This window comes from Pelagibius sp. Alg239-R121 (assembly GCF_947331435.1).
Lineage (GTDB): Bacteria > Pseudomonadota > Alphaproteobacteria > Kiloniellales > Kiloniellaceae > Denitrobaculum.
Window position 1 is genome coordinate 513541 of sequence record NZ_CAMZOF010000006.1, and the last position, 53689, is coordinate 567229.

62 protein-coding genes, 2 tRNA genes and 1 pseudogene (1 of these 65 cut by a window edge) are annotated in these 53689 nt (G+C 55.5%); 25 read left to right on the forward strand and 40 right to left on the reverse strand.

Features of this window, described 5'->3' with window-relative positions; all coding sequences use genetic code 11:
• From tatB to QMZ18_RS21495, 10 genes are all read right to left on the reverse strand, one after another.
• Positions 1–483, reverse strand: the 5' portion of a protein-coding gene (tatB, locus tag QMZ18_RS21450; RefSeq protein ID WP_282608389.1) for a Sec-independent protein translocase protein TatB. Its footprint begins 42 nt before the window's first position; only the first 483 of its 525 coding nucleotides appear in the window; it begins with the start codon at positions 481–483; the stop codon falls past the left edge of the window.
• 59 nt (positions 484–542) lie between these two features.
• A complete protein-coding gene (locus QMZ18_RS21455; protein WP_282608390.1) occupies positions 543–785 on the reverse strand; it encodes a twin-arginine translocase TatA/TatE family subunit in 243 nt (80 codons plus the stop codon).
• A 95-nt stretch (positions 786–880) separates the two neighbouring features.
• On the reverse strand, positions 881–1999 hold the full coding sequence (locus tag QMZ18_RS21460; protein WP_282608391.1) for an ABC transporter ATP-binding protein: 1119 nt from the start codon (positions 1997–1999) through the stop codon (positions 881–883).
• A gap of 150 nt (positions 2000–2149) precedes the next feature.
• Positions 2150–2941: an SMC-Scp complex subunit ScpB gene (gene scpB / locus QMZ18_RS21465; protein WP_282608392.1), complete on the reverse strand. Its 792-nt coding sequence runs from the start codon at positions 2939–2941 to the stop codon at positions 2150–2152.
• A complete protein-coding gene (locus QMZ18_RS21470) occupies positions 2938–3756 on the reverse strand; it encodes a ScpA family protein (RefSeq protein WP_282608393.1) in 819 nt (272 codons plus the stop codon). The genes scpB and QMZ18_RS21470 overlap by 4 nt, the downstream gene beginning before the upstream one ends.
• A 51-nt stretch (positions 3757–3807) precedes the next feature.
• Entirely contained in the window at positions 3808–4488 is a 681-nt protein-coding gene (locus tag QMZ18_RS21475) for a site-2 protease family protein (RefSeq protein ID WP_282608394.1), read from the reverse strand.
• 45 nt (positions 4489–4533) lie between these two features.
• Positions 4534–5562 carry a beta-N-acetylhexosaminidase gene (gene nagZ, locus QMZ18_RS21480; protein WP_282608395.1) on the reverse strand — a complete coding sequence of 343 codons (1029 nt, stop codon included), beginning with the start codon at positions 5560–5562 and terminating at the stop codon, positions 4534–4536.
• A gap of 5 nt (positions 5563–5567) precedes the next feature.
• Complete coding sequence (locus tag QMZ18_RS21485; RefSeq protein WP_282608396.1) at positions 5568–6764, reverse strand: SPOR domain-containing protein; 1197 nt, start codon at positions 6762–6764, stop codon at positions 5568–5570.
• Positions 6764–8506, reverse strand: a complete 1743-nt coding sequence (argS, locus tag QMZ18_RS21490) for an arginine--tRNA ligase (protein ID WP_282608397.1) — start codon at positions 8504–8506, stop codon at positions 6764–6766. The genes QMZ18_RS21485 and argS overlap by 1 nt, the downstream gene beginning before the upstream one ends.
• A gap of 13 nt (positions 8507–8519) precedes the next feature.
• A complete protein-coding gene (locus tag QMZ18_RS21495; protein ID WP_282608398.1) occupies positions 8520–9704 on the reverse strand; it encodes a deoxyguanosinetriphosphate triphosphohydrolase in 1185 nt (394 codons plus the stop codon).
• Positions 9705–9917: 213 nt separating this feature from the next.
• On the opposite strand from QMZ18_RS21495, the gene erpA reads away from it, so the two are divergent.
• From erpA to QMZ18_RS21510, 3 genes are all read left to right on the forward strand, one after another.
• Positions 9918–10274 carry an iron-sulfur cluster insertion protein ErpA gene (gene erpA, locus QMZ18_RS21500; protein ID WP_282608399.1) on the forward strand — a complete coding sequence of 119 codons (357 nt, stop codon included), beginning with the start codon at positions 9918–9920 and terminating at the stop codon, positions 10272–10274.
• A 213-nt stretch (positions 10275–10487) separates the two neighbouring features.
• Positions 10488–11261, forward strand: a complete 774-nt coding sequence (xth, locus tag QMZ18_RS21505; RefSeq protein ID WP_282608400.1) for an exodeoxyribonuclease III — start codon at positions 10488–10490, stop codon at positions 11259–11261.
• Between the two features lie 54 nt (positions 11262–11315).
• Positions 11316–12089 (forward strand): rhomboid family intramembrane serine protease, encoded by a 774-nt coding sequence (locus QMZ18_RS21510; protein ID WP_282608401.1) that lies wholly within the window; start codon positions 11316–11318, stop codon positions 12087–12089.
• A gap of 23 nt (positions 12090–12112) precedes the next feature.
• Here the strand turns inward: QMZ18_RS21510 and QMZ18_RS21515 are convergent, their stop codons facing one another.
• Positions 12113–13615 carry a M81 family metallopeptidase gene (locus tag QMZ18_RS21515; protein ID WP_282608402.1) on the reverse strand — a complete coding sequence of 501 codons (1503 nt, stop codon included), beginning with the start codon at positions 13613–13615 and terminating at the stop codon, positions 12113–12115.
• A 196-nt stretch (positions 13616–13811) separates the two neighbouring features.
• On the opposite strand from QMZ18_RS21515, the gene QMZ18_RS21520 reads away from it, so the two are divergent.
• A complete protein-coding gene (locus QMZ18_RS21520; protein ID WP_282608403.1) occupies positions 13812–14600 on the forward strand; it encodes a protein phosphatase CheZ in 789 nt (262 codons plus the stop codon).
• 82 nt (positions 14601–14682) lie between these two features.
• Here the strand turns inward: QMZ18_RS21520 and ilvD are convergent, their stop codons facing one another.
• The 9 genes from ilvD to QMZ18_RS21565 form a co-directional block, all read right to left on the reverse strand.
• Positions 14683–16422, reverse strand: a complete 1740-nt coding sequence (ilvD, locus tag QMZ18_RS21525) for a dihydroxy-acid dehydratase (RefSeq protein ID WP_282608404.1) — start codon at positions 16420–16422, stop codon at positions 14683–14685.
• A 211-nt stretch (positions 16423–16633) separates the two neighbouring features.
• Positions 16634–17425 (reverse strand): arginine deiminase family protein, encoded by a 792-nt coding sequence (locus QMZ18_RS21530; protein WP_282608405.1) that lies wholly within the window; start codon positions 17423–17425, stop codon positions 16634–16636.
• Positions 17426–17462: 37 nt separating this feature from the next.
• Entirely contained in the window at positions 17463–20111 is a 2649-nt protein-coding gene (locus tag QMZ18_RS21535; protein WP_282608406.1) for a valine--tRNA ligase, read from the reverse strand.
• 124 nt (positions 20112–20235) lie between these two features.
• Entirely contained in the window at positions 20236–20925 is a 690-nt protein-coding gene (locus QMZ18_RS21540) for a DUF2497 domain-containing protein (protein ID WP_282608407.1), read from the reverse strand.
• A 105-nt stretch (positions 20926–21030) separates the two neighbouring features.
• Positions 21031–22437 carry a TolC family outer membrane protein gene (locus tag QMZ18_RS21545; RefSeq protein ID WP_282608408.1) on the reverse strand — a complete coding sequence of 469 codons (1407 nt, stop codon included), beginning with the start codon at positions 22435–22437 and terminating at the stop codon, positions 21031–21033.
• Between the two features lie 72 nt (positions 22438–22509).
• Positions 22510–23166 (reverse strand): protein-L-isoaspartate O-methyltransferase, encoded by a 657-nt coding sequence (locus QMZ18_RS21550; RefSeq protein WP_282608409.1) that lies wholly within the window; start codon positions 23164–23166, stop codon positions 22510–22512.
• Between the two features lie 398 nt (positions 23167–23564).
• Positions 23565–24812 carry a c-type cytochrome gene (locus QMZ18_RS21555; RefSeq protein ID WP_282608410.1) on the reverse strand — a complete coding sequence of 416 codons (1248 nt, stop codon included), beginning with the start codon at positions 24810–24812 and terminating at the stop codon, positions 23565–23567.
• A 6-nt stretch (positions 24813–24818) separates the two neighbouring features.
• Positions 24819–26495 (reverse strand): PQQ-dependent dehydrogenase, methanol/ethanol family, encoded by a 1677-nt coding sequence (locus QMZ18_RS21560; RefSeq protein WP_282608411.1) that lies wholly within the window; start codon positions 26493–26495, stop codon positions 24819–24821.
• 198 nt (positions 26496–26693) lie between these two features.
• Positions 26694–27263, reverse strand: a complete 570-nt coding sequence (locus tag QMZ18_RS21565) for a peroxidase-related enzyme (RefSeq protein WP_282608412.1) — start codon at positions 27261–27263, stop codon at positions 26694–26696.
• A 223-nt stretch (positions 27264–27486) separates the two neighbouring features.
• On the opposite strand from QMZ18_RS21565, the gene QMZ18_RS21570 reads away from it, so the two are divergent.
• The 4 genes from QMZ18_RS21570 (at position 27487) to QMZ18_RS21585 (ending at position 28948) form a co-directional block, all read left to right on the forward strand.
• A tRNA-Cys gene (locus tag QMZ18_RS21570) sits at positions 27487–27560 on the forward strand.
• A 244-nt stretch (positions 27561–27804) separates the two neighbouring features.
• On the forward strand, positions 27805–27987 hold the full coding sequence (locus tag QMZ18_RS21575) for a hypothetical protein (protein ID WP_282608413.1): 183 nt from the start codon (positions 27805–27807) through the stop codon (positions 27985–27987).
• A 175-nt stretch (positions 27988–28162) separates the two neighbouring features.
• Positions 28163–28238, forward strand: a tRNA-Asn gene (locus QMZ18_RS21580).
• A gap of 332 nt (positions 28239–28570) precedes the next feature.
• Entirely contained in the window at positions 28571–28948 is a 378-nt protein-coding gene (locus QMZ18_RS21585; RefSeq protein WP_282608414.1) for a hypothetical protein, read from the forward strand.
• A gap of 84 nt (positions 28949–29032) precedes the next feature.
• Here the strand turns inward: QMZ18_RS21585 and QMZ18_RS21590 are convergent, their stop codons facing one another.
• The 4 genes from QMZ18_RS21590 to QMZ18_RS21605 all read right to left on the reverse strand — a co-directional run bounded on the left by QMZ18_RS21590 (position 29033) and on the right by QMZ18_RS21605 (position 30819).
• Entirely contained in the window at positions 29033–29515 is a 483-nt protein-coding gene (locus QMZ18_RS21590; protein WP_282608415.1) for a hypothetical protein, read from the reverse strand.
• A 29-nt stretch (positions 29516–29544) separates the two neighbouring features.
• Positions 29545–29883: a hypothetical protein gene (locus QMZ18_RS21595; protein ID WP_282608416.1), complete on the reverse strand. Its 339-nt coding sequence runs from the start codon at positions 29881–29883 to the stop codon at positions 29545–29547.
• A gap of 187 nt (positions 29884–30070) precedes the next feature.
• Positions 30071–30307 carry a hypothetical protein gene (locus tag QMZ18_RS21600; protein ID WP_282608417.1) on the reverse strand — a complete coding sequence of 79 codons (237 nt, stop codon included), beginning with the start codon at positions 30305–30307 and terminating at the stop codon, positions 30071–30073.
• Positions 30307–30819 carry a hypothetical protein gene (locus QMZ18_RS21605; protein ID WP_282608418.1) on the reverse strand — a complete coding sequence of 171 codons (513 nt, stop codon included), beginning with the start codon at positions 30817–30819 and terminating at the stop codon, positions 30307–30309. The genes QMZ18_RS21600 and QMZ18_RS21605 overlap by 1 nt, the downstream gene beginning before the upstream one ends.
• A 230-nt stretch (positions 30820–31049) precedes the next feature.
• On the opposite strand from QMZ18_RS21605, the gene QMZ18_RS21610 reads away from it, so the two are divergent.
• The 3 genes from QMZ18_RS21610 to QMZ18_RS21620 all read left to right on the forward strand — a co-directional run bounded on the left by QMZ18_RS21610 (position 31050) and on the right by QMZ18_RS21620 (position 33490).
• On the forward strand, positions 31050–31724 hold the full coding sequence (locus tag QMZ18_RS21610; protein ID WP_282608419.1) for an HAD family hydrolase: 675 nt from the start codon (positions 31050–31052) through the stop codon (positions 31722–31724).
• 405 nt (positions 31725–32129) lie between these two features.
• The gene (locus tag QMZ18_RS21615) at positions 32130–32642 is read left to right on the forward strand and encodes a hypothetical protein (RefSeq protein ID WP_282608420.1); all 513 of its coding nucleotides are present in this window, start codon (positions 32130–32132) and stop codon (positions 32640–32642) included.
• A gap of 14 nt (positions 32643–32656) precedes the next feature.
• Positions 32657–33490 carry a hypothetical protein gene (locus QMZ18_RS21620; RefSeq protein WP_282608421.1) on the forward strand — a complete coding sequence of 278 codons (834 nt, stop codon included), beginning with the start codon at positions 32657–32659 and terminating at the stop codon, positions 33488–33490.
• 216 nt (positions 33491–33706) lie between these two features.
• Here QMZ18_RS21620 and QMZ18_RS21625 read toward each other — a convergent pair whose 3' ends face one another.
• From QMZ18_RS21625 to QMZ18_RS21635, 3 genes are read right to left on the reverse strand one after another with little or no spacing between them, the layout of a single operon-like run.
• Positions 33707–34354, reverse strand: a complete 648-nt coding sequence (locus QMZ18_RS21625; protein ID WP_282608422.1) for a hypothetical protein — start codon at positions 34352–34354, stop codon at positions 33707–33709.
• 48 nt (positions 34355–34402) lie between these two features.
• Positions 34403–34849, reverse strand: a complete 447-nt coding sequence (locus QMZ18_RS21630) for a hypothetical protein (RefSeq protein WP_282608423.1) — start codon at positions 34847–34849, stop codon at positions 34403–34405.
• Positions 34850–34851: 2 nt separating this feature from the next.
• Positions 34852–36153 (reverse strand): hypothetical protein, encoded by a 1302-nt coding sequence (locus QMZ18_RS21635; RefSeq protein ID WP_282608424.1) that lies wholly within the window; start codon positions 36151–36153, stop codon positions 34852–34854.
• Positions 36154–36497: 344 nt separating this feature from the next.
• On the opposite strand from QMZ18_RS21635, the gene QMZ18_RS21640 reads away from it, so the two are divergent.
• Entirely contained in the window at positions 36498–37313 is an 816-nt protein-coding gene (locus QMZ18_RS21640) for a hypothetical protein (protein ID WP_282608425.1), read from the forward strand.
• A 284-nt stretch (positions 37314–37597) separates the two neighbouring features.
• Here the strand turns inward: QMZ18_RS21640 and QMZ18_RS21645 are convergent, their stop codons facing one another.
• The 6 genes from QMZ18_RS21645 to QMZ18_RS21670 form a co-directional block, all read right to left on the reverse strand.
• Positions 37598–37780: a hypothetical protein gene (locus QMZ18_RS21645; protein ID WP_282608426.1), complete on the reverse strand. Its 183-nt coding sequence runs from the start codon at positions 37778–37780 to the stop codon at positions 37598–37600.
• Between the two features lie 32 nt (positions 37781–37812).
• The gene (locus tag QMZ18_RS21650) at positions 37813–38052 is read right to left on the reverse strand and encodes a hypothetical protein (RefSeq protein ID WP_282608427.1); all 240 of its coding nucleotides are present in this window, start codon (positions 38050–38052) and stop codon (positions 37813–37815) included.
• 2 nt (positions 38053–38054) lie between these two features.
• On the reverse strand, positions 38055–38411 hold the full coding sequence (locus QMZ18_RS21655) for a helix-turn-helix domain-containing protein (RefSeq protein WP_282608428.1): 357 nt from the start codon (positions 38409–38411) through the stop codon (positions 38055–38057).
• A gap of 98 nt (positions 38412–38509) precedes the next feature.
• Positions 38510–38926, reverse strand: a complete 417-nt coding sequence (locus QMZ18_RS21660; protein ID WP_282608429.1) for a DUF6756 family protein — start codon at positions 38924–38926, stop codon at positions 38510–38512.
• A 149-nt stretch (positions 38927–39075) separates the two neighbouring features.
• On the reverse strand, positions 39076–39285 hold the full coding sequence (locus QMZ18_RS21665; protein WP_282608430.1) for a hypothetical protein: 210 nt from the start codon (positions 39283–39285) through the stop codon (positions 39076–39078).
• Positions 39286–39510 carry a helix-turn-helix domain-containing protein gene (locus tag QMZ18_RS21670; RefSeq protein ID WP_282608431.1) on the reverse strand — a complete coding sequence of 75 codons (225 nt, stop codon included), beginning with the start codon at positions 39508–39510 and terminating at the stop codon, positions 39286–39288.
• Positions 39511–39623: 113 nt separating this feature from the next.
• Here QMZ18_RS21670 and QMZ18_RS21675 point away from each other — a divergent pair, with 113 nt between their 5' ends.
• From QMZ18_RS21675 to QMZ18_RS21705, 7 genes are all read left to right on the forward strand, one after another.
• Positions 39624–40289, forward strand: coding sequence for a hypothetical protein (locus QMZ18_RS21675; RefSeq protein WP_282608432.1), 666 nt, complete (start codon positions 39624–39626; stop codon positions 40287–40289).
• A gap of 77 nt (positions 40290–40366) precedes the next feature.
• On the forward strand, positions 40367–40933 hold the full coding sequence (locus tag QMZ18_RS21680; RefSeq protein WP_282608433.1) for a hypothetical protein: 567 nt from the start codon (positions 40367–40369) through the stop codon (positions 40931–40933).
• A gap of 69 nt (positions 40934–41002) precedes the next feature.
• The gene (locus QMZ18_RS21685; protein ID WP_282608434.1) at positions 41003–41221 is read left to right on the forward strand and encodes a hypothetical protein; all 219 of its coding nucleotides are present in this window, start codon (positions 41003–41005) and stop codon (positions 41219–41221) included.
• Between the two features lie 58 nt (positions 41222–41279).
• Positions 41280–41636 carry a hypothetical protein gene (locus QMZ18_RS21690; RefSeq protein ID WP_282608435.1) on the forward strand — a complete coding sequence of 119 codons (357 nt, stop codon included), beginning with the start codon at positions 41280–41282 and terminating at the stop codon, positions 41634–41636.
• Positions 41633–42148, forward strand: coding sequence for a hypothetical protein (locus QMZ18_RS21695; protein WP_282608436.1), 516 nt, complete (start codon positions 41633–41635; stop codon positions 42146–42148). Before QMZ18_RS21690 ends, QMZ18_RS21695 begins: the two co-directional genes overlap by 4 nt.
• Positions 42141–42431 (forward strand): hypothetical protein, encoded by a 291-nt coding sequence (locus QMZ18_RS21700; RefSeq protein ID WP_282608437.1) that lies wholly within the window; start codon positions 42141–42143, stop codon positions 42429–42431. The genes QMZ18_RS21695 and QMZ18_RS21700 overlap by 8 nt, the downstream gene beginning before the upstream one ends.
• The gene (locus QMZ18_RS21705; protein WP_282608438.1) at positions 42424–42672 is read left to right on the forward strand and encodes a hypothetical protein; all 249 of its coding nucleotides are present in this window, start codon (positions 42424–42426) and stop codon (positions 42670–42672) included. The genes QMZ18_RS21700 and QMZ18_RS21705 overlap by 8 nt, the downstream gene beginning before the upstream one ends.
• Positions 42673–42864: 192 nt before the next feature.
• Here the strand turns inward: QMZ18_RS21705 and QMZ18_RS21710 are convergent, their stop codons facing one another.
• Entirely contained in the window at positions 42865–43539 is a 675-nt protein-coding gene (locus QMZ18_RS21710; RefSeq protein WP_282608439.1) for a hypothetical protein, read from the reverse strand.
• A gap of 524 nt (positions 43540–44063) precedes the next feature.
• Here QMZ18_RS21710 and QMZ18_RS21715 point away from each other — a divergent pair.
• Both QMZ18_RS21715 and QMZ18_RS21720 read left to right on the forward strand, forming a co-directional pair.
• Positions 44064–44297 (forward strand): hypothetical protein, encoded by a 234-nt coding sequence (locus tag QMZ18_RS21715; protein ID WP_282608440.1) that lies wholly within the window; start codon positions 44064–44066, stop codon positions 44295–44297.
• 132 nt (positions 44298–44429) lie between these two features.
• Positions 44430–44633, forward strand: coding sequence for a hypothetical protein (locus QMZ18_RS21720; RefSeq protein WP_282608441.1), 204 nt, complete (start codon positions 44430–44432; stop codon positions 44631–44633).
• Between the two features lie 122 nt (positions 44634–44755).
• Here QMZ18_RS21720 and QMZ18_RS21725 read toward each other — a convergent pair whose 3' ends face one another.
• Complete coding sequence (locus tag QMZ18_RS21725; protein WP_282608442.1) at positions 44756–45025, reverse strand: hypothetical protein; 270 nt, start codon at positions 45023–45025, stop codon at positions 44756–44758.
• A gap of 261 nt (positions 45026–45286) precedes the next feature.
• Between QMZ18_RS21725 and QMZ18_RS21730 the strand changes: the two genes are divergently transcribed.
• Entirely contained in the window at positions 45287–45973 is a 687-nt protein-coding gene (locus QMZ18_RS21730; protein WP_282608443.1) for an SOS response-associated peptidase, read from the forward strand.
• Here QMZ18_RS21730 and QMZ18_RS21735 read toward each other — a convergent pair.
• Positions 45970–46101 (reverse strand): terminase small subunit, encoded by a 132-nt coding sequence (locus QMZ18_RS21735; RefSeq protein ID WP_282608445.1) that lies wholly within the window; start codon positions 46099–46101, stop codon positions 45970–45972. The genes QMZ18_RS21730 and QMZ18_RS21735 overlap by 4 nt on opposite strands.
• A 193-nt stretch (positions 46102–46294) precedes the next feature.
• Between QMZ18_RS21735 and QMZ18_RS21740 the strand changes: the two genes are divergently transcribed.
• Both QMZ18_RS21740 and QMZ18_RS21745 read left to right on the forward strand, forming a co-directional pair.
• Positions 46295–46894 (forward strand): pentapeptide repeat-containing protein, encoded by a 600-nt coding sequence (locus tag QMZ18_RS21740; RefSeq protein WP_282608446.1) that lies wholly within the window; start codon positions 46295–46297, stop codon positions 46892–46894.
• Positions 46895–47651: 757 nt separating this feature from the next.
• A complete protein-coding gene (locus QMZ18_RS21745) occupies positions 47652–48233 on the forward strand; it encodes a DUF4760 domain-containing protein (protein WP_282608447.1) in 582 nt (193 codons plus the stop codon).
• 10 nt (positions 48234–48243) lie between these two features.
• On the opposite strand, the gene QMZ18_RS21750 is transcribed toward QMZ18_RS21745, so the two are convergent.
• Positions 48244–48384, reverse strand: a complete 141-nt coding sequence (locus QMZ18_RS21750) for a hypothetical protein (RefSeq protein ID WP_282608448.1) — start codon at positions 48382–48384, stop codon at positions 48244–48246.
• A 22-nt stretch (positions 48385–48406) separates the two neighbouring features.
• On the opposite strand from QMZ18_RS21750, the gene QMZ18_RS21755 reads away from it, so the two are divergent.
• Complete coding sequence (locus tag QMZ18_RS21755; RefSeq protein ID WP_282608449.1) at positions 48407–48709, forward strand: hypothetical protein; 303 nt, start codon at positions 48407–48409, stop codon at positions 48707–48709.
• Here the strand turns inward: QMZ18_RS21755 and QMZ18_RS21760 are convergent.
• The 3 genes and pseudogenes from QMZ18_RS21760 to QMZ18_RS21770 all read right to left on the reverse strand — a co-directional run.
• Positions 48706–51756: a hypothetical protein gene (locus QMZ18_RS21760; protein WP_282608450.1), complete on the reverse strand. Its 3051-nt coding sequence runs from the start codon at positions 51754–51756 to the stop codon at positions 48706–48708. The two genes, QMZ18_RS21755 and QMZ18_RS21760, sit on opposite strands and share 4 nt — an antisense overlap.
• The gene (locus QMZ18_RS21765; protein WP_282608451.1) at positions 51746–53032 is read right to left on the reverse strand and encodes a hypothetical protein; all 1287 of its coding nucleotides are present in this window, start codon (positions 53030–53032) and stop codon (positions 51746–51748) included. Before QMZ18_RS21765 ends, QMZ18_RS21760 begins: the two co-directional genes overlap by 11 nt.
• 10 nt (positions 53033–53042) lie before the next feature.
• A pseudogene (locus QMZ18_RS21770) lies at positions 53043–53689 on the reverse strand (hypothetical protein); the annotation flags it as partial.

Here is a 53689-nt window from a genome sequence, read left to right on the forward strand (position 1 = left end):
TTTGGCAGCGGATACGGGCTCTACCACAGCTTCAGTAGCAGTATCGGCCACGGATTCCTCTGGTGGCGTCACTGAATGAGCCGGCGCGACTTGAGCAGGTTGTTTGACAATCGTTGCCTTTGGCCCATCGTTCTGAGACGCGCCGTCTTGAGCCGTGCCGCCGGCATCGCTGCCGGCATCCGACTTGGCGGTCTTTTCGACGTCCTTGATCTCATCCGTCATGCTTCCCGTGGGATCGACCGTATCGGCAATGATCTTATTGGGGCTGAAATCGCGCGTTGCGTTAAGCGCTGTACGCGCATCGTCCAGATCCGCTTCGCGAACGATATCGTCCAGACCCGACTGGAACTCGCGCGCAAGGCCACGCGCCTTGCCAAACCAATGCGCGACCGTGCGCATGGTCCTTGGAAGTTCCTTGGGGCCGATAACGAGGAGGGCGATCACGGCCACAACCCCCATTTCGGCCCAGCCGATATCAAACATAGCTCTCTGCCGCGGATAGCTGTCGGATCGTTATGTGGTCTATGACGGGCTTCGCCGTATCAACCGTTCGCCGCCTTGTCTTTTTCGGCGGTATTGCTGGCGACATCAGTTGCGCCATCTTCAATCGCCTTCTCAGCGGCGGTTTCGGTGTCTTTCTGACCTTCTTCCTTCAAGCCTTTTTTGAAGGCCTTGATGCCGGAGCCCGCGTCACCCATCAGCTTGCTCAGCTTTCCGCCGCCGCCAAAGAGGACGAGAACAACGACCAGCACGATAAGCCAATGCCAGATACTAAACGCACCCATTCGGAGCTCTCCTCAGAGTTCAATCACTATTGTTGTTTCCTGGGCGGACTATCGCAAAATCGTTCGCCTGCCGCAACGCTTCTTGCGCCTGCCCACTAATTGGTGATGTTTCTCGGAAAAACAAACGCTTGGCTGCGATCAAGGTAAACGTCGAGTGCTTCACCCTCCGCGGGAAGATATCTTCCGGGTATACGCGCATGCCAATGAAGCGGATGCCCCTGATACTGAACTTCGTGCGGTGTCACGCCGGATTGGGCCGTTGAGTCCTGGTGATCGCCCAATTGCAGATGCACCAGACTGCTGCGTCCAAGCATGCGGGCGGCCAGCACTGTGGCCGTATTGTCGGCGGGCTCTTCGCTGCTTCCCGGGGTCTTCAGGCGAAGCGCCTCGGGGCGGACCAGCACGCTCACCTCCGTACCGTCCGCCATATCGCTGGTTGGGATCGAGCCGAAAGGCGTTGAAACCTGCCCAGAAACGCAGATTCCTTCCAGTTCGTTTGTTTCACCGAAAAAAGTCGCCACAAAGGCATTTCGAGGCGCGAAGTAGAGATCGCTGGGTCTGCCCTGCTGTTCGACCCTTCCCGCCCGCATCAGGGCGATCCGATCCGCCATGAACATGGCTTCTTCGGGATCATGGGTCACCATCAGGGTCGCAGTCCCGCTTTCTTTCAGGACATGCAGGGTTTCGTCGCGCACCTGATGCCGCAGCCGCGAGTCCAGACCTGAAAAAGGCTCGTCCAGCAGCATAATCTTGGGTTGCGGTGCCAAGGCCCTGGCCAGCGCGACCCGTTGCTGCTGGCCGCCGGAGAGCATGTGTGGAAAGGCGTCGCGGTAGCTTTCCATGCCAACCTGGGTCAGCGCCGTGGTCACCCGCTCCGCACGTAAAGAAGCGGAGGCACGAGAAAGACCAAAGGCCACATTGTCGGCGATGGAGAGGTGAGGAAACAGAGCAAAGTCCTGGAAAACCAGGCCGATACCCCGCTCCTCAGGCGCCAGATTCCGGTTGGGTTCGCCAACGGTCTTACCAGACATGGCGATACGGCCCTGCTGCAACGGCTCCAGTCCGGCGGCAATGCGCAAAGCCGTGGTTTTCCCGCACCCCGAGGGGCCCAGAAGGCATACGAGTTCACCCGACTTCACCGAAAGTTCGAGATCATCGACCGCCTGCACCTGGCCAAAGGAATGACTGACATGCTCGAACTTGAGCGCGTCCATAGACCCACTTTCATCGAATTCTGGTTTTAGGCCGACACAGCGCCGCTGTCCGCCTGTACCTGCGGCTCCAGAGCAACCGCCTGCGCCGAGCAGAGGTAATGCCACTGCGATTAAAAATCAATCTCTGAGATGAAAAGGCTGTTGAGGCGGTTACGTCACCGGTTCTACGTCCTGCGCCTCATCTTCCGATTCCAACTCCGACTCAGATACGCCCAGATCGCCACCTTCTTGATCAGGCTCATTCGTATCCGCTGCTTCGGAGGTTTCCACGGCCGACAAGGGTTCGCCGAAATCTTCCGGCAAAAGCTCTTCTTCCTCGTCCGCCTCCTCGTCCTCTTCTTCAGGCGCGATGTCTTCGCCGTCATCGCCCGAAGCAAGCAGAACACCGCGGCCTCCGAGTGCCGTGATGGCCGGGCGGCTATCCAGTAAACCGGCGGCCTTCAGTTCCTCGATGCCCGGCAGGGAATCGACTGTGTCCAGGCCGAAATGATCCAGGAATGAATCTGTGGTGCCCCAGGTAACCGGTCGTCCGGGCGTTTTGCGCCGGCCTTTTAACTTGATCCAACCGGCTTCCAGAAGCGTGTCCAGAGTCCCTTTAGAGAGAGCGACACCACGGATTTCTTCGATTTCGCCCCGCGTGACTGGTTGGTGATAGGCAACGATCGCAAGGGTCTCCACCGCTGCGCGGGTCAACTTTTTAACCGCAGTGGTTTCGATCTTCATATAGGGTGCCAGGTCGGCCGCTGTCCGAAAGGCCCAGCAGTCCGCGATCTGAACCAGATTTACACCGCGGTTTGCATAAAGAGCCTGAAGTTCGATGATCAAGCCATTGATATCTGCGCCTTCTGGGAGGTGGCGCTTCAGATGATCCGGCTTGATCGGCTTTGGTGACCCAAAGAAGATTGCCTCCAGCAGGCGAAGTTGATCGAAGCGTTCGTTCATGACCGGTCCCGGGTATCTTCATCGACGCCACGGAAATAGATCGTTCCGAACATTCCGTCTTGTCTTATCTGCAGTTTACCCTCGCGACAGAGTTCAAGCGAGGCAACAAAGGTGGTTGCCACGGCGGACCGGCGGACCAGCGGGTCCAGCAGATCGCTGGGCAGGAAGGAACTGAGTGTTTTCCAGTTAGGCGACGCCCCTAACAGCGATGTCAGACGTTGCAGTGCGTCATCGACCGTATAGAGTTCGGTCGCTTGTATATGCAAGCTGGAGACTTCGTTGCGGACGCGGTTTTTGGCGTAGGCGCGCAGCAACTCCAGCAGAGACACATCGAAGGTCGTCGTGGTCTCGACCCGCAGCTGCTCCGGTTCGCCGCGGACGAAAATCCCCTGCCCAAGGCGCGGCCGTTCGACCAGCAGTTTCCCGGCTTTCTGCATAGACTCAAGGCGTTGCAGCTGGAACTTCAAGGCCGCCGCCATCTCGGCGCCGCTCGGTTCCTCGTCGCCCGCCGGCTCCGGCAGCATCAGACGGGACTTCAGATAAGCCAGCCAGGCGGCCATCACCAGATAGTCCGCTGCCAATTCCAGGCGCACCTTGCGCGCTTCGCGAACGAACTCGAGATATTGATCGGCGAGCGCAAGGATGGAGATACCGGTCAGATCGACCTTTTGGTCGCGGGCCAGCTGCAAGAGCACATCGATCGGACCTTCATAGCCCTCGAGATCGAGAATCAGCCCATCAGTGCGCTTGGACTGGAGGCCGGAATCCTCCTCGAAGGCGTCGTCGCCGATAGTTTGTTCCTGCTCCGTGGACACCCCTGCCCCGCTAAATGTCGTATGTACGTACGGTTCGAGTCACAATATGCACTAAAAACTGGTCAGCGATACAAAGAATGATATCAGCGCTTCTACAGGTGGCCCGATAATCCATCTGATGATATGGAGATCAAGGCCGTAATCCGCCAAAAAACTCGGAATAAGGATGGCGGCGATAAGGATCAAAAAGCCATATCGTTCCAGCCGCGCAAAACGGACCGCAAGAGGATACGGAAGCAAGCCCACCGCCACGCGCCCGCCATCCAGTGGCGGCAGGGGAATCATGTTAAAAACCGCTAACAACACATTGATAACAATAGAGTTGATGAGGTTTTGCCCTGCCCAGGAGGCTACGTCGGCTGGTAGAAAGACGACAAAATGCAACAGCAGCGCCGAAATCGTCGCAAGCAACAGGTTTGCGCCGGGGCCGGCGACGGCAACCAATACCATGTCCCGCCTGGGGTGGCGCAGCCGATCGAAACGCACCGGCACGGGCTTTGCCCATCCGAAGAGAAAGCTTGAGCCGCTGATCAACAGCATCGCGGGCAGCAGGATCGTGCCGAATGGATCAATGTGCCGCAATGGATTGAAATTAACGCGCCCGAGACGGTAGGCCGTATCGTCACCAAGCTTCCATGCGATATAACCATGCGCGGCTTCGTGAATTGTAACGGCTAGCAGGATGGGTAAAGCCCAAACGGTAATTTCCTGCAATATTGCGGAAAAATCCAAACTCTATTCCTCGCTGAGTCCCAAAGCCTGAGAGACTGCGTGTCTCTACTCTGTGCCCAGTAACTCGTCCAAGCGCTCGACCGCGTCCTGATAGGCCAGGTCATCGGGTGTTCCGAGGCGTTTAGCTGCAGTGGCAGCACGATCGCGGGCTTCCTGGCTCATGATCTGCGAATTGGCCGCGACAGCCTGCATTTCGTCCGGTTTTCCATTGCAATGCAATGCGATATCGCATCCTGCCGCCAAGGCGGCAGCCGCACGCTGCCCCAGATTTCCCTCCAGGGCTTCCATGGAGAGATCGTCAGACAGAAGAAGGCCGTTAAAGCCGATATAGTCTCTGATGACCTCTTGCACCACCTTTTGCGACGCAGTCGCAGGCCGATCCGAATCGACGGCTGTATAGACAACATGTCCCGTCATGGCCCAAGGCGCCTCTGCACGCAGTCGGAAGGCCTCAAAGTCTTCTGCCTTGAGTTCGTCGAGAGAGGCCGTGACCACAGGCAGCGTGAGGTGACTGTCGACCATGGCCCGCCCGTGTCCCGGAATATGCTTGATAACCGGCATGACACCACCTGACAGGCAGGCATCCATGCAAACCTTGCCCAGTTGCGCCGCGATCACGGGGTCCGCAGCGAAAGCGCGATCCCCAATGACATCGTGTGCGCCTGGAAGAGCCAGATCCAGAGACGGAATGCAGTTGACGTTCAAGCCGACATCCCTGAGTTCGGCGGCCATCAGTTCCGTGTTGAGCCGGACCGCCTCTTCGGCCGTTGCTGGATCGCGCGCCACGAGCGCACCAAGCCGTCCCGGTGCCGGCACCGCCCGCCAGTTGGGCGGCTTAAGCCGTGTGACCCGTCCGCCTTCCTGGTCGACCAGTATCGGCGCATCTTCCCGCCCGATCGCTTCGCGCAGGTCGTAGGTCAGGTGACGCAGCTGCTCCGGAGATTCGCAGTTTCGTTTGAAGAGAATGAAACCGAAGGGATTAGCCTCGGCGAAAAACGCACGTTCCCAATCCGTTAAAACAGTACCTTCACAGCCGAATATAATGGCCGAGGTGTTTTCGGGTAGAGTTTTCATAGCGATCAACGACGCTTGACCAGGCAGTCCTGTTTGGCTGCCTTGAGTTGTGCACAAAGATCCTGCGCAGTGGCCTTGGTTGGAAAAGGCCCAGTCTGCAGGCGGTATCGAGTACCGATGCCCTCGATATCGGCTTTTTCGACAATCGGTTTCATGCGGGACAGCAAGTTCTTGTTTTCACCTTGAATTCGGCCCCATTCCTGTAGTGCATCCTTTTCCGAGCGCAGGGATGCGAGCTGCAGGATGTAGCCGCTGTCGGTCGGCACCTTGGCGGTTTGTGTAACGGGCTTTGCCGTTTCCACCTTTGGAGCCACGACTTTCGGGGCCACAGGTTTCGGCGTCACGGCGGCAGCCTCTGCGACCTTGGGCAGAGGCTTGGGCTCGGCAGGTTTTGGTGCGACCCGCTCTTTCGCCGCCTTCTCCGCCTTCGGCTGTACTTTTGCCACAGTCTGTGAGGCAGAGTCCTGCGTCTTTTCGGCGAGCTGCGCGGCTGACGCGCCTGCTTGTTCAATCGCAGTTTTTGCAGTGTCAGTGGCTTTTGCGACGCTGTTTTCACCATCTTCCTGCAGCGATGCCGAGCCAGCTTCCGCGGATTCGGTAACCACCACCGGGCTGTCAGTGACATCTTCGCGGTCAGCAGGCGCACCTTCTGCAGTCTCTGCGCTGGCGCTTGCCTCAGGAACAGGAAGCGGGGCTTCAGGGGGCGGCAACAGACGTTCGACTTGCGGCTTTTCCGGATCCGGATTGAGAATTAGCTTGTCCTGATGCTGAACTTTCATTCCGCCTGGATCTTCCGGTTTTGATTTTACCGGTTCCGGATCTGCCTGGATCAACTCAACCGTTTGCTGCCCATCAGGTGCAGCGCTCGGATCGGCAAAGGCGAACCAGACGACTGCGCCGAAAGCCGAGAGCAGCATCAATGCGATACCGATCGGCAACAGCCGTGAACGGCGCCGCAGGTCGCGTTCCATATCGGCGGTGTCTTGAACAAAATCGTCCATTTGTATTCCCTGGTCTTGGCCCTGTGACAGGCCCGGATCCAATCTCTGTTCCGCCGTCAAACCCGGCGGACTCTGCCTTGCCGAGGTGTTCTGTCCGGCTGCAGCGGTACTCGAGGGGGCCTGAAGTCCCGGACCGGCCCGCAATCCTTCCAAAGCACGCTCGAACCTCTGATAGCTGTCCGAACCACCGTCTGCGGGCACTACCGCATCTCCTCAACCGGCTCGACGCCAAATACCTCCAGTCCCGAAGCGACCACGACCGCAACAGAGCGAACCAATGCCATACGCGCTTGCGTTAACTTCGGCTGGCCATGGACGATGAAACGTACATTGCCCTTGGTCCAAAGGCCGTGGAAGGCCGCAGCCAGATCGTAAAGATAAAACGCAACCCTGTGAGGTTCATGTGCCTCTGCCGCGCTCTCAACCAGTCTAGGCCACTCGGCAAGCAGCTTCATCACAGCAAGCTCGTCCGAGTCGGTCAACAAATTGAGTTCGCTGGCCCGCAAGGATACATCATCTAGGGGCAGATCCGGAAAGGCTTCGGCGCACATACGTGCAACGGAATGCGCGCGTGCATGCGCATAGTTAACGTAAAATACCGGATTGTCGCGGCTCTGTTCGAGAACCTTTTCCAGGTCGAAATCCAGGGGCGCATCGTTTTTTCGGGTCAGCATGATGAAACGCACGACGTCCTTACCGACTTCGTCGATCACCTCTTGCAGTGTGACGAAATTGCCCGAGCGTTTGGACATCTTCACCATCTCGCCGCCACGCATGAGCTTGACGAGCTGGCAGATTTTAACGTCGAGCTTTCCCTCACCACCGGTCAGGGCCGCGACCGCCGCCTGCATGCGCTTGACGTAGCCGCCATGATCCGCGCCCCAGACGTTGATCATGGTCTGGCCGCCGCGCCGGAACTTGTCCAGGTGGTAGGCGATGTCGTTGGCGAAGTAGGTCAGGCTGCCGTCTGATTTGAGCAGAGGACGATCCACATCGTCTCCAAAATCCGTCGCCTTGAATAGAGTCAGCGGCACGGGTTCCCAATCGTCCGGCTTCTTTCCCTTGGGCGGTTCCAGCACGCCGGTATAGACCAACCCCCGTTCCGTCAGGGTCTTGATCGCATCTTCGACGCCGCCGTTGTCGACCATGGCCCGTTCCGATGAAAAGACATCGTGCCTGACGCCCAAGCCAGCGAGATTTTCGCGCACAAGGTCCATCATGGCATCAATTGCAAACTGGCGGACTTCAGGCAGCCAGACTTCTTCCGGTTGTTCGAGCCACTTGTCCCCGTCCCGGGCAACAAGGCTTTGCCCCACATTCTTGAGGTATCCCGCCGGATAGAGGCCCTCGGGAATCTTGCCGATATCCTCGCCGAGTGCTTCCCGATAGCGCAGATAGGCGGAGCGCGCCAGAACGTCCACCTGGGCGCCGGCGTCATTGATGTAGTACTCGCGGACAACCTTATAGCCCGCTTTGGCGATCAGGGATGCCAATACGTCGCCGACGACAGAACCCCGCGCATGCCCGACGGTCAGAGGCCCGGTTGGATTTGCCGAGACGAACTCAACGTTAACCATCTCGCCCCCGCCCAGATCGGAATCACCGTAGTGGGTCCCGGACTTCAGGATGTCGCGCAGACAATTACGCCAGAATTCGTCTTCCAGACTGACATTGATGAAGCCCGGACCGGCAATCTCGACCTGTTCCACCGACGCTATCCCTCGCAGGCGTGAAGCGAGTGTTTCCGCCAGATCGCGTGGCTTCTGTCCCGCCTGCTTGGCCAGTACCATCGCAGCGTTTGTGGCAATGTCACCATGCGTACGGTCGCGGGGCGGTTCAGCTGAAACCCGGCTTAGATCGAGGCCAGCGGGGAGTTGCCCGGCCTTCTCCATCTCTCCAAGTGCGGAGATGATGTTTTCCCTGAAGGATTTGAAAACGTTCATAGTTGTTGAATTTCTAGCCAATTAATTTGGCATGTTCCTGCATTGCAAATCTGTCGGTCATTCCAGCGATATAGTCCGCGATCAGGCGTGCTGCGCCTGTATCGTCAAGGCTTCCCGTTTCATCGCGCCATTGATCGGGCAATGCGGAAGGATTGGCCTGATAATGTCGGAATAGGTCTCTGGCAACCACTTTGACCTCTGAAGTCATTCGCATTACGCGCTCGTGACGATACATGCGCGAAAACAGAAACGACCGGAGGACGCGCTCGTTTTCCCTCATCTCTTCAGAAAAGGCAACGATCGGATGGTCTAAAGCTCTTACATCGGCGGAGCACTGCGGCGCGGCGGATTCCAGACGTCTTCTGGTCTCCTCAAGCAGGTCATTGACCATCCGGTCTATCAGGCGCCGGACAGACTCATGGATCAGGCTGGTCTCGTCGATCCCGGGATAGGTTTCGGCGACGAACGCGAACATCGGGCCGACCAGCGGGATTTCGTGAAGATCCTCGATGGTAAAAAGACCCGCACGAAGACCATCATCGATATCGTGATTGTTGTACGCGATATCATCGGCCAGCGCCGCAACCTGGGCTTCGGCACCGGCGAAACTGTCGACTTCCAGATCGAAGCCTTTACAAAATTCCGTGATAAACCGCCCTGCCCCGCCTTTTGCACGTTCTTTTTCTCCAGCGTTGGGGCCCGACAGCGGTCCATTGTGCTTGACCACCCCTTCCAGAGTTTCCCACGTCAGATTCAGACCGCGAAAGCGGGCATACCGATGCTCAAGGTCGGCGATAATGCGAAAGGTCTGCTCGTTGTGATCGAACCCACCAAAGGGCGCCATCATTTCGCCCAGGACATCCTCACCGGCATGACCAAAGGGCGTGTGGCCCAGATCATGCGCTAAAGCGATGGCCTCCGCGAGATCTTCGTTCAGTCTCAAAGTACGGCTGATACTGCGGGCAATCTGCGCGACTTCCAGGGAGTGAGTCAGGCGCGTGCGGAAATGATCGCCTTCGTGATAGACGAAAACCTGCGTTTTATACTGGAGCCGCCGAAAGGCGCCTGAATGGATAACCCGGTCACGATCACGCTGAAAGCACGAACGGGTCGGGCTTTCGGGCTCGTCAACCAGACGCCCGCGCGTTTTGCTGGGATCACAGGCGTAAGGCGCCAGATTCGCTGAAAGGTCCGACATGCGCGGACACTAACGTTTTGCAACGCGAAAACGCAACGCCCGAACAGCGAAAATCCTTGAATTTCACAACTTTGCCCGACTTTACTCATTGTTGGGCATTAAGAACTTGGTGAATTGACAGCGGCTAAATTTTTCCTAAATAAGGAAACAGTAGATTTTGCTGTTATTGTGACAGTGGCTATAATGGCCTGAGATGGTTTTGGAGGAATCGGAATGAGCGACGTCCTGGATGTCGTCAAAACGCCTGAAGTGACGCTGTCCGCATCGGCGGCAAAGCGCATTGCCTGGCTGATCGAGCAAGAAGATCAGTCCGATTTGATGATGCGTGTCTCCGTGTCGGGCGGTGGCTGTTCAGGCTTCCAGTATGGCTTCTCTTTCGATGATACCGTCAATCAAGAGGACCATCGCTTTCAGCGTGACGGCGTTTCGGTCGTCATCGACGAGACATCTCTCGAACTCCTCGGCGGCGCCGAAATCGATTTCGTTGAAGATTTGATCGGTGCTTCGTTCCAGATCATCAATCCGAACGCGACCTCGTCCTGCGGATGTGGCTCGTCCTTTTCGATATAGTCGGCAAAGCAACATCGATCTTGAACGTGCCTCTCGAGAGACTGTTTGGTTACATAACGGGCCGCTTGCGAGCGGCCCTCTGTTTTTCTAGAGCGCGGTCGTTACTGATCAATTCGATCGATAACGAGAATCGTCCTCTAATCTATTGAAGGAGAGGCTGATTCACGTTTGACTTTGATTCACAGTTAAACGATCAGACTCAAACGGGGGCTTATGGTCAAGATAGCGACCTGGAACGTCAATTCGGTCAACAAACGGCTGCCGAATCTTCTCGAGTGGTTGGAAAGCGCTGCGCCCGATGTGGCACTGCTTCAGGAACTCAAGTGCGTTGAGGAGAAGTTTCCGCGCCTCGAGATCGAAGCAGCCGGGTATAACGTCGCGATCACGTCGCAGAAGAGTTATAACGGCGTGGCAATGTTATCCCGCCAACCCATTGAAAACACTCTCATCGGCTTGCCTGGCGATGAGAGCGACGAGCAAGCGCGATACGTCGAGGGAACCACCTTCGGTGTGCGAGTTGCTGCCTTGTATCTACCCAATGGGAACCCGGTCTCCAGTGAAAAATTTCCCTACAAACTTCGCTGGATGGAACGTTTGCGCAAGCACGCGGAAGATCTGCTACGGACGGAAGCTCCGGTGGTTCTCGGTGGCGACTATAATGTTATCCCGAGCGACGATGATGCCTATGACGCCATCAAATTTCAGGACGATGCCCTCAGCCGCCCGGAATCGCGTCGCGAATTCAGATCTTTGCTGAATCTTGGCTTCACCGAAGCCTGGAGTAGCCTGCACAGCGAACGTCACGTCTACAGTTATTGGGATTACTACGGGCAGGCTTTCGATCATGACAACGGGTTGCGGATCGACCATCTTTTGTTGTCGCCGCAGGCCGCCGACCGGTTGGTTCGCTGCGAGATCGACAAGGAGCCTCGCGGTAAGGAAAATCCGTCGGACCACACACCCGTCTGGTGCGAACTGACCGACTGATGACATCGCTCCTGGGTTTCTTCCGCGCTCTATTGGTAAGGTGCTGAACCTTCAATGCCGCTGTTTCTGCCTCTGGATGACGACAATCCGCGCCTCAGGTTACCTCACCCCTGGGTGAACTGGACGCTGATCGGGCTTTGCATCGGCATTTTTGCGATCCAGTTCATCGGCACGCCGGTGTTGGAGCAAAATCTGATCAGGACTTTTGCGGCCATTCCGCAGTGGCTGGTCGACAATCCCTTCCAGAGCCGGAGCGGCAGCGGTGTTCCCGCAATCATTACCCTGGTGTCATACACCTTTTTGCACGGCGGCTTCGTGCATCTCCTGCTCAACATGCTGGTGCTGTGGGTTTACGGCGACAATGTCGAAGATGCCATGGGGCATATCAACTACGCCCTATTTTATACGATCTGCGGGATTCTCGCGGTATTGAGCCAGGTCCTTATTAATCCGGCCTCCCTGAGCCCGATCATAGGCGCCAGTGGCGCCATTGCTGGCGTCATGGGGGCATACTTCGTGCTGTACCCCAAGGCACGTCTCCTCGTGCCCATTCTAATTTTTCCGGTCTATCTCCCCGCCTATCTGGTGTTATCGGTCTGGATGCTGTTCCAGATTATCGCGGCCTTCCAATCTGGATCTGTGGTCTCCGGTGTTGCCTGGTGGGCGCATATTGGAGGATTTGTCGCCGGGCTTATTCTGGTGAAGTTCTTCCGCCACAAGTCTCATCTCCATATCGCACCGGCCGAACTTCCCAGTGGTATCGAAATTCACAGCTTTGCGCGCGACCACAACACCAAGCGTGCCCGCAGCCGCCGAGACGAGCGCTAAAAAATCGATTGTATCTGTACGAGTTAAGCTGTTTTTCGCGGCATGCGCCGGATGTCGGGCCGCAGCTTCTTGAACTCAAGCAGGTCATTATCGATGACGTTCGGACCGGGAGCCGCGACCACCAGAATTTCCTCGGCAATAGGTTCAAAGTCCGCCCGGAAGTGCACAGAACTTTTGAGAATCAAGATAGACATTTCCCGCGGCTCGATACCAAGATGACGGAAGATCTCCTGGTCGGCTGCCTGCAACTGCCTGGATCCGACAACCACTTTGATGCCGCCGATCTGCAGCAACGCCATAGGGCCAAGTTCCATCCTCGCGCCGCGATAGAAGGGCCCCGTGCCCTCGAACTTGCCGTCGCCCAACTTCAAGACCTGCGCCAAGGTTTCCAGGGGTTCTTTTCCGGGCGATCCGTAGCGACAGCCCAAGCGCACGCGTATTTCCGTCCCTTCGCCCGCCAGGTGAGCTGCAGAAGCCGTTTCGGGGTCGAACAGCAGGGCCAACGCAGCCTGTTCCACGCCTTGTTTCAGGCATTCCTCCAATAGCTCGACGGCGTTTGAATCGGCTCCGCCGCCGGGATTATCCTGTGCATCCGCGAGAATGACGGGGCGGGACGCACCGCTAGAAAGGGATTTTGCCCGCGAAACGGCGGTTTCGGGCGCTAGAACATCCGGTGCGAACTCGGATTCATGTGCGACAGCGGCCGTTCGCAGTTCTTGTGCGACCCCGTCTGCGGTCTCCTGGTCATCGGCATAAGCCAATGCCGAAGGCCCGGCATGATGAAAATCGGCCGGATTGAAACCACAGGCAAAAGAGGCCGACCAGACCTTGCCGCCCTCTTCCGCCGCAACCTGCCGATAGAGGGATTTGGCTGGCTCTTGGAAAGTGCAGCCGCTGGTGAGAGGAATCATAAATGGCAATTGGCAGAAAGCCTTGGCAGGTTTTCTTCCCTCGATGATGATTCTCTCCAACAGGCGTGCCGCCCGCGCGCCGGTAACCGCCATATCGACGTGAGGATATGTTCGATAGACGACCAGAGCATCCGCGTGCGTCATCATCTCCGGCGTAATGTTGGCGTGAAGGTCGAGCGAGACGACGACAGGCAGCTCCGGGCCCACCTGATTTCGCAACCGCTCCAGGAACGCTCCTTCTCCGTCATCGAGATGCTCGGTTACCATCGCGCCATGAAGATCGAGGTAGACGGCGTCGATTTCTGTCATCCCACTCAAATCCGCCAGCATCCCGCCGACGATCGTCTCGAAGGCTTCTTGCGTCACCTGGGCCGATGGCGAGGCTGCAGACCAGGAAAGAGGAGCGATCTCAAATCCAGATGCCTGAGCAGTCTCAATAAAGCCGGCAATGGGAATGTTGACGCCGGCCACCGCCTCAAACATCTCTTGTCCCCGGGTCAGCCCTGGCCAGGCACTCGGGGTTTCGAAATCGACCAGTTGGGCCTTGGTTGGTGCAAAGGTGTTGGTTTCATGCTGGAAGCCGCCGACCGCAATCCGGCAGATTTCTGCTGTCATGGAAGAATTCGCCTCTATCCTGTTGGTGTTTCGGAGTTCCGGATGGCCTTTGCGAGACGGGTTGCTGCCACAGTCACTTCCCGGGCGATCGATAGATTCACTTGATCATAAATCCTTAAGGACTGTGGGCTTATACATCACTGGGCGCACTAGCGCAGCTGTATTGGTTTTGATCATAACGTAGGTGGTGGGGGTCATGTCGCAGAGCCTTCCTGTTAAAGAGTTTTCCGCAGAACGTCAGCTTCGCTTGAAGCGGCTGGGACAATTGACAAATGGCAAGGACAGTGGCGAAGGCGTGGCTTTGCCGAGCTTCCTGGCAGCAGACGACGGTTCCGGTGTCTCGAACGCCGAGGTTCTGGAAGCCATTCGTGAACTGGGCGAAAAGTTAGGTTCGGGCGGATTTGGCGGTGGCGGCGATGGTCTCACAAGCGATGACGAGCAGGCCGCATTGGAAGAAGCGCGCGACGTGCGCATCGAGATCGCGCAGATGGTTCGCTCCATCGGACGCGCCAAGGCTGAAATCGCCTCGATCAAGCACCCTCTCGCCAGCGAAAGCGACGATAAGGTGCACCGGGCTTCAAGTGAGCTCGATGCGATCGTTCTCGATACCGAAACCGCGACCAACAAGATTCTGGCCGGCAACGAAAAGATCGAAGCCGCCATCAACAAACTCAACACCACGCATCACGACGATCCCGACGTTCAGGCCATGACCGAAGACGTGGCCTTTAACGTGATCGAGATCCTGGAAGCCTGTAATTTCCAGGACATCACGGGGCAGCGGATCACCAAGGTCGTAAATACCCTGCGTTATATCGAAGACCGCATCCTGGCCATGATCTCGATCTGGGGCGTTGATGCCTTTGCGGATCTGCCGGTCGAAGTCGGCGATGATGACCGCGAGGGCGATGATGCCCTGATGAACGGACCCGCGCTGCAGAACGAGGGTATCTCGCAGGACGATATCGACGCCCTCTTCGACTGACTTCCAGGCAAAGAGATTACAAAAAAGAAAGCGGAGGCCGAAGCCTCCGCTTTTTTCGTTCTGGCGTCAGACTGTCCCGGGATCAGATATCCGCGTAGACGTGGGTTTCTTCCTTGCCGCCGGGATGGGTCACCGCCCCGAGGTAAGCCGGACCAACCGTCTGTGCATAACGCCAGATAGCGCCCGATTGATAGTCATGCTTGCCCGGATTCCAGTCTTTGCGGCGGGTTTCAAGCTCCTCGTCGCTGAGATCGACACTCAATACGCCTTCTTCAGCATCGATGGTGATGCTGTCGCCGTTTTTCAGCAAACCGATTGGGCCGGCGACGGCTGCTTCCGGACCGACATGACCGATACAGAAGCCGCGGGTCGCACCTGAAAAACGTCCGTCTGTGATCAGCGCAACCTTATCGCCCATGCCCTGGCCGTAGATCGCGGCCGTTGTGGCCAGCATTTCACGCATCCCGGGGCCGCCTTTGGGGCCCTCGTTCCGGATCACAAGAACCTCGCCTTCCTGATAGTCGCGGCGTTCAACCGCATTGAAGGCATCTTCCTCGCATTCGAAGACGCGGGCCGGGCCGGTGAACTTCAACCGCTCCATGCCGGCGACCTTCACGATGGCGCCTTCCGGGGCTAGATTGCCCTTCAGTCCAACCACACCGCCGGTCGGCGAGAGAGGATTGGAAACCGGGCGGATTACGTCCTGATCTCCCGGGAACGTCACCTTTTCCATCTGCTCGGCAATGGTCTCACCGGTGACAGTGATGCAGTCGCCGTGCAAATGACCGCCTTCGTACAGTGCCTTCATCATGACCTGCACGCCACCGATCTCGAAGAGATCCTTGGCGACATAGCGCCCGCCGGGCTTAAGGTCGGCAATGTATGGTGTCGATCGGAAGATGTCGGTGACGTCCTCCAGGTCGAAATCGATGCCGATTTCGTTGGCAATGGCCGGCAGATGCAGGCCGGCATTGGTCGAACCACCGGAAGCGGCCACGATGCGGGCGGCATTTTCGAGCGACTTGCGGGTGACGATATCGCGCGGCCGGATGCCCTGAGCGATACACTTCATCACCGCTTCACCTGAAGCTTCGGCGTAAGCGTCACGGGATTCGTAGGGCGCTGGTGCGCCGGCGGAACCCGGAAGTGCCAGCCCCATGGCTTCGGAGACGCAGGCCATGGTGTTGGCGGTGAACTGCCCGCCGCAGGACCCCGCCGAGGGACAAGCGGCGCATTCGATGCCCCGGAGCTCCTCATCGGTGATTTTACCGGCAGAGTGCGCGCCAACGGCCTCAAAGACGTCCTGAACCGTAATGTCCTTGCCTTTAAGGCGCCCCGGCAGGATGGACCCGCCATACATGAAGACCGAAGGAATGTTCAGACGCACCATGGACATCATCATGCCCGGCAGTGATTTGTCGCAGCCGGCAAGGCCGACAAGCGCGTCGTAGCAGTGGCCGCGCATGGTCAGTTCGACAGAGTCGGCGATCAGGTCGCGGCTGACCAGGGAGGCCTTCATGCCGGCGTGGCCCATTGCGATGCCGTCAGTGACTGTGATGGTGGTGAATTCCCGTGGCGTACCGGCAGCCGCCTTTACACCCTTTTTGACGGCCTGTGCCTGACGCGCGAGAGAAATATTGCAGGGTGCAGCTTCGTTCCAGCAGGTTGCGACGCCTACAAAAGGCTGCGCGATTTCCTCATCGGTCATGCCCATGGCATAATAGTAGGAACGATGCGGCGCTGATGCCGGTCCGACCGAAACATGACGGCTTGGCAGTTTCGACTTGTCGAAGCTGGGGTTGGGGTTGCTATCGAGTGGCATGACACTCCCTCTGCTGGTTTTTTCGTTATCTCACCTCGGAACCCACCCTCCACAAGGGGGATTGCCCGAATATTGCGCGCAGAATAGCGATGCGTCCCGGCCCGTACCAACACAAATAACGCACAACACAGTCCCGTGGCCTGCATGAATGCATGACGGATCTAAGATGCCTTTTTACGGAGGCAGGACGGAACGCGGAGAGTGTCGTTACTCAGCTATGCCAACGGAGCGACATGCAGGAGAGGCCGGCATCGACCTTCGCAATTTCCGAAGTGTTCAGTGGCACGAGGCTATAGCCAGCCCGTTCCAACAAGGCATTGGTGCCTAGAAAGCCGGTTCCGAGGAATACACGGTCGTTGACGCGTAAGGCGTTCGCAGCGCCCTCCTCGCCTTCGGGCACGATAATCTGCGCAAAATCCTTGAAGACGCCAGATGCCGACAGCCTTTGTGTCGTTAAAACGGTCGTGTCGTCCATGAGGGAACAGTCGGATTTGAAATGCAGGACATTTTCAGGTGTCCTGACGACTTCGCCTTTGCGGCCTATTTTCTCCAGGCAGGCCATGAGCGCGTTCGCGCCTTCGAGATCTGTTCTTGCCGATAGCCCGATCATCACACTGTCGGGGGCGTTGAGAATATCACCGCCATCGACGAACCCGCCGTCTAGTTCCAGAACGGTTTCGAAACGCTCCCGCAGGACCGGTGCGATCGCTGCAGTTTCAGCTTCCCGGCTTCCGATCCCCGGACGCAGTAAGATGGCGGCCTCTGGAAAGACGAGTGCCGGATCCTCGACAAAGATGGAGTCAGGAAATTCCTCCAAGGCATCAAGGGTCTGCACTGCGACACCCGCTTCTTGCAGGGCCGATACATAGGCAGTGTGTTCATCAACAACGACGTCGTAACGCGGATCATCCTGGCCGCCTGCGCGCAGACCTTTTGCAACGGACCTGGATGGCTTGCGCACAATCGCCGAGTCGAACTCGTATACGCTGAATGCCGATGTCATCCTGCTCATACCTCTTTATCAAACGACGCCGGAGCGCTCAGGCGTTCCCCAAACGCTCCAGGGCAGCCACGAGCTTTTCACGAGCGCCGAGTGATTCTTCCTTGCGTGAGCGTTGCTCGGCGACGACTTCCGCAGGGGCACGGGCGACAAAGCTCTCGTTGGCCAGTTTTTTGTCGACTTTGGCGATTTCGCCGTCAACTTTTTCGATCTCACGATTCAGGCGGGCCCGTTCCTCATCGAGATCGATCAGATCAGCCAGGGGCAATGCCAAGGTCGCTTCGTCGACGACGATCTGAACGGATCCCTTCGGCGCTTCACCCTGAAGCACTTCGAACTGCTCCAGGCGGGCCAGACGTTTGATGATGTCGCCCTGCGCAAAAACACGGCCTTGGGTCGCTTCGCTCGCACCGCAAACCAGGACACTCGCTTTCGAGGACGGCGGAACATTCATTTCTGCCCGGATCGCGCGGATCTCCGAGATGACCCGAATGACCCAATCGATCTCGGCGGCGACCTTGGCATCGATCATATCTTCGCCAAGATCCGGCCAGGCGGAAGAGATCAGCGGATCGCCTTCCTTTTCGCTCAAGGTTTCCCAAAGCTCTTCGCTGATGAAGGGCATGATGGGATGGAGCAGATGCAAAAGCTGCGACAGGGTCCAAGCGACGGCCGCGCGCGTCTCGGCGGCTGCTTCGGCATCTTCACCACCGATGATCGGCTTGGTGAACTCGAGATACCAATCGCAGAATTCATGCCAGGCGAAGTGGTAGAGCACGTTCGCCGCGTCATTGAAGCGATAGGCCTCGAAGGCTTTGTCCAGGTCCAACCGTGCCTGAGCCACCTTACCGACGATCCAGCGGTTGATCTGCAGCTTGCACGCCCGGGGATCGAAGGAAGGATCCAGTTTGGCGCCGTTCATGAGGCTGAAGCGGGCCGCATTCCAGAGTTTGGTGGCGAAATTCCGGTAACCTTCGACCCGGGACTCGGACATCTTAATATCCCGTCCGGGTGCTGCCATGGCTGCCAGGGTAAAGCGTAAAGAATCACAGCTGTAGCGTTCGACCAGATCAAGCGGGTCGATGACGTTGCCCTTGGACTTGGACATCTTCTGGCCCTGTTCGTCACGGACCAGCGCATGGATGTAGACCGTGTGAAACGGTACGTCGTCCATGAAGTGGAGGCCCATCATCATCATCCGGGCGACCCAGAAGAAGATGATATCGAAACCGGTGACCAGGACGTCGCCCGGATAGTAACGCGCAAGTTCCGGCGTCTCTTCCGGCCAGCCAAGCGTGGAAAACGGCCAGAGTGCCGAGGAGAACCAGGTGTCCAGCACGTCTTCGTCGCGGGTCAGCTCGACGGCTTTACCGTAGTGCGATTCTGCGGCAGCTTTGGCGGCCTCCTCAGTTTCTTCGACAAAGGTCGTGCCGTCCGGCCCGTACCAGGCAGGAATTTGATGCCCCCACCAGATCTGGCGCGAAATGCACCAGGGCTGAATGTTTCGCATCCACTCAAAATAGGTATTTTCCCACTGCTGAGGCACGAACCTGGTCCGCCCCTCCTCCACCGCCTTGATGGCGGGTTTGGCGAGAGTTTCAGCGTCGACATACCATTGGTCGGTCAGCCAGGGTTCGATCGGCACGCCGCCGCGGTCACCGTGCGGGACCGTGTGGTGATGATCTTCGACTTTCTCCAACTGGCCGGCGGCTTCCATATCGGCGACCACCAGCTTGCGTGCCTCGAAGCGGTCCAGGCCGCGGTATTTTTCAGGCACTTCGTCGTTCAGCTTCGCATCCCGATCGAAGATGTTGATCATTTCCAAAGAGTGACGGCGGCCGACTTCAAAGTCGTTGAAGTCATGGGCCGGTGTCATTTTCACTGCGCCGCTGCCGGTTTCCGGGTCGGCATAGTCGTCGGCAACGATCGGGATGCGGCGGCCAACCAGCGGCAGGATCACGTGCTTACCGACGATCGCCTGATAGCGCTCGTCCTCAGGATGCACCGCGACACCGCTATCGCCCAGCATGGTTTCGGGCCGGGTGGTGGCCACCACGACGTGTTGATCAGTTCCCTCGATGGGATAACGGAAGTGCCAGAGATGACCGTTGGTCTCGGTCTGCAGGACTTCAAGATCCGAAATAGCGGTGTGCAGTTTCGGGTCCCAGTTAACCAGGCGCTTGTCTTTATAGATCAGGCCCTGTTTGTGAAGCGCAACGAAAACCTTGCTCACCGCTTTGGACAAACCCTCGTCCATGGTGAAGCGCTCGCGCTCCCAGTCCGGCGAAGCTCCGAGGCGGCGCAACTGGCGGACGATGGTGCCGCCCGATTCCGCCTTCCAGTCCCAGACCCGGTCGAGGAATTTCGCTCGGCCCAGGTCATGCCGGGTCATTCCCTGTTCCGCTAGCTGCCGCTCTACGACCATCTGAGTCGCGATGCCCGCGTGGTCGGAGCCTGGCTGCCAGAGGGCATCTGTTCCCGCCATACGCTTGTAGCGAATCAGGATATCCTGAAGCGTAAAAGTCAGGGCGTGCCCCATGTGCAGGCTGCCAGTCACATTTGGCGGCGGCATCATGATTGTATAGGGCGCAGCGTTGGATTCGACGTCAGCCTTGAAAGCGTCAGATTCTACCCATTGCGCATAATGCTTCGCCTCGACCTCATCTGGCCGATAAGTTTTCTCCAGCATCGCTGGGTCATCCTCTTTTACCGAGGCGGCCGTGCTTTCGCGAAGGCATCGGCCACCGGATCGGGGAATTCGTGAGAGTTTGCCGGTTGTAGCCGGCTATCGCCTGAAGTGTTTACCGGCGGAGTTACTGATTCTCAACCCGGCGGACCATTTTTTTAATTTCTTCGCGGACGATGCGTTCAACCATCGACGCCAGATGGGCATCCAGCCAGAGCTTGAGTTCCGGGCGCAAAGCCTCACGAACCAGGTCTTCAAGGGTCCGTCCATCGCCAATGGCAAGCGCTCGCTGGGTGAGTGCCGCTTTTGCGATTTCAGACAGTGCCGAGCTCGCCGCAACCTGCGTGGGCTCGGAGATCAGGCTCTCGCCACCGTCGCTCTTATTTTCTTCCAGGAGTTCGTCGTCCAACTCAAGCGCCACATTCGGCTCTTGTGCTTCGTCTTCGACCGCCTCCAGTTCTGCTTCTGCTTCTGGCTCTGCTTCAAGCTCGATTTCGGGCTCTGGAGCCGGCGCTTCTTCGGCATCCCCTTCGTCAAAAATCGGCTTCGGTTCAGGAATTTCCTCTTCCACCGCCTCGACTTCGACGTCTTCTTCTGGCGTAGCCGCCTCTTCGGCGGGAGCTTCGATTTCCACCTTTTCGGTCAGCTCCAACTCATCTTCCTCGTCGTCTGCGCTTTCTTCGGCAGCCGCCTCAGGTTCCGCGGCCACTTCTTCCTCGCCCTGACCTTCTTCGGGATCGTCTTCAGAAATGATCCGCCTGATGGAGGCGAGAATCTCCTCCATTGACGGTTCGTCTTGGTTCTGTTGATCACTCATCGATCAGGTATCCTGGCGTAAAAACGAAGTTAACAGTACATGAACAGCAAGATGCTTGGCCCTAGGGAATAGCACAAGCTGGTTAAAAACCGTTAAAGTGATGAATTATTCGGTTCCGGGAGCACTCAAGCCGAACCATTTATCCCGAACCGACCTATAATCGGCCTCAACATCGTAAACTTCGACCGGCAATCCGATGAAGCCGGCATTAAGCCGCCCGATCGCCGACAGCACCTGATATCCGGCAACAACTTCGTCCCTCTGAGCGCCGACCAGACTGACCTGGGAGTTCAGAAGCTCCTGTTCAGCATCAAGAATGTCCAGGATGGTCCGGGCGCCAACCTCGTTTTCCTGGCGTACGCCCTCAAGCGCAATTTCGGCCGAGGCAACGGCGGATTCGAAGGACCTGATCTGGGCTTGCGCCGTCATCAGAGCTTCCCAGGCCGACACTGCGACCTGTTCCGCACGACGGCGTTGTTCCTCGATCTGGACACGCCGCTGACTGGAGATCTGTTTGGCTGCACGCACCCGGCTCGAAACGCTGCCCTGCTGATAGATCGGGATCGAAACCTGAGCAATCAGGGACGCGGAATCCGTTTCCGTATCCGAACTGCTGACTTCATCCTGATGTGACAGGGAACCAACCAGGCTTACTTCTGGATATAGTTCACCGGTCACCTGACGCACGTTCTTCTGGGCGGCCAACTCGGTATAGACCGCTGAAGTGACATCCGGGTTGTTTTTCGTCGCCTGGGCAACAATCTCGTCCTGCGCCGTTGGCAAGTCTCCAGGCACAGGAGGTGCCGGCAACGTTCCGGGGAAAGATCCGATGACTTCTTGGTACACAGCTCGGCTCGACGTCAGATTACCCTCGGCGGCAATACGATCGGAAACCGCGGTCGCGTGGCGCGTTTCGGCCTGGGCGACGTCAGTACGAGTCACTTCCCCGACTTCGAAGCGGTCTTCAGTCGCCTCAAGCTGCTGTGCAAGAACACCCTCGTTGCTGATATTCAGCTGCAACACTGCCTGATCGCGCCAGACATCCGTGTAGCTCGTGGCAGCGCTCAGCAAAACGCTTTGCTCGGTCGAGCGCAGGCTTTCGCGCTGCGCTTTAACTTCGTTTTCGGCCCGTTCCGTGCCTGCAATCGTGCGTCCGCCACGATAGAGCGGCTGTGTGACGTCGATGTTGGCGGTGAAAGGCGTGAGGGAATCTTCGCTGTCCGTTCCGTCTGAATCCACTTCCGAGCGGCGTTTTCCCAGCGATGACCCCGCAGTGACGTTCGGGCGCCAATTGGAAAGCTCCTGCGGCACATTCTCGTTGACCGATCGCAATTCCGCGCGGGCGGCCCGCAGAGTGGGGTTTGAATCGTAGGCTTGCGACAATGCTTCAGGAAGCGTTTGCGCCTCAGCCGTCGACACCGCAAATACCTGCGACATCATAAGAGCGGCCGCCGTTAGGACGCTCAAGCCTCGCAGAGTTCCGGTGCTTTGTCGGACCGATTTCAATTTCACTTTGCCGCTCCCAATAAGCTTTTACGATGCAGGTCCGGCACAGCGTCCGGACGCGGGAAGTCTACCGGTTGATTAAAACACAAATCCACTTACGCGTTCGAATCCGTTAAGAACAGGAGTCGAGGCATCAAACAACCGCCGTTGTGAGATAGTTTCGCCGTTACGCAGCATCAAGGTCGCCCGGCCTAAACCGGTCTCGTCCTGAATGACCGCAACAAGCCGTCCGCCGTCCGCAAGCTGCGCGGCCACGGCCTCGGGAACCTCGCCAATCGAACCGCTGAAGAGGATGACATCATAAGGTGCCTGTTTGGCATAGCCCTGAGTCATATCACCTGAAACAGCGACTGCGTTATCGATGCCCATCCCGTTCAAGGTTTCGTTCGCGGTCGCCACCAGTTCCTGGTCGCTGTCCAGCCCCACCACTGTTGCGGCGATCTGGGCGAGGATGGCAGTGCCGTAGCCCAGTGCAGAACCGATCTCCAGAACCATATCGTTGGTTCCAGGAGCAGCGGCCTGTATCAGGCGCGCGAGAATCATCGGCTCCATAACATGGCGTCCGCCGCCAATCGCGAGATCTTCGTCCACATAGGCGACACCGCGAAGCGTGTCCGGCAGAAACGCTTCGCGCGGGATCGACTCGAAGCCGGCAATCACCTGTTGATCGGTGACCTTGTTGGTTCGGAGTTGGCTTTCCACCATATTCGCGCGGGCTGCAGTGAAATCGATCATTTCTGTCTCGTCATTTCCTAGAGCGTTGTGCGTCAAAATCCGACGCCGCAAAGAGGCTCTAAATATATAAACCAGAGCAAACTATCGATACCTATTCGATGCTGAACAGGTACCGTTTGCTCTCGAATTCGTTCGATCCTGTTTGACACAATAAAATGCCGGTATCGCCTTCCAACATTACAAATGAGAGCCCGATACAGATTTTACCTCGAACCAAAGTAAACAATCAGGTTCTAGCCATAGAGGCAAGAAGCCGCGAATCCCTATACGCAACCCTCTGCGACGTTATATGACGACGATCGGACGAAGACAATCGCTCAGACAGCATCCAGAGGTTACGAAACGACCGTAACGGCTAGGATTTATGCCAGAGAAATCCCGTATACGCGTGATGAAGCTTATCGCGCAATTCGCCGCTCAGCGACGATATCAGAGAGGGTCAGCGCAGGCCGAATGAAGGGGGGACTTGGCGAAGCAACATGTGTCCGGCTGTTCTGCGTCGCAAGATCAATGGATCCGTCATCCAGCAAGGTCGAGAGCGCATTGTCGACACGCGTTAGCAGTTCACTGTTCCGGGCAAGCATGGCAACGCCGATATTGAAGGAAATCGGATGGCGGTAGGTGCTGAGCCGGAGGCTCGTGATCGGATTCTGGCGGCGATGAAAATCATAGGCAGGAAGGGAGATCAAAGCGGCGTCGAATAAACCGTTCTCCATTTTCCACAGGAAGCCAGGGCCCGGCGGATAAGTCACTGCGGATGCCACAACAGGTCGTGGGGCCTGCTTGACCGTGAGAACGCCTGCGAGCGTTCCCTGTTCGATCCCCACTTTCAGGCCCTGCAGGTCATTCAGCTGGTTTATTTCCTTTTCGCCATGTTTGGCCGCCAGAACAACGCCCATTTCAATCCGGCCATAGGGACGAGAAGCCGAAATCGCCTGCAAGTCCACCTGATGCCCGGATGGCAGGTTTTTAGGCCTGTCGTGCCAACGCGGTAACGCCGCCCTGGCGGATGGGGGATCTCCGAGAGCATTTTCATAGAGTGCGTAGCCGGGCGCGATGTCGCAGAGGCCATGGGCAAGGAGGGCATAGACATCCCGGACCGGATCGCTCTCCTCCTCGAGTTCACCTTCATACCACGTGGTCTCAAGCGACAGCCCGAGCTTGTCGGCCAAAAGGCGCGAGACGTCGTAATCGAAGCCTGTCCCGCCCTTGTGCCGTGCGCCTGACATGATCCCGCCATTTCGGGGGAGACAGACGGTCAGGGTGTCACTCACTATCAGTTCAGACGCCGTGGATGTCTGCGGGGTCTCCAAGCGTGATTGCTTACCGGCCGGCGCAAGCTTTGTGCCGTTTTGCGTGATGACGTAATACCAGACCGCCTCGAGTTCTTCCGGATAGAGAATGTCACCCCAGGCCGGCATGTCGCCCCTGCCCTTCATGACAGATTCGACGAAACGTTCCTTCTGATCGCCGGGAAACTTCCTGAGATCGTATGAGCCGGTTCCCGGATTGACCATGTTGAGTCCATGGCAATGGGAACAGAACTGTTTATAGACCGACGCGCCTTTCTTGGCCGCCTCATCCGCGAAGGCAGCTGGCGATAAGAATATCGCCAGCCAGGCAAGAAACGGAACCGCAGCCTTCATAGGTGCTCAATTCCCACCGAGTGCGAAGGTCCATACGGCACCGCCCGGAGGGAACTGGGCCAGGCGTTCGTCGCCGGAAAAGAGTACATAAACCGCGCCGCCGCCGTTCAGGACTGTGACGTACTGCTTGCCGTCCATCTCCCAGGTGACAGGTTGACCGACGACTCCCGAGCCGGTCTGGAACTCCCAGAGCTTCTCTCCGCTTTCAGCGTTAAACACTTCGAATTCCCCGGACTGAGCACCGGTGAAGACAAGGCCGCCGTCAGTGGAGAGAACACCGGCAAATCTTGGGATTGCGGAACCGGCCGTCCACTTGGATTTTCCCGTCATCGGGTCGATCGCGCGCAGATGACCGCGGTCTCCCTCCGGCCAGGACCAACTGAACTCAGCACCGAAGTAAAACACGCCGGCCCGGTATTGAGGCTCGACGGCCTTGTAGTTCATACCGATATTCAGGGTATTTGCGTAAGCCAGACCCGTCGTCGGGTTGAAGGACATCGGCGACCAGTTCTTGCCGCCGAAGGCTGAAGGCCAAAACTCCACCTGCTCGCCGCTGCGCGCCTTCGCTGCCGTTTCCGTCTGGTTTGGTTTACCCGTGGTCAGATCAACGCTGGTCGCCCAATCGACCCGGTCCACGAAGTGGTTCGCCGCAATGAGATCGCCTTTCTCCCGGTCGAGCACATAGAAGAAACCATTGCGATTGGCCTGCATCACGACTTTTCGTCCGTCGATTTCGGTCAGGACCAGTTCATTCGTGCCGTCGTAGTCGAAGGGATCGTTCGGTGTGAACTGATAATGCCACTTTATGCTTCCAGACTTGGGATCCAGTGCCAGCATCGAACCGGTGTAGAGATTGTCACCCTGCCGGACACCCGCGTTCCATGGTCCAGCGTTTCCGACCCCCCAATAGACGGTGTTCAGTTCCGGATCGTAGGTCCCGGTCAGCCAAGCCGGCCCGCCGCCATTTTTCCAGGCATCGCCTTCCGGCCAGGTTTCGCCGCCCGGCATGCCGGGCTCGGGAATGGTGTAAGTCCGCCACAAGCGCTCGCCATTCTCAGGATTATACCCTTCGATATAGCCGCGGATGCCGTATTCGCCGCCGGAGATGCCAACGATCAACACGCCGTCCGCGATGAGCGGTGCGACAGTCATGGAATAACCGGTGCGGAAGTCGATGGACTGAGTCTTCCAGACCTCTTCACCGGTCTTCGCGTCCAGCGCCACCACATGGGCGTCGAGCGTGGTACGGAAGATTTTGCCGTTTAGGATGGCGGCACCACGGTTCACGATACCGCAACAGGCGACCCGGGGTGTTTCCGCCGGGTATTCCAGCATCGTTTTCCATAGCTGCCGGCCGGACTTTGCATCCAAGGCGACGGTCGCTTCATGGGTTGTAACGTACATCACGCCTTCATGAATGAGCGGATGGCTTTCCTGCCCCCGGTCGCTCACCAGCGAATAGCTCCAGATCGGTACAAGCTTGCCGACGGTTTCGGTATTGATTTGATCGAGCGGACTGTGCCGGTTCTGATCGTAACCCATGCCGTAGGTCAGGATATTGCCGGGCGTGGTCTTGTCCGCCGCGAGGTCATCAAGTGTCTGCGCAGCAGCGCCCTGAGCGATAAGCGCTGCGGCGGCAGCGCCTATTATGCCGGTCGCAGTTTTCCCCCATCCGGATTTCATAGCTTGGTCCTCCCAACTCTTATTTTTTCTTTTTGGTATCTGGGACCTGTCGGCTTGGCCAGGTCCCGCTAGGATCGATCTTCTGATTTCACACGTTTTCCAAGGAAACAGACGAAGGCTATCATATCGAAATCACGTCGCGGCACAATCAAGCGAACGTACTATCCGGTGAGCTCTGCAATCCCGACTGGCAACGAGTCAGCGGCCCTGATTGTGATAATCGGGGTTTGGAACCATACCGACAGCGCTTGCCAAGCGGTTCGACATATTGAAGAAAGAGGCGATTGCTGCGACATCCCAGATGTCTGGATCGCTTAGACCGGCATTGCGTAGATGCTGCCGGTCGGCCTCTTCAATCGCACCACTCGAGAGGGTCATCTTAAGAGAAAAGTCCAATATTGCGCGCTCACGAGGCGTCAGATCGGCCATGCGGTAATTCATCACCAAAGCCTCACCCAATTCTGGCTTGTCTGAGAGCACCCGCACAGCCGCGCCATGAGCGACCTGGCAATACCAGCAGCTATTTTGGGCCGAGATAACGACGGCAATCATCTCTCGTTCAAGTTTCGAAAGATTCGAGGGGCCAAGCATCAGATCATTATACATCTGCCCGAATGCAGCCAGCTTTGCCGGGTTAAAGGCGTAGGCGACGAGCACATTGGGAACCAGCCCAAGCTTTTCCTGGCATTTTTCAAACAGCTCCGACACTTCTTCGGGCAAGGGATCAGGCAAGGGCAGGTCGAGTGCCGTCGTTTTGGGGTGCTCCATCGTTTACCTCTGCTCCTGAACGAATAACCCTGTGTTCGCCGGTAAGTCTTGGCGGGCTGACTGCGTTATGTACAGGAAATTGGCCCGCTTTGTCTCAAACCTTCCTGCGGTCTCAAGACACGGGTGATTTTCGTGCCCTGCCCCTAACTTGACCGCTTGACCGCCATTATCGGTCTCTTTATACCTCCCGTCTCGGTCGGCACGCGCCTGTGTTGGCTGCTAAGGCCCGGTAGCAGAGTGGTTATGCAGAGGATTGCAAATCCTTTTACGTCGGTTCGATTCCGGCCCGGGCCTCCATTCCCTTCTCAGCGCATTTGTCCGGTAGTCACCTCAAGCCTTTAAGGCTTGTTTCGACGCGTCTCGCCGCTCACCCCATTCGAAATTTTACACGGCTCCACGCTAACGTGATCGCTCGATAGGGGTTGCACGCGGCCAGTGGCTATCGCAAAGCGCACTTCTTCGTTAAGCTCTTGCTAACCATGCGGCTGCCAAGATCGCTTGGTGACACAGCTTTTGTCGAAAACAATTACGGATTCCCGGGATGTTGAGAGAAAGCATATTAGTCTGTCTGCCCGAACGGCTTCATCCCGTAAGCCGGATTTATCTCGACAACTGGCTGACAGGCGACCTTTCGACGGCCGAATTCCTACGCTGGTTCCACATGCCGAACTCCGATTACATTTCCGTCGCCAAGTGTATTCTAACGGTCGCCTCAGGCGCTTGAGAAGGCCGTTCCGAATGACCTGTCAGGTCGGGAATTATGTCGCATCAATCTTGCGGTCATAAAAATCAGAAAAAAGGCTCCAAATGATTTGCAGCCCTCTGATGGGTTTGATATAACCCCGCCGCTCCCACATGGAGCCACGTTGGTCTTTCGGTGCCACACCGGAGTCCTTTGTTCCGCGGTAGCTCAGTTGGTAGAGCAGGTGGCTGTTAACCACCTTGTCGCAGGTTCGAGTCCTGCCCGCGGAGCCAAATTTTTCAATAACTTAGCCGAATCTTGCACCTCCCGTCCCTGCGGCGAGTACCCATTGAGTACCCACAAGCAGAAATTTCCAGGCCATTTTTCCGGAATATCGCGGGATCAGGCGGGACAAACCGGGATGCTCTCCATTTCCTTCCCCTTATGCAGTTAGTGCAGATAGTGCAGATAGCTTTTCAGCACCACAAGAACCGCAGTATTCTGCCGTTTAAAGTGCAGACCTAACTGCAATGCAGAAATTGCAGTTAGCTGCAGTTAGGTCTCCGGCCTCGCGTTGGCGCGCGTGTGGCCGCTGGGTGAAATGATCAAAACCCAGAAGGAGACGGTGGGGCTGAATACTGGCTCGCTTCTCCGTGGTGCCAACGAGGAACCACGGGACGAACGCCCCACGCTCGCTGAAGCTGGTATTGATAAGAAGCTGTCCAGCCTCGACAACAGCGGCGATCTTCTCAACCGTGCGGCCGGAAACGCCAGCAAAGGCGCCTATTTTGTCGCGCGTTTTGCCATCGGCGGAAGGTGTGGAAAGTTTCCCTACCTTGCCGCCCTCGCTCATCCGTTCTTTCGCCGCCTCTTTCTCCTTCGGCAGCATTGCCCGCCGGATCGCATCAACCTCGCTCGGCAGGAAGTCCTTGCGGATGGCGTTCTCTGCAAACTCGCCTTTTACGATGTCGTCCAGCGGCGCGATCGTGACAGGGATGATTAACCTGCTATTCGCCTGCTAGAACAGGTCACCTCACAGCATCGCCTTTAAGGACCCGCAAAACTCCTTTTTACGGAGTCCGAAAACTCAGCCCCTCAGCGTTCGCTTAACATCAGCCAGTGTCTTACCAAGCTGCGCAGCTATGGCGGCATGAAGGCGATCAAAGCGGCGGCTCTCCTGACATGACCGGTAGGTGAGGTTATGAGCCTTACGACTGGCGAACCGTGGCGGGCTCCCCGCGAAGTGAAGCTTACCGACACGCTCGAATGTGACCGGACAGATGAACCACCAGCGCTTGCCGCCGCTGGCCAAGGTTGTCTGTATGAGCTGGACCTCTTGGACCATGGGCTTGCCTCGACACGAGAAGTCCAGGCGGATGTGTGGATAGCCAGCGCTGTAGACCATCGCACTATAGCTGATACTGGATCCGCTCGGCCAGGAGAGGCTGCCCGCCGTGTGCGAATCCTTGCCTAAGACGCCAAGTCGCTTCAGATCGAATATCGATAGCGTGAGCGTATCTTCCACCGCAGTCTTCGGGCATCTGGTCGGCCCGCTGCCATATCCGCCCATTTCCAGATTTCCTAAATCATTAAGAAAAGTCAGTTCCAGTAGGTGGTCAATCCAGACCTCAAACCCTTGGGCTGCATGCGCTTGAATAGCGATATCGCCCGGTCTGCTGCGTGCCTGGCTCGTGGTGTCGTGAAAGCTCCGGGGCCGGCCTCGAGAAGGTCATCTACGAACAACTGTTCGCGGAGTTCGCAGACCTTGAGATAGCGCTCGCGGAACTCCGGGTATTGGTGGAACCATCTGGCGATTGTCTTCGCCGACGGCATATTAGGTGCCTTGCAGATCTGGCTGATGCTCTTGAACTCCATCAGACCGTCAATCAGCCGCTCTTCCACAGCTTTGGAGAATTTGCTTGGTCTTCCGCCCGGCATTTACCAGCCCTCACGCACAGAGTGCCCACCGCGCCCGCGCGCGTGAAATTGTCGCGAAACTCGCTGCAGTGTCATGTGCCCCATGTCGGTGTTATATCGAAAGCAATCGCCAACAAGGCGCCCATGCTCAGGATCACAACGGCCGTAAACGCCGTGTCCCGCCAGAAATACGGTTTTCGTCGCCTGCTCATGATTGTTGGCCCTCTGCTCTCTGTTCGATCTCCCGCTTGAGCTCGACAATGCGCCGCTCATACTCGGCAATAAGGTCCTCTGGTGAGGCCTCGACCGGCTGCAGGCCATTTGGCACCTTTGAAGGCGAGCAGCGCTCCATGGCCTCCTGGCCGCCTTTCTCGAAGTCCTCGACAACTGTTTTCTTGAAGAGCTTCATTAGACCCGCGCGATTGGTGCTGGGCTTTGCTTTCATCAGACAAGTCCCTCTTGTTTCAGTGCCGCTTTGAGCATGGTTGGCTCGGCGTCGGATATCGACATAAACAGCTTCATGATTGGGCTGATTTTGCCGCTGTCCTGACAGGATCGGTATGTGAGGTTGTGGGCCTTGCGGCTGGCGAAGTATGGCGGGCTCCCGGCAAGGAACAGCTTCCCTGCCCGCTCTCCGGAGTCGGGACATATGAACCACCATCGGACTCCGCCGTAATGACAGGGCGTTGAATCCAGCAACACGATATCCATCATAGATTGGCCGTTCAGTCCGTAGCGCAGGTAGATCTTGGAATTGCCCTCGCCGTACATGTGGGCTTCGAAGGCGATGCATTGCCCCCAGCCTATAGCCGCCTCTCCCTTGGTCGTGCCGAAGCGATCGAAGGCGCCGGCCTCGTTCAGGTTGAAGACAGATATCTCCGGCGTGTCGTCCACCGTCTGTTTTGGATGTAAGGTTGGTCCGCTACCCCAGCCGCCCAATGCCACAATCTCCTTCATAATCGTTCGTGGCTCATCGCTGCACCATCAAATCTCAATGCACTTGCATGTACAGATTGTAGCATCTCAGCGATTCCGATACCAAGGCCGTCCGAAGACGACTGTTCATCACGGCAAGAGGCAACTTCGAAGGAAGATCCGAAGCGGGCCTTCGTTCTGGGGCATTAATCGTCGGCAGTGCGGACAAAGCTGCCCTTGCCGAAAACGCGCCAACATGATCTGCTTTGCTCATGATAGCTGCTGTACTTTTTGATCTGGACGAAACTCTGTTTGCTCGCACTCTTTCTTTACAGCGGTTCTTAGAAGATCAGCTTGGCAAGCAATATCCGGACATATTCTCGAACCTCGAAAACACCGTTAGCCGTTTTTTGGAACTCGACAACCGAGGAATGAAGCCGAAGGATGAAGTGTATCAGGCACTACTTGCAGAGATCGGTAGAAATGACCAAGAGCTAGTTGTCGAGCTTTTTGATCACTACGAACGCAACGCATGGCGATTTGCATCTGGATTCGATGGCGTTAGCGACGCACTCAATGAGATCAGAGAGTTAGGAGCCAAGATCGGAATTGTCACCAATGGACAAACCCATATCCAACTCCGATCTTTGCTTGCCCTGAACTTGGACCGGATGGCAGACGAATACGTGATTTCTGAGGCGGTTGGGCTGCGAAAGCCCGATCCAAAGATTTTTCATCTCGCTGCCGAAAGGTTATCAGTGCGCGTCGAGGACTGCGTATTCATCGGAGATTCCCCAACGGCCGATATCGTTGGGGCTAAACAAGTCGGAATGAAAACAATTTGGTTTCCGAACGGCGCAGTCTGGCCGCACGACCTGTCTGTACGTGCCGATTCAGAGATACGATCGTTGTCGGAACTGAGCGCAGCCTTGCATATACTCGCTTAGTTAAAGTGGGCTCTTTCCGGACCTTCGCTGCAATCTGAATGAACGTCCGCTCTGGACCCAGCCGACCGGTTGTTCCACACCCTGAACCCTTCCCTGTTCCCTACACCCCCCTGTTCAAAGCGCAACAGTGCCACAAGCCAGGGATACTGCGGGTTACAGCGATTCTGAAAGTGCAACACAATCCGAGATGTTGCACTTAGGGAATGCCGAAAAGTCCAGCATTTCTGCGGGTTGTGGCACTGTTGCGGTTAGGATTCGTTGGTTCGGAGGAAAATGGCCATGTTTCAGTCCTTACACGACGGAACAGACGCTGGCCTGCGTTGATCTAACGGCCTTCCCCAACCACGTATGATTGTGCTTCAATACCGCCTGCGATGATAGGTAATTTCGTTGGGGAAGATTGATATGCGAGTTATTTCGCCGCTTGCCGCCTTAGGCATGGGACTGATTGTTTTGAGTGCGTGCGCCCAGAAACCGGCGCCGAACCAGCAGCCTGTTACGGCAAGCACCGCTACAGAATCCTCCGCCAAGACTGGCACAGACTGGCTCCATGAAGAGCTGATGGTAAAAATTTTAAAACAAAAAATTATCTCAGTTGGAATTGGATCGAATCACAAGAAAGGCGATCCAAATCCTTATCGCGAAGGTATGCGTGGCTCTGCCCACAAAGCGCTATCAGCTTGCTTGGTTTGGGACCTGGAGAATGTATCCGTGACATATAAGCGAGCGCACATGGGAGGAGGCTCGGATCAGTCCAATGCCGAGTTCGTGGCCTTGAGAAACTGTCGGAATAAGAAGCGACAATTTCAGTATGACTGTACTTGTCAGCTAATTGACAGTGATGACGAGAACGTGCTCAAGGTGCCGGCCGACTTCCTTGCGAAGTATGAGAAGAAGTTCAGAGCTTCGACGGAATAGTGTTCTTGGACTGAATGGCAAATTGGAGAGATGCGTTGGGGGACGCTAAGAAGTTTGCAAAAGAGATTCTATCGATAGCATTTGCGACTCCAGCAGCCTTAAGTTTACTAGCAAAGCTGGATAGTCGCTTAGAATTTACACCAGCAATCGAGAGAATCGTTCTTAATTTTGACGCATTGTCGAAATATTTATGGGAATATTTTTCGTTTTTGATTAATTTTCCATTAACGCAATACATTGATCATTTATCACTATCGTTTTTATTGCTTCTAATAATGCCTATTTTGTTTCATTGTGTAAAAAACAGGCGATTTACTATTAATATCAACCTTTTGTCCTATAAATTACACGATATAACGAGATGGCAAATAATAATTGTGGCACTTCCAGTAATATATTTTACGATTATTTTCGATGCTTATTTTATCGTTATTATGGTGATCCTAGCTTCTAGCACCTCGAGTGCACAATATTTAGCAGAAAAATATTTATCTCGAAAATACAATTTAGGAAATGAAACTACAAAATTGATCGCGGCACTTATTGGCATTGCTCCCCTAGTCGTGACTTTTTTTGTGATTACGTATATCTTCGAAAAATACAAGTTGATAGACAAAGGGTTTTCTATTTTTCTAGGCCCGGCATTTTCTAATAATCCTGGTTTAAATACGATCGCAGATGTTCTTTATATATTGACGTTGATATTATTAATTTTGATATATGTAACCCGACAACTGAGATCTGTTGCCTACGCCTTCTTATGGGCCACCGGTGTGATTGCCGTCAATTTTGTCGCCGGAACATTGATCCCGGGGATAGACGCTTTTTTAACCAAAGCAGGTGCCTAGGGCAATCTCACCGGCTTTTCGCTCTCTTCAGCCACTCCGCGAGATAGTCTATTTGAGTGCTGATCGAGAGTTACCGCCGGCAGGCTTGGCGGGCAGAAGTGGCTCTGCTAAATCAAGACGATGAAGAGATGAATGACTCGGGGCAAAACAAGAAGTCCGCTGCACAAAAAAGGAGGCGGAAGCGCAATAAAAACAGCCGGCTAATTCTCAAAACTCTTACGAAAGAATGTCTCGTCGTGATTTTCTAGTAAAAATAGCTGTTCGGATCTCATTTAAGTATCTTCGCACGGCATCGTCATAGTCAAAAAATGCGCTGCTGAGTGCCGCCGTATTGAGATGAGACTGGGTAGGCGAAGTTTGGTCGATCGAGGTTATTAGATTGCCAACCTCTTCCATCAAGGCATCGTAGGCTTCATCGATCTTTTCTAGGCCTATATCGGAGATCGGTCTGGCAATACCTGATAAATTGATACTCGGGAGCAAGTGACCGTATTCTCGATCTGCTCGTAACAGTGTTTGGCTGACATCGTACAAAGTTGGCCCTAGTTCAGTCTGCCGTATCCTATCGAGTTCTTTTTGGATTCCAGCCCAATCGTCCAGGCTTACAGCATGCATATCATAAGCTGCCTCCAATAGAGACAGCCGAATTTTCCTTACACGCGCGAGTCCTTCGTGCGACATCTCTCTAACGTCAAAATCGAAATGATCTCGAACTTCTGTTCTATCTCGACCTTGAGTATGCCACTTACGATTGAAATAAAGTGTCGATACACTAATGCCGATCGCCAAAATAGAGATCGCGGTTCGGAAATCAATTGTCTCGAGCCAACCAATCGCGCCCAGATTTTGCGACAGCTCCCCCAACCGTTTTACCCTCTGTTCGCATTAGATTTTTCAATTGTGTCTCAAGAATTACTTTTTCGTCTTCCAGGAGCTGAGAAACGAAAACTTCTTTTGCCGACTTTGGATGCTGTCAAATGGCGAACCGCGGCCTAGTATCGTTGATACCGCATGATCAAAATTTAGTTGTGTGGTGTCTGAAGCATTGGTCAGCGTGAATACTTCCTTTGCATCGTCGATGGACTCAAGCAAGCTTATGTCGCTGGCCAACAACCCTACAAAAAAAGAAGGCGTTATTACCCTGACATGCTCCGGAATACGAATTTCAACCTGATCCGAGCCAGTAATTTGCTCTGACACGCCAAGCCGCTCACGCGTTGCCCTGCCGGTCTCCCTTCCTGAGATGGTATCGCGGCGACGATCTGTTGCAATTTCACTCAAGTCGATAACGCTAGAAGCTGCATTCTGGTTCATGAGGCTACCATCAGTTGGAGCGCATTCTAATCCAATCGCCGCCATCACTATACCACGCTCTCGCTGAGATTGTTGGGGTCAATTGTGAATCTCAAAGATATCACAGTTCCTGGAACTCTGTGTTTCAGCTTATATACATGGGCATCGCTTGGGGGCTGATTCAAGTCCTGCTCAACATTGAACGCTTGCAGATATGATTGATCCACCTGTTCCATCTGATTGTAAGGGGGCTTTAAGGCCAAACAGCTGTTTCCTGAGATTATCGCCATTTCAGGTTGTTCATCGCTTCGAGAGCTTTTGCCCAAACCGTTCATCATATTGATCAAACTCGACATACCACATCCCCCGATGTCTCTGTCTGCATACGTACCTTCACACGAAACTTTGTCCATGAGCGCGCAAGTAGTAATGAGTGCGTCATAATCGTACAGCTCAGAGGAGTTTTTATGTGCACTCGCATAGCTTCGAATATTCGATAAAATTTTAGGCTCCTCAGAGTTGAGCAGAGATTGTGCAAATGTCGCACCTAGCGTTACAATTCCAATATGACAAATAAATCGTGGAGTGCCGTCCGCTCGCTCTCTAGCAACCATGAAACCAGCTACTGACCATCCTCCATCAGCGTCTGCAGGATTTGCGTGTCTAGAGTTATCAAGCACTTCTGCCAATAGCGATCTAACCCAATCAGATCCGTTGTTCGTCAGCATAAAGCGTAATGCCATCAACCAATTATTTATGCTTTCAGAAAAGCGCCTTGCAACCCTCTCTTTTGCAGATTCATGGCTTTCGAAACCTAGTCGGTTCTGACGAATTCCGGAGTGTGTTGTGAGCCGGACTGGCAACACATCATTCACTGCATTTATTGGAAACAATCCCATTTTCAGAAAGGTTCTCAAGCCTACCGCCTCGAGAACCTTCATAAGAGGTCGAGACATTTTGCCGCCGTCACATGTCTCTGCCATTTCCTGTTGCATCAACCCAAGCAACATATAAGGACCAACATCAAGGCAGTACTCGTCCTCAAAATCTATGGAATATTTAACACCTACCGCATCTACCTCGGCGATTTCCACTAAACGCAGAATGGTTTCTTCTGGAGAATCCAAAAAAGAGAAGCAATCGAGAGATATTCGATTGTTTCTCTCGCTTAATTTTCTGAGCGTCGCTCGCTGAGTACTGTTTCTATCAGGGGCAAGTCCGTTAAGCAGGGCTTGTGATTGTTTTCGTCTAACAATCTCCCTTACTTGAAGTCTTCTTTTTCTCCGACGTTTACGATCAAAACGCCGTAGATTCAGCCTGTTTGCAGCCCCTTCTTTCGTTCTGTTAACAAAGTACCTGCGATTTGGCATTTACAGATACACCGAAACTGAACTTGCGCACATACGTCCCTCGCTTCCTCGAGGCGGATAGCGAGCAATGCTGCCGGCTTCCTGCTTCCCCCTATGCGGGAAACACTGACACGGAATTCAATGTGGGGCAATTGTGTTGGAGGGCGGAATACGATGGTGTGTGGTCCCCATCGGCGGCGTAGCGACAAAATGCTGAACACAATCGTATGTGGTGGACACGCACACTTTGAATTTCCGTGAGAAACCTTACTGTAACACGACTTAAACGGGAATGTATTGGTTGCAATGGATTCCAATTGATCCGTTCACTGTTCCCTCACATTGTTCAAAGGAAAGGTTTCGGCGTGAATATCAATTCTATTTTTTGCTCTCAGAACAAAATTGCTGCTGCTTGCATCGTTGTGGCCGGCATAGTCGCACAAGACGCTCAAGCAATGCCCTTGAGTTGGGATTTGCAGGTTAACTCACCCGTTCCTTGGGTGGAGCAGATTTACGTAACAAATAGCGAAGGTGCGACAATCACCGTAACGGGATACAGAACAAGCGGTCCAGACTTCGCAATTGAGCAAGCGCGTGTTACAGGTTTCGGCCCTCAAGCAGGCATTGGTGTTTGTGGTACTAACGAAATCAGGTCAATTTCGATATGCGAAGGAAGCTTTTTCATAAACCGCGAACTCCTTGTTGATCGATCCATATTTGATTTGGTTTTGATTCAATTTGACCGGCGGATGACAGGCCAGTTGAGCCTTTTAATCGGAAGTCCAGGATCTATTGTCAGTCGCAATAATTTCTGGTTTGGACAAGGAGACTCGGCTGACATACTCGGTCTAACATTTGATGACCTGAACCAGCAGTTCGACCATATTTCAACCGGGTTTAACTTTTCCAATGGCTTCGGCTTCAATCACCCGGTGCCAGAATCTGGCAACGACTACGATTGGATACTTATGAGCCCTGGCGGGCTGAACCAAAGATTTCTGCTAAGCGCAATCAATGGAACGGAAGCTGCTCCAGTCGATCCAAACGATCCAGTCCACGTATCAAGTCCGGCCACATATTCGTTGTTCGGACTTGGAGCAGCGCTATTGCTACTTGGCGCCCAACTGGGACATTCGCGAGAGCAGCACATTTCTGATGTTGAAAATACGATCCAAACTTAGAAGGACTCCAGCGCTTTGGCGGGGCGGTGATCAGGGAATTGCTCCTGCACCGCCCTCCCCAATCCCGCTGCGCTCATCCAGCTACAGCTCGATCGCCTTCAGATCGTAGCCGCGGAGAAGCTTGTCATATTCCGGGAAGCCGATAGTCAGCAGCTTGGGAATTCGAACCTTCAGGGTCATCTCTGAGCATCCTAGGTGGTGTGCAACCTTGGAGGCGCTGACAATGCGGGGCGGCAGGTAATCTTGAAGGCGCCGCTTGGCTCGGGTCATTCGATTATGCAGGCTTAGTCATCGTCGTCAGGATCATCCCAAGGGTTGTGCTCTTCAACCTTATCTGAATGAGTTGTCAAAACCGAGAATCCGCCGTCAGGGTGGACTCGCACTTCCGCCACCTCTAGCCCTGCCTTTTGCACGGCCTGGATGGCGCGCACAACGTCAGGCTTACTGAAGCCCTTTGCTGAAGTCATGATTATCTACCAGGTACTTAATTGGAATCGGCTTAATCGAGTTTGCTCAGCCAGTACTCGTCCGAGCTCTCATCTTCTCCCAGCTTTAAGCCATCAATCCACTTGTCCAAATCCTGGATGTCGTAGCGGATCGCGTTTTGCGCCAACTGGATAGGCGCGTAGGGACACTCGCGCTTGAACTTGGCCAGTGCCATGCCGCAATAGCGCGCTGCCTCCGATGCCTTCAGGAGACGGATAGGCTGGTATGTGACGTGGAAGGTTGCATGGGGCATGGTCAACCCTTCTCTGAACGTTGTCGCTCTATATCTAGCGCCGCTATTTCTCTCGAGATTTTAGACATTCCTTCGACTTCTTTTAACGGTCGACTGCGGCGTTTTTTGGCCATCTTTCCTTTGGAACTCCTGGAGTTCTTATCAATCAAATCGCGGGGATCACCAGTACTCCACGTCCGCTCAAGTTGCAGTTCCATGATTGCACGGCGTGTGACGGCCGGCGCGCGGCCAATCTTGATCTTAGTAAGCATCCCCTCCTCGACAAGGCGCCGAATTGTCCGCTTCGTGATCCCCAAGGCTCCGCTTGGGTCGAGAAACTTTGCAGCTTCTTCGTACGTCATCAGCTCAGGCTCGGTCATTGCCGATGCTCTCCGGGTTTGTGGTCGCGACTGTCGAAGCGTAGTGCCGATTTGTGAGTCGAGTAAAGGCGATCCACGAACAGGAGCCCATCGCCTGCCTATAAGTCTCCAGCGATCACCAAGCGATTGTGATGCGTATCGAAAATGCACCAATTTTCTGTTTCATCGACTAGCAAATACTCGAAGAACCATTGCTCGCCAACAACGTGAAGAACATCGGAAAGCGGGCCTTTAAAAACCGGCCAAGGTTCTGGCTCGTCATCGGAAACGATCAAAGAGACTACGGGATTTGGCCCAGTTAATTTGACGATAGTGCCGAAAGCACCGCTGTCACCATAGTCGATCGTTCGGGCGGCAACCGCGAGGTTCTCCCACCACCAAATGCAACCACGGTCTCTGACATATTTCTGCGCAATGTTGTCGACTAGAGCTTGAGCCTTGGCACTTTCTAGTTCTTTTACCGCGGGCAATGTTTCGACCGTAGCCCTGAGATTGGCCAGTAAGTCAGTGTTCATCCTGCCACCCCATTTTCGACGCAGCTCTGCAAACTAAGAGTTATCTTGCAATGAAGTGGGCGCGCGTGGCATCAGCTTTGCAATATGTGAGGGAGCGGTCATTGGGCTCCTTAATTCACTCAATCGGTCAACGGTTTGAATCGTTCGCTTTACCCTGGCCAATCCGACCAATCCTTGAGTCTGGGATCTCGTTCGACGTTGGACTGTTCACCGTCTTTGGCGGCATCGCCGACCTCACCAAAGATCAGTCGCACCTCGGTCGGCCGCATGATGCACTCTCGAACTGTCAGGCCACAATCCGTTGCAGCTTTGATTGCGCGGCGCATATCAGCCTCGGTGACAGTGGCGCGACGCGGCATCTACTCCTCCGCCCTTTCCTTGAACCTCACCCCAGCCCCGCCGCCGTTTTCCGCGATGAACTCGATGCCGGCAGTTTCGAGAGCGCGTCGGATGACATCGACGTTGACCGCTGTACTCGAGCCTGTGCCCCGGCTCTCCATGCGTTGAATGGTTGGTACGCTCACACCAGATCGCTCAGCCAGGTCTGCGATTGACCACTTCAACAGCGCTCTCGCTGCTCTCATTTGCCCATCATCGATCATGATATAATTTATATCCTTTGATATTTTTATTTACATCCAATTCGGAATGATATTAAATATATCACACGATAATTTTTCTACAAGGGTGTCTGACCATGGCCAAGCCGAACAAGAAGGGCCGGAGTGATTACCAATCGTTTGTCAGGATCGATCGCTATCTGATCAACTCCGAGGCGTATCGCTCTCTGTCGCCCTGCGCCCGTGCTCTGCACATCGAAATCAAACATCGGTTCAATGGCCGCAACAACGGCGAGATTGCTCTCTCTGTGCGTGGCGCGGCTGATCGTGTTGGCGTCTCAGTCCCGACAGTCTGCAGAGCCTTTAGCGAGCTTGAGAGCAAGGGGTTTCTTCGCGCCACCCTCAAAGGCTCGTTTAACACCAAGCTGCCTCACGCGACGCTTTGGGCGCTGACCGAAGAACCAGCCGGCGCCGCATTAGCCACGAAGGAATTCATGCGCTGGACGGCACCAAAATTTAAAACCCGGTGCAAAATACTTTCACCGCTAGTGCAAAGATCTTTCACCGCTGCCGAACTGAACACCGCTCAAAAGGCTCCGACGGTGCAACGTGCTTTCACCGCTAGCAGAAATTCAGCCGATCACGGTGAAAAATCCTTTCACACTTTTATTATACCAGGTGGGGGTGTTTCTAAATCTCCCGTCCGAACAGTCGAATTAACCCCAAAACCAGTCGGGGCGAAAATTCGGCAAAACTTTTTCATGCACCATGTTCGCAGGCATCTCGAGGGTGCGCTGCTGTAACTGCATGGCCATTACGGGGCAGCAGGAAGCAGCCCCTCACACTTGGCAGGAAGCCAGCAGCTAAGGAGACCGAAGCAGTGCCAACAGAGCCAAGACCACCGTTCAACACGGACGTAACCCAATCCATGGACAGAAGCGCACGCTGGAATGCCTGTAAGCACCTGCGAGACCTCGCCACCCGACTTCAGACCTCCGCCAACAACGCGATCCGGCGTGCGGCACAGCTTGAGTGTGAGGAAGCAAAGGAGCACCACAAAGCCCTGGGCGGCATCCGCAAGGCGCGTCGCTGCAACGTTCCAGGGGCCGAAGATCTTCTCATGATCGAGTCCCGCCTTTCCGGCCTGTCGCTGGCCGAATGCCAGCTTGGCGACAAGCAGTCACCCTCACATCTGCGGATAGATGGTGCCCGAATGACCGATGACGAATTCGAGCTTATCCGGCGGTATCGCGACAACTATCGGTTTGAGAGCGCCGTGCGGGAGATGGTCAAGAATGCACATTCGCTCGGATACGCAGGCAAACGCAATCCTGACTTTTGGGATCTGACGGGCAAACGCCCGCCCGGTGAGGAGCCAGCACGCCCTGCAGCACCGAAACCCCGCAATCTCGCCCCTTTTACCGTGATCGACGGCGGCGCGAGCTAGCAAATCACCACGAGCCGCAAGCAGTGGCTCTCAATTTCGGCAAGACGCCAAGTTCCAAGGAAACGAAGCATGATCGAAGAGATCGACGAAAACCTAAGTCTTTGCGAGAGCCTTGTACGCCTTGTCATCTGTGCTTGTGAGCGAGCTGACGAAAACGGCGGCAACCGTCGCGACAATACGGCGGTCATGACCGTCTGTGATCACCTGGAAAAGCTAATTGAACAGACCCGTATCGCCCTCGACGAGGAGGCGGTGGCCGCAAGTAAGACCTCAACGGAAGCGGGCTGACCGGCGCTGCAACGCCAAGCCAGCCCTATCTCGCAACTCATTCTCATGGAGAGAAGCAGTGTCACAAGACGATATCAAGACTACCCGAAAGCCCCGCGACGAAACCAACGTTAAACGTTGCCGAGGCTGTGCGCGCGAAATCACAACCAAGACGCAGAAGCCCATGGATATTGAAGAGGCCTTGGAAATTTGGGAACGGCTGGCGATCGTTGATCTTGCCATCCAAGGCATAGAGCAGATGGCCGATGCCGAAAGCGAACTGGGCCTCGATCAGATGAAGGCGCTCCGCTATTTCTCGGGAAGTGCCGTCCGCGACATGGCCGAATTTCTCAGCCGACTGGATGACGCCGGCCTGTACTTCCAGGACTACCGCAAAGACGGCCTGGGACTTCGCCAAGAGGAGGCATCCTCATGACCGACGCAGCGTTCCTATCGAAACTCGAAGACGAATTGTATCTCTGCGAGAAAATGGCCGTGGTCCTGTCAGAGGCCGGCGGGGCACACGATGACGGCGGAGACAATACCGGGCATTGCTTTCGGGCAATTGCGGAGGTGGGCAAACACCTGTCGAGCAAACTGCTGGATCTGCGTAGCGAGGCTCTAGAACTGAGCTTGAAGGCCTGCGACGACGCAAAGTCAGAAAACCGCACAGCGGCGCAGAATGCCTGCAAGCAAGCCCATGAAGCTGTACGGGAGATCGAGCCTCAAGTTGCTACGCTCGAAGCCCAGATGATCCTTCTGGATATGGCGATTGAATCGATGATGGGCAGCAGGAGCACCGAGACGGCAGGCGCCGGGCTGTCAAACCTGCAGGGAGCCATGAACAGCAGCATCAAAGGCATCAATCGCACTTGGACTGCGGCCCATGAGGCAACCAAGACGCTGAAAGAAAGCGCCCAGACCGCGAGGGAGACGGACCATGTCTGAACAAGAGCAAGCCGCACAAAACGCCTGCGATGAAGTCGGTAGGCTGCTTATGGACATGGAGGTTCCACTCCGCGAGCTTCGCAACCTGTTGAACGTCGTCGCCATGACTGCCGAATATCTGTGCTCGAACTCCACAACGGAATTCGAAGGCAATGGACTGCACACGCTGTACTCGACCATGGACAGCAGGGCGAAGGTTGTGTCGCGTCTCTGGTGCGAGGCTTCTGATGCCTCTCGCCTAGAATACGTGCCAACAGTCGCGGGGGCTCAAGACGATGTCTGACAAACCCAAATCCACCGGTAACGTGCTGCTCTCGTTTGAGCCCGACATACACGACCTGCCGGGACTGGCCACATCGATGTACATGGCAGTCCAGGGCTTTAGCGGCGGCGATCCGAGACAGAAAGACGGACTTGCTCGGCTTGCGCAGGTTCTTGAAGAGAAGACGCAGGCACTTCACGACCATTGGCGCGAAGAGCTGGAGGAAGTGCGACGGTGCAAATCGGAGCAGCCCAAACGGTAATCGCAAGCCTGTCGGTCAACTCGGGGCGGGTTAAATCCCGCCTTTTCTGTGCGGATACTTGTCGGGCGCTTCACAATGGTGGGGCGATGTCGACGCGATCGGCGAGGTGGAATGCCAGTTGAAAAGCCTTGGAATCGGCCTGAAGTAGAAAATTGAGAAAGTTACTGCACAATCGGCTTGAGACATGTTCAGTTAGTTGACAGACGCAGTTGTGCGTTCGCCAGCTCTCCGAGCCTTGATCGCCTCTACCAAGGCTAGCGAGAATGCCTTCTGCAATGCCTCTTCAACAGATCCACCCGCGGGAAACGACGAGAAACTTGTGCAAGAAAAACTCCGTTCCCTTCCTTCATGTCTGGTCGCTGTTTCTGCCCCACCGGCTGGTATATCCGTGACCAGAAGTCGCACTGTCACATCCGTTGCCCAGGGACTGCATTCTTTCCAACTATAGAGTTCGCTTAGCGTATCGACCGTCAGCACAATTTTGACGTATTTTTTTGCCGTGGGATTGAGTTCAAACAAATATCCTGACGCCTCTCGAACCACGGACTCCATTTCTTCAGCAAGCAGATAGTCAGCTCCATTACTCCAAGTATCGCTACCGCTGCCCACACGAACCCTCACAGACAATATGCGATCGCCTTTGTTTGGCACGATAAGTTCTACGCGAGCAACCTTCTCTCGTGACACTTCAACTTGTTTAAGTTCTTCAACATCCTCAATCACTGGGGCGGAAATTTGATGCTTGCTGTATCGCACCAACCCTTTTTTGCGAGCCTCCTCAGAGACGCAGGCCGAAAGCGACAGCAAACCAAACACAAGAAACAAAAGCCTGAAGCCACTCGAATACCTAATTGCTTTCCAATTCATAACGTCTTCCCAAAGTCCTTCATCGCAACCGGTATGCTACCGCTCATAAATAGCCAAAATTTCTCAGATGACTCCCAGAGCCTAGCAATACGTTCACTCCCATGGCCACTGGAAACAACGATGTGCACGGAGTTTGACTTGTGAACGCTCTGATTTCGACGAGGCCACAATTCGGCCTGTACCCCTTGTAAGCCAAGGGTTTCGGGCCGATTTCCTTTCCGCGGTGACTCGCTCTTTCTATTCGCGATAGGCTGTGCCAAGCCTGCAGCAAATTTTACAACTGCTTGCGACCTATCCACTTGATTAATATCAGCGGAGCAACCCGCAATGATGAAAGACGATAAAGGTTTGCATGATCGCGGCCAACAGCGAGAGCACAGTGTAAACCACGGATTCAAGCTAGGCCTCCTGATTGGAATCCCTGTAGGTATGCTTTTCTATGGGTGGGCGCAGGAACTTGGATTCTTTTAGTACCCGATGCTGATCGATCAAATCATCTGGCAAAACGCCACCGAGTTGTTGCAGTGCCTGCCGACGAATGGTGGGGTCATCCATTGATTGATGACCGTGAAATCTATCAATGTGCAAACCTCATGTGCAGGCAGCATGGTGCTGCAGCACATTCAGAAGCCCTCAATCGCGCAGATGTCCTTCTGCGTACAGGCGATGCCGACGGCCATGCCACGTGGAAACGGATTGCAACGGCGGTGCAGGATCTGCTCAGGCAGGCGCCTGAAGAGGGAGAGCAATCACACTAAAGGCCTATTCCCGACTCTGCGGCAAGCAACGGTGAGTCTGACAGGGCTGTAGAGTCCCTGAGGTCGGAAATAGCCTCTTGGCTCTCCTGAACGCTTACAGAGCATTTTAGAGACCAAACCTCAGAGATGCCCATGACCGACGAACGAGAAATCTGGCAATGCGCAAACGAGATCGTCAAGCAGTACGGCGAGGATGCTCTGTTGGAGGCAGCTAAGCGCGCAGATGCAATGCTCGAGGCCGGCGACTTTGACGGGCAAGCGGTCTGGAAACGGATCTTGAGAGCTGCAGAAGAATTGCTGCGACAGGCGCCGCGAACTGACGAACGATTGCAGTAGATCCCGCCCGGATCGAAGTTGGCAACGACATCATGGGCTTCGAGAAGGTGGTGTCAGGGCGCTAAGCCGGTATCCGTGGCATCTCGTCTATCTCGTCTTCGGTGGGAAATTCGTCGAGTTCTTCAGCGCTCACAACGTGGAATGATTCGTAATGATTCGTTCGGCTCATCATGGACGACGACATCACGGGGCCTGATGCCGATAGTGCCCGCAGGGTCCGTAAGATTCATGTGCGGTACTCCAGCTTCGTCACAGTCCGCACTGACCATGTAAAGCTGACCTTTGCTCGTCATCTTTGCCGGCAGATGCGAATTCACCCAGTGCTTAATCTCCAGTGCGTTCTCCTGGCTGCCATCCCACTGCATAGAGGTGACTTCGTTGTTCTCATCCATCTCCATCCCTCCTCGGTACCCGGAAGTGGCTCTTTGGCGCCTTCAGCCTCATCTCATAGCGTTCATCTAACGCCTTAGTCACATATCGAGCTGCAATTCGTATGTCGGTCTCGGTCGGCCTGAGAAGTGCCTTGGATTGCTTGAGTGCGCGCTTGATAATCTTCTCTCTCAGGTCATCCATTGCTTGATGCTAACGTGAGAACAAAAAGAGAACAATAGGCGGTTATTCCCACACCCGATGCAGCTGGATACACTGCCGCCATGTGCGGACGCTATGCCACAGCCCGGCTCACTTGGGAGCAGATAGTCGCGATGTCGACGCTTACCACGCTCGGCATTCCGCCGGAGCCCCTGCGAGAGGCCTACAACGTCGCTCCCACCCAGATGGCGCCGATCATCGCCAGCGATCGGGAACAGCACCGCTGTACGCTCGCGCGCTTCGGGCTTGTGCCTCAGTGGTTCCGCAAGCCGCTTGAGGAGCTCAAGTTCGCTACATTCAACGCCAAATCCGAAGAAGTGACAGAGAAGGCCAGCTACCGCGGCCCGGTGAAGTCTCAGCGCTGCCTGATACCGGTGCAGCACTTCTACGAGTGGAAAGGCAAGGGCAAGCCCTACGCGATCGGCAACAAGGACGAGACACCTATGTTCTTTGCTGGCCTCTGGACAAACTGGGCTGGGATGTCAAAGGGCGAGATCGTGGAGTTCGACAGCTTCACCATCATGACCACGGCCGCCAACGACTTCATGCAGCAGATTCACAAGCGCATGCCGGTGATTTTGCAGGCGGAAGACTACGAGACCTGGTTGACGGGTGAGACGGACGAGACACTGGCTGTTGCTGGCCAATATCCCAGCCAACTCATGCAGGCTTATCCTGTGGGGCCGGCGGTCGGGAATGTGAGAAACCAGGGTTCGGAACTAGCAGCGTCGGTGGGTGAAGCGATCTAGCGGAACTCATCAATGGCCGTCTTCTCACTGTACCCGGCGCGTATCGCAGCCTGGGTGGCGTTCAAATCAATCAGGTACTCTTCGACAAAGCGCGCTTGTTTTGGAGTAAGGCCACCGTTTCTGCTCATTTGTCGACCTGCCGCCTATCCTCGTGATGCATGTTGTTTTTCTCGTTTTGGAGTTGCTTTGATACCCTCTGTGCTATTCACAAGAGAGGTCGAAATCATGGCACCCTACAGACAGCGAAAGTTGTTGCGGCGAAGAGCGAGGCCGCGGTCAACACCAACCACTCAATCTAAGTGGGATCAGCGATTCAGGTATTTGGCGAGGCTTGAACTTCTAATCGGTCTCTTCGCTATTCCAGTTATCCTAATTGTGGGCTGGAACGAGCTCGCAGCAATTGCAGAACAGCGACGCGTCAATGCGTGGCAGCTTTTAACAACAAACGCTAAGGGAAATGCGGGCAAGACTGCAGCCTTAGAATACCTCAACCAAAATCATTACTGCATCCCGTGGACAGAGCTTTGTCTTCAAAACAAAGAATCTCTGGTGAAAATCCATCTCCCTAAAGACTCTTTCATAGAGGAAGCAAACCTGCCAGGGGCCAATATGTATAATGCCGATCTATATGGTGTTTCTCTGACAGGAGTCGACCTCAGCGGCGCAAATCTACGTGTGGCCAATCTCAAAGAAGCCGATCTAAGGTGGGGCAATCTATCTAACGTCAGTCTCGCTGAAGCCAATTTAAGTTCCGCCGACCTCTTTGACACCGACCTTTCTTCAGCCGATTTGAGAAGTGTCGTAGGCCTCTCGCAGGGTCAATTGAACAAAGCCTGTGTCACTCGGGGACTAGCACCAATCAATTTACCCAATGGTCTTACTGCACCAACGAAAGCATGTCTTCCAAGATTGCGAGATTAGTATTTACCCATCCCCCGGAACGCAAAAACCCCCGCCGAAGCGAGGGTCTGATATCTCTAGACGCAAGTCTAAAGCTTGAACGATTCTCTGCCCTATCTATCCCCGATGTCAAGATGTGAGACCAGACAGCAAAAGCCCCGGCACTGGGCCAGGGCTCTTTGATAACCGCTAAAAAATTATCGCTATCGAAATCAGGTCAAGCCACCCCATCCTTCTTTGATGCGAGTCATTTTTAAGCTCCTCTTCATTGTAGACGACGGCCACCCAACGTGGTCATCCGTAATTATTGCATAGGCTGCGCGAGTGTGTCGGATAAACGTTAAACAGCGATTAATTAACACTGTTAACATTTGAGTAGCGAGTGTCAACGTATATCCTTGTTAACCATACGTTTATCACAGATCATTTTTTAATCTCCCTCGCCAGTTCGCCGCTTGGCTCACGTTACATTATTTAGCAATTCTTTAACGATTAGCAAGTGCTATTTCGTTTGTATACGTATTTTTACTGATCAATGGAGATAACTTTATTGTGCGCTGCAACCTGTAGCTGCCCCAGATCAACGAATCGATCCACATCTATCATAAATCAAAGCCACGGCAATTAACACTAAAAAATACACTTGATGAGTGCGATTTAGCACAGTTTTTCTTGACCATTGAAGGCACCTTGCTGCAGGATAATTTCTATATATGGGGGAACACAATATGAAAAATTCAATTGAGGGCTGGGGCGGTCTTACAGTTCGCGGCAGGTAATGGTCGACCCAATCAAGTCGAATGGCGTTGAAAAACAGAGTTTGGTTGAACAAGCTTCCGATTTAGGCGCCGGAATATATGACCTGCTTGCAGGGTTTGTTGGCTCCATGGAGTTTTTGACCGCAATTGCAGTTGGGGTTGCCGTCTGGGGCGTTGTTTCGCAAAGGCAAATTTCAGCACGGAAAAACACACTAGACTACATCACTCGGCAGGAAAGTGACGGAGATATTATCAAAGCCAGGCAAACATTCGTTAGCTTGGTAAAAGTTGATGGTGGCCTATCTGATTGGGCAAAAGTGGAAAATGAAAGCTCCGTAGAAACTCAAGCCATCAAGATAATACTAAATGAGATGGAGCTTATCTCCATTGGCATCCAACGCGGTAGCATTGATGAAGCGATGTATAAAGCATGGTTCAAGGGAAGTGTGATCACTTTCTGGGAAAGCAGCGCCTCATTTATCCATGATCTCCGAGTCAGAACAAACAACAGACGACTCTACAAAGAGTTTGAGGCAATGGCTGAATGGATGAAGGGAGGAAAACGAGCAAAACGGAATTGGTTCATAGGAAAATTCTTCTGACAGACTGCGCTCAAACCTCCAATGCGTCAATCACCACCGCCATCAGCGAGCCATTCCGCTTGCGGTTCATCTTTTCAACCCCTCGCATGCCATGGCCATAGAACAGCAGGTCCCATATTGGCCCGGTGTCGATGTCCTTGCGCAAATTCATCGACGTTGCCATATTGCAATTTATGGGACGTGTTCTCGCTATTCTAACACTCTGCATGCTGCCACTGCCTGTGATGGCCGACAATGCCAAACCGCCAGGCTCAAACGATCTGCAGATGAATGGCCAATATGGGCCGGTGCCAAATCCGGTGCCGGTCGGTTATCCCTACTGCATCACGCGGATTGCAACACCTGAGTATCGGGAGAAATATGGCCTTGCAGCGGCATACCTTCCCCCGCAAAGCAGAGAAGCCGCCGGCGCTCTGAATTTTGCACGTCGCGAAGGAATTGCCGTCTTGGTTCATTGCAACGAAGAGCAGTCCTAGCGCCGGAAAACCCGTGGTGGGTCTTGTTCCTCGAAACCCTCAACTTGATAGCTCTTGATCAGCTCCGACACGCTGACCTTTTCCCGCTTCGCTTCTGCGGCGAGCTCCTGCAGCGTCATCCTATCCCCGTCATCAAAGACAATGCTGTTCCCCGCAACCTTCAAGCCGTGTAGCTCTGCCAGCATCTCGACCGCCATAGACTCCGCCGGCTGTCCGGCTTCTTTGGCCATGCGCCGCAGCTCTTTCATACCGATCGCCTGGCCACCCGGTGTCGTCAGGCCAAGGTTTCGCACTGCGCTCCCTGACAATCCGCCCGGCTGCACGAATTCACGCATCGCGTTCTTGCTCACCGGCTCGGGACGACTTTGCATGAGATCCCGCAACGCATTCTGGCTACGCGGCGGAGACACAGCGGCCTGCAAACTGTTGAGGGCGCCGGTAGGCTGCTGCGCTGGGGGCTCGTACGTGTTTTCATCGCCAGCCAGCGCCCCTATGGCTCCGCCAATCCCTGTTGGCCTGCTGGGAACCCTCGGTCCCTTGGTGGCGGAGCTGGCTATCGCCTGCCCAGGGATGCCGCCAGCCGCTTTTTTGGCCACGGCGGCGGTCAGGTCATAGGCACCGCCAAACAATCGACGCGCACCATTGCGGAAGAACTCATGGGCCGAATTGGATGTGTTGACCGCACCGGGCACACGGTTCGTCGCTTGCAATGCTGTTCGCTTGAGCTGCTGTAGCAGTCCGATCTCCGACTGCGTGAACAGCGTCTTCATCAGGGTCGGCGAATTCCTCATCGCGGTATCAAGTGCCGTCGCGTACTTGTCACCCGAAAACAGCACCGCAAGATCCTGTCCGCGTGCTCCGGTATCCTGATTCTGCACCAGCTTGAGAAACGCCTCTTCCCGCATGGCCTTCCATTCCTGGCTGTTCGGCCCTAGAACGGATTTCATCTTTTGCAGCGCCTTCTCGCTGGCAGCCTTGGAGCCCAATTTTCCAGCCCCGAAGATCGTGTTGAGCGCATGCTCTGGCGAGAGATCGCCATCAACCAGCTGCTTGACGATCTTGTCGTTTTCAAAGCGCTGCGCCACCTTCCGGCGGGCGTCTCTGGCGTTCTTCCAGGCATCAAGGGCAGCATCGTCGCCAGTGATTAAACCGCGCTCCAGGGCGGTGTCGCTGAATTGGTCATACTGTGCCCGTAAACGTTTCAGCGCCGCAGCTTCTGTCGGATTGGTGCGTTCCGCGCCCTGGATGGCATTTACAAGACGCTTGCGCCACTGCTCCATGGCCCCGACTTTCACGGCGGTAATCTTGCCGCCAGCCAGCTCCTGGAAGCTCTCGAAGGTCCGTAGTGCCCGTGTGGCGTTTGGCAGAGCCCCTATGTCGAAATCCCCCATGCTCTGGCGCATCTCCTTGCCCAGATTGCCCACGTCCTCGACATTCACAGCGGCATTGCTGGCACGCGCCTTGTCATAAGCCGCAGTAACGCCCGCCCGCTCAGCCTTGGCCTGGGCCTTCAAGCGAGCCGTCGCCATGCCAGCGCCCTCACCCGGCGCCGTAACCAGTGGCTGACCGCCAGAAAGCCTCGATTGGACACCAGGGACATTGCCGCGCAAAGCCTCCTGCTGGTTCGCTCGAAAACCCTGCATGACGTCCTTGGCGCCCTCGCCATGCACACCCTTCAATAAAGCGTCCTCAGTGGCTTGCTGCGTCACATCGCGCGTTACATCGCCTTGAGAGAGCCGCACGGGAGAAGGCAGGCTCTCCGCCTCAGCAAGGGCAAGGCTCTGCTGTGGTGTCGTTGCTCGGTTGGCCGTCTCTTCAAAGCGGTCCAGGAACTGCCGAGAGGCCGCATCTGGGTCAACGCCGACCTCTTCCAGGGTCTCGCGGCCGCGCTCGGTCAGCTCACCCGTAGCCCTGTTGAAATAGGCCGGAGAAGCAAGGAGTTTGCGGAAGATCATCCCGACAGCCGAAGCCGCGATCTCACCACCAGCACCGAACAGAGCCTCAACGCCGGCGCGCTGCAGATCAATTGGTTGCTCAGATCCTTGAGACCGTGCGGCTACGTCCAGGCCGATGCTCTGGCCTGCCGTGCCTGCCGCCGCCCCGCCGAGCTGGCCGACTTTCCCCGCCACCGAGCCCGCGCCGCCACCAAGCCGAGCACCGGCCAGTGCCGACGTTCCCTCGACAATGAGCTGCGTGGCGTCCTGGAGAGACGCGCCCGGCCTGTTCAGGTAGAACTTCCGCCCATCAGGGAAGATGCCGATAGGGTTCCCGTGAGCATCGAAATCGACCTGAGCATCAGGGAACCGCGACTGAAAGATGGCCGCCTCGCCTGCCGGATTGCCGCGAGCAAGTGCGATGTCGGCACCTGGGGCGATAGTCTCGCCGCTTTCCCGAATAATGTTCTGTGGCAGCTCGCGCAGATCGAACTCGCGGGTTTTGTCGCCGGTAAAAGCGTCCTGCACTGATTGGCCGGCTTCCTGGATGGTATTTGCGGCCCTATGCAGAAAGCCTTCATCTGCTTCCGGCAGCGGCGCCGGTGCCGCATTGGCCTGGCTTGCTGGAGTGACAGGCGCAACCATCGGGCGGCTTGCTGTTCGCTCAAGAAATGCGGGGTCTTTGAAAGGGTTCACCAGCCCGCCAGACCGCTGCCGGATCTCCTGGCCGAAGCCGTCCGAACGTGCACGGGCAGCCGCTACGGCTTCATCGATCGATGAATAGCCCCGAAGGACTTCCCCGGTCTCCGGATCACGGCCACCAGAAGCCGCGATACGCTTGATCGCCTCTTGTTCCGAAAGAATCTGCCCGCCGAACACCGAAGGGATGTTCGTAGGCTGCCCGCCGTTGATCGAGGGGTGCGTGACCGTGATGCTCTTCTCGGAGTAATGCTCGCCGTTTTCGCCCTGATACAGCTGACGGCCGGCAGAAGTCCGTTGCCCTGTGGTTGTCGGCGCGCCGCGAGGAGGCTGTGACTGTGGGAGCGAACCACCGCCGCTTTGCTCAAGAAAGTTGGGGTCTTTGAAGGGATTGATCAGCTGTTCACCCGCCATATTCCGCCCTCCAGAATTCAACCACCTGCTGACGGGTTGCCCCGCGGTTGACGCGCATGACTCCTCGCTCAAACTCACTGAAAAAGATCGTCTGGCCGGTGTCCGGATCTGTGGCGAGCAATGGCGTTTCCCGCTTGAACTTATCCCATGCCCGCAGGGCACCGTCATAGGTCCGGTTTTTGGCATAATGGTCTTCAAAAAACCGGGCCTGCTCCAGATCGCGTCGGGCCAAGGCTTCCGCCGAGCGGAATAGGAACCTGTTGGCCTCCGGTGTGTTGCGGAGATTCGCCAGTGTCTGCTCAATACGTGCGGCGTCGTTCTCGGTCTGCGGGCCTTTTTGGGCCTGCATCTTGGTCAGAACGATGTTGTTCATGATGCCCTCGAAGGCCTGGGCATCCGATGCGCTCTCAAGCCCCCATACCGACGGATCAACGCCGAAGCTCTGCGAATATGAGGCGGCCCACTTCTTGAGGGGTGCCAGGCCTCCAGTGCGCACGTCCAACGTCCTGGCAATCGCCAGCTGCGCCAGCGTGTTCTCAGCGGCCCTAGCTGTCTCATGGATCTCGCCCGCTGTGGCGTCCAACCGCTTGCCGCGGGCCTTCTGCTCTTCCTTCTCGCGTTCGCCACCAAAGCTGACCAGCGGCGTTGAGGTGGTCGCCTTCGTCACAGCCGCGTCGTACTCGCCCTGGCTGATAGCACCCCTGTCGAGATCGAACTTCAGTTTTCCAACGGCGCTCAACGGCAACTGTGGCTTGGCGGGTGCCCGGCTCTTGTTCGCGATGTCGATTTTCTGCTGTGCCGCAGCATCGGAGAGCAAGTTCGGGTCTTTCGGCATTATGCTTCGCGCAGCCTGCAGAACTTCGTGCAATCCCTTCGGGCTGTAGACCTCGGGTGCATCATCAATTCCAAGCCGCAGCACGGATCGCCGAGCAATCTCGTAGCCCTTCGGATCTTTCACGTCCTTAAATGCGCGATGGATGATCCCTGCCTCCTGCACGGCCTTGTTGCGGCTATTGGTGTCCATTGTGCTCAGATAGGCCTGTGCATCGAACGCGGCCTTTGGGCTCACCTGCGCCGCTTTGGAAACTAGATTTTGACGGCCTACTGAATCGGTCGGGATGCCGCCAGAAAGGGACTCCGCATAAGCCGCGTTGGCATCTCTTAGCCGTCCGCGCTCCTTTAGCTCCGACATGGCGTTTCTGGCTTGCAGTCCCTTTGCAATCGAGCCACCGACATCAACAGGCCGGACCCTCAGAGCATTAAATGCGTTCTGCATGTTTTAATCCTTATCTAATTCCGTGCTCCTGACGGCGCCGACGTAGGCTCGCCATCATATTCACGCCCTCGGCGAACCCAGGGCCAAGGAACTCGGTAGCGTCGGCAGTCAAGACCTGCTCGCCTTCTTGCAGGGTAGCTGGCACATCGCCGCGCAGCTGACCGGGGATCAGATCCTCAGAGACGTACCCGCCATCATGATAAGTGCCTGAGTCTGAGCCTGGGCTGTCCCCATGGCCCGCGCTGCCGCCTTCGCCTGAGCCGCCGCCGGACCCGCCACCGTTTCCGCCATCCCTGCCGCCGCCGAAATCGTCAATGCCAGCACCGAAGCTGCTGTCGGTTGGAGGGCCAACGCTCACGTTACCTTGCGTCGGTGCGTTGTTATCCAGTCCGTCGCTCAGCCCGCGGCCAAAACCATCGAACCCCCCAGGACCTTGGACACCAAAGCCATCCGTTGGACCGCCAAATCCGTACCCGCCTTCAACACTGGCGTCTGAATCGAGACGATTTGCGCGCAATTCCCGAGAGCGTTGAACCCTGTCTCGGTACTCTTTAAGGTTTTCTCGAAACTCGTCTGTCCCAGGCATCCCAAAGCTGGCCGGAGTGTTCACCCCTGGAATACCGAAATAATCCGCAGCGCGCGTGATGTTCGTTGCCA

Excerpts from the sequence above, each read along its gene's own strand:
- erpA (WP_282608399.1), top strand. The coding sequence starts at position 9,918 with ATGAGCGACGTCCTGGATGTCGTCAAAACGCCTGAAGTGACGCTGTCC.
- QMZ18_RS21685 (WP_282608434.1), top strand. The coding sequence starts at position 41,003 with ATGATCGAAGAGATCGACGAAAACCTAAGTCTTTGCGAGAGCCTTGTA.
- QMZ18_RS21695 (WP_282608436.1), top strand. The coding sequence starts at position 41,633 with ATGACCGACGCAGCGTTCCTATCGAAACTCGAAGACGAATTGTATCTC.
- QMZ18_RS21765 (WP_282608451.1), bottom strand. The coding sequence starts at position 53,032 with ATGCAGAACGCATTTAATGCTCTGAGGGTCCGGCCTGTTGATGTCGGT.
- QMZ18_RS21565 (WP_282608412.1), bottom strand. The coding sequence starts at position 27,263 with ATGGAGCACCCCAAAACGACGGCACTCGACCTGCCCTTGCCTGATCCC.
- QMZ18_RS21760 (WP_282608450.1), bottom strand. The coding sequence starts at position 51,756 with ATGGCGGGTGAACAGCTGATCAATCCCTTCAAAGACCCCAACTTTCTT.
- xth (WP_282608400.1), top strand. The coding sequence starts at position 10,488 with ATGGTCAAGATAGCGACCTGGAACGTCAATTCGGTCAACAAACGGCTG.
- QMZ18_RS21610 (WP_282608419.1), top strand. The coding sequence starts at position 31,050 with ATGATAGCTGCTGTACTTTTTGATCTGGACGAAACTCTGTTTGCTCGC.
- QMZ18_RS21660 (WP_282608429.1), bottom strand. The coding sequence starts at position 38,926 with ATGAACACTGACTTACTGGCCAATCTCAGGGCTACGGTCGAAACATTG.
- QMZ18_RS21710 (WP_282608439.1), bottom strand. The coding sequence starts at position 43,539 with ATGAATTGGAAAGCAATTAGGTATTCGAGTGGCTTCAGGCTTTTGTTT.
- QMZ18_RS21645 (WP_282608426.1), bottom strand. The coding sequence starts at position 37,780 with ATGACTTCAGCAAAGGGCTTCAGTAAGCCTGACGTTGTGCGCGCCATC.
- QMZ18_RS21455 (WP_282608390.1), bottom strand. The coding sequence starts at position 785 with ATGGGTGCGTTTAGTATCTGGCATTGGCTTATCGTGCTGGTCGTTGTT.
- QMZ18_RS21655 (WP_282608428.1), bottom strand. The coding sequence starts at position 38,411 with ATGACCGAGCCTGAGCTGATGACGTACGAAGAAGCTGCAAAGTTTCTC.
- QMZ18_RS21495 (WP_282608398.1), bottom strand. The coding sequence starts at position 9,704 with ATGTCGGACCTTTCAGCGAATCTGGCGCCTTACGCCTGTGATCCCAGC.
- QMZ18_RS21750 (WP_282608448.1), bottom strand. The coding sequence starts at position 48,384 with ATGAATTTGCGCAAGGACATCGACACCGGGCCAATATGGGACCTGCTG.
- QMZ18_RS21555 (WP_282608410.1), bottom strand. The coding sequence starts at position 24,812 with ATGAAGGCTGCGGTTCCGTTTCTTGCCTGGCTGGCGATATTCTTATCG.
- QMZ18_RS21560 (WP_282608411.1), bottom strand. The coding sequence starts at position 26,495 with ATGAAATCCGGATGGGGGAAAACTGCGACCGGCATAATAGGCGCTGCC.
- QMZ18_RS21635 (WP_282608424.1), bottom strand. The coding sequence starts at position 36,153 with ATGCCAAATCGCAGGTACTTTGTTAACAGAACGAAAGAAGGGGCTGCA.
- QMZ18_RS21755 (WP_282608449.1), top strand. The coding sequence starts at position 48,407 with ATGGGACGTGTTCTCGCTATTCTAACACTCTGCATGCTGCCACTGCCT.
- QMZ18_RS21665 (WP_282608430.1), bottom strand. The coding sequence starts at position 39,285 with ATGCCGCGTCGCGCCACTGTCACCGAGGCTGATATGCGCCGCGCAATC.
- QMZ18_RS21605 (WP_282608418.1), bottom strand. The coding sequence starts at position 30,819 with ATGAAGGAGATTGTGGCATTGGGCGGCTGGGGTAGCGGACCAACCTTA.
- QMZ18_RS21735 (WP_282608445.1), bottom strand. The coding sequence starts at position 46,101 with ATGAGCAGAAACGGTGGCCTTACTCCAAAACAAGCGCGCTTTGTCGAA.
- QMZ18_RS21615 (WP_282608420.1), top strand. The coding sequence starts at position 32,130 with ATGCGAGTTATTTCGCCGCTTGCCGCCTTAGGCATGGGACTGATTGTT.
- QMZ18_RS21630 (WP_282608423.1), bottom strand. The coding sequence starts at position 34,849 with ATGGCGGCGATTGGATTAGAATGCGCTCCAACTGATGGTAGCCTCATG.
- ilvD (WP_282608404.1), bottom strand. The coding sequence starts at position 16,422 with ATGCCACTCGATAGCAACCCCAACCCCAGCTTCGACAAGTCGAAACTG.
- QMZ18_RS21700 (WP_282608437.1), top strand. The coding sequence starts at position 42,141 with ATGTCTGAACAAGAGCAAGCCGCACAAAACGCCTGCGATGAAGTCGGT.
- QMZ18_RS21535 (WP_282608406.1), bottom strand. The coding sequence starts at position 20,111 with ATGCTGGAGAAAACTTATCGGCCAGATGAGGTCGAGGCGAAGCATTAT.
- QMZ18_RS21515 (WP_282608402.1), bottom strand. The coding sequence starts at position 13,615 with ATGACAGCAGAAATCTGCCGGATTGCGGTCGGCGGCTTCCAGCATGAA.
- QMZ18_RS21550 (WP_282608409.1), bottom strand. The coding sequence starts at position 23,166 with ATGATCGATTTCACTGCAGCCCGCGCGAATATGGTGGAAAGCCAACTC.
- QMZ18_RS21460 (WP_282608391.1), bottom strand. The coding sequence starts at position 1,999 with ATGGACGCGCTCAAGTTCGAGCATGTCAGTCATTCCTTTGGCCAGGTG.
- QMZ18_RS21590 (WP_282608415.1), bottom strand. The coding sequence starts at position 29,515 with ATGGGCGGATATGGCAGCGGGCCGACCAGATGCCCGAAGACTGCGGTG.
- nagZ (WP_282608395.1), bottom strand. The coding sequence starts at position 5,562 with ATGAAAACTCTACCCGAAAACACCTCGGCCATTATATTCGGCTGTGAA.
- QMZ18_RS21510 (WP_282608401.1), top strand. The coding sequence starts at position 11,316 with ATGCCGCTGTTTCTGCCTCTGGATGACGACAATCCGCGCCTCAGGTTA.
- QMZ18_RS21725 (WP_282608442.1), bottom strand. The coding sequence starts at position 45,025 with ATGGATGAGAACAACGAAGTCACCTCTATGCAGTGGGATGGCAGCCAG.
- QMZ18_RS21530 (WP_282608405.1), bottom strand. The coding sequence starts at position 17,425 with ATGACATCGGCATTCAGCGTATACGAGTTCGACTCGGCGATTGTGCGC.
- QMZ18_RS21670 (WP_282608431.1), bottom strand. The coding sequence starts at position 39,510 with ATGAGAGCAGCGAGAGCGCTGTTGAAGTGGTCAATCGCAGACCTGGCT.
- QMZ18_RS21705 (WP_282608438.1), top strand. The coding sequence starts at position 42,424 with ATGTCTGACAAACCCAAATCCACCGGTAACGTGCTGCTCTCGTTTGAG.
- scpB (WP_282608392.1), bottom strand. The coding sequence starts at position 2,941 with ATGAACGAACGCTTCGATCAACTTCGCCTGCTGGAGGCAATCTTCTTT.
- QMZ18_RS21720 (WP_282608441.1), top strand. The coding sequence starts at position 44,430 with ATGACCGACGAACGAGAAATCTGGCAATGCGCAAACGAGATCGTCAAG.
- argS (WP_282608397.1), bottom strand. The coding sequence starts at position 8,506 with ATGAACGTTTTCAAATCCTTCAGGGAAAACATCATCTCCGCACTTGGA.
- QMZ18_RS21595 (WP_282608416.1), bottom strand. The coding sequence starts at position 29,883 with ATGCCGGGCGGAAGACCAAGCAAATTCTCCAAAGCTGTGGAAGAGCGG.
- QMZ18_RS21730 (WP_282608443.1), top strand. The coding sequence starts at position 45,287 with ATGTGCGGACGCTATGCCACAGCCCGGCTCACTTGGGAGCAGATAGTC.
- QMZ18_RS21540 (WP_282608407.1), bottom strand. The coding sequence starts at position 20,925 with ATGAGTGATCAACAGAACCAAGACGAACCGTCAATGGAGGAGATTCTC.
- QMZ18_RS21675 (WP_282608432.1), top strand. The coding sequence starts at position 39,624 with ATGGCCAAGCCGAACAAGAAGGGCCGGAGTGATTACCAATCGTTTGTC.
- QMZ18_RS21620 (WP_282608421.1), top strand. The coding sequence starts at position 32,657 with ATGGCAAATTGGAGAGATGCGTTGGGGGACGCTAAGAAGTTTGCAAAA.
- QMZ18_RS21575 (WP_282608413.1), top strand. The coding sequence starts at position 27,805 with ATGTTGAGAGAAAGCATATTAGTCTGTCTGCCCGAACGGCTTCATCCC.
- QMZ18_RS21650 (WP_282608427.1), bottom strand. The coding sequence starts at position 38,052 with ATGCCCCATGCAACCTTCCACGTCACATACCAGCCTATCCGTCTCCTG.
- QMZ18_RS21600 (WP_282608417.1), bottom strand. The coding sequence starts at position 30,307 with ATGAAAGCAAAGCCCAGCACCAATCGCGCGGGTCTAATGAAGCTCTTC.
- QMZ18_RS21520 (WP_282608403.1), top strand. The coding sequence starts at position 13,812 with ATGTCGCAGAGCCTTCCTGTTAAAGAGTTTTCCGCAGAACGTCAGCTT.
- QMZ18_RS21745 (WP_282608447.1), top strand. The coding sequence starts at position 47,652 with ATGGTCGACCCAATCAAGTCGAATGGCGTTGAAAAACAGAGTTTGGTT.